A 55961-nucleotide genomic window follows, 5' to 3' on the forward strand; every position below is an offset into this window, starting at 1 on the left:
GCGTCTGGCTGCGTGTCTCCCAGCCCAACGCCGGCGCCGGCTGGGGCGGCGTGTTCGTCCCGCGTGTCGGCCAGGAAGTCCTCGTCGACTTTCTCGAAGGCGACGCCGACCGCCCGCTGATTACCGGCCGGGTCTACAACGGCGAACAGACGCCCGACTGGCACAGCCATGGGCTGCTCTCCGGGTTCAAGAGCAAGACCTATCGTGGCAGCAAGTACAACGAACTGGTGTTCGACGACGCCACTGACCAGGAGCGCGTGCGGCTCAACTCCGAAGCCGAGAAGAGCCAGCTCAACCTGGGCTACCTGATCCACCAGACCGGCAACACCCGGGGTGCCTTCCGCGGTACCGGGTTCGAGCTACGCACGGATGCCTATGGCGCCATTCGTGCCAACCAGGGGCTCTACCTCACCAGCTGGGGCCAGCTCGGGGCCAGCGGTGACCAACTTGACCTCACCCCGGCCAAACAGCAGCTCGACAGCGCTTATAACCTCACCGACGCCCTCAGCCAGAGCGCCCAGGATCACAACGCCGAAGCGCTCGAGGCCCGCGAGCATCTCAAGCAGGCCGGCGAGGACGCCGACGACACCTACGGCACCAGCGAACAGCTCGCCGGTTCATCGGGACAGGCCGACCAGAGCAACGCCGCCGGCGCCAGTGACAGCGGCGGCCGAGGCGAATCCGCGCGCATGAAAGCGCCGTGGCTGCACATGGCCTCGCCCGCGGGCATCACACTGAGCACGCCCGAGTCGACCCACCTGGCGCAGGGCCAATCGCTGAGTATCTCGAGCGGCGAGGACGTCAACGTCGCCACCGGCAAGAGCCTGATCGCCTCGATCTCGGAGAAACTTTCGCTGTTCGTGCAGCGCGCCGGGATCAAGCTCTTCGCGGCCCGGGGCAAGGTCGAGGTGCAGGCGCAGAGCGATGCCATGGAGCTTACGGCACAGAAGGATGTGAAAATAACTTCGACGGAAGGCAAGGTCGAGATCAACGCCGCCAACGGCATTTTGCTCACCAGCGGTGGCGCCTACGTGCGTATCGAAGGCGGCAATATCGATGTCCACGGCCCCGGGGCTATCGATGTTAAAGGCGCGCAACACAGCTTCGGCGGCCCGACGAGTATGGACGTGGCCGCGCCCGAATTGCCGGAGGGTGAAGACGTGCTCTGTGCAAGCAAGAGCCAGACTGCGGCAAGCAGCGGTGACGGTAGCGTGGAAGGCTAATGATACGTAGCGTGAGCGACACGGCATGGATGGCCGAAGCCAGCGAGGCCGCTACGGAGGGGCGACTCTACCGCCTGGTGGACCCTTCGGCGTCACCCGGTTGGGCGCTGAGCGGCGAGGCGCGTAAGCAGGCGACGCTGATTCGTCACCCGTTGCTGGCCCAGCCCCCGGCCCAGCAACTCTATCTCGAACGAATCGGCCAACGCCGATCCGCGGAGTTGTCGTCGCAACTGGAACGGCAGCGTACCGAGCGTGGCGCGGGTCTGCTTGGGCCCTTGCCACTCTGCGGCTGGCTGATTTCGCATCATGCAAGCTCCAGCATCGCGACTTACCTCGGTCGTCAGCTCAAGCAGATAACGCCCGAAGGGAAACCCGCTCTGCTGCGTTTCTATGATCCTCGGGTGCTGGAGCACCTGCCGCGGATACTCGAGCCTTGGCAGCTTTCGGCCCTTTTGGGCCCCATCGGTCGCTGGCTCTATCTCGACACAGAGCTGCAGCTTCGCTGCCTCGACCCGCACGCGGAGGTGCGCCGGCTCGGCGGCCTGAAGCCAACGGCCGAGCAGTGGCATGCCATTAAACGCATTGGCCAGATCAATCGCTCTCGGGAACTCTATCGCACGCTCCCGGGCTCGGCGGGATTGTCGGAAGCGCCTGCGGAGAGTGTCGACGCCTTGCTTGTCGCTGCGCATAACGCTGGTCTGCGGGAGCGGCCCGACGTCGCGACTTTCGTGCTTCATGGGCTGACCACGCGGATCGATTTTCACCGCCACCCGATCATACAGGCGATGCTTGGCCGTCTCGGTGGGCGATTGACCTACATTGGATTGTCGAATCAGCTTTCCGACGACGATTGGGAAGCGGTATCAGAGAGGCGGGAGACTACATAGCATGACGGCACAATCTCGAGCGAGCGATCATGCCGCGAAAAATGAGGCCTCGGGCCAGGAGAGTGGGCGCTGTCAGTTCTGCGAACGCAAAGGCCTTCCGATCCTTCCCGTGCGTTACGCCGTTTGTCAGCGCAATGATCGCAACAACGATATTCCAGAACTCGAGACCTCGAGAATCCAAGAGTTCACCGACATCCTGTTGGACAAGAGCCTGGTGGGCGGTGAAGAGCAGGGGAGAAGTGTGCCCGACGAGGTCAAGGCGGAAATTACGCAGAGCACCGGCAGTCAGGTCAACAAATATATCTTGCGTCAGCTGCGTCAGGGGTATCTCTATTTTTACGACCAGGATAACCCTAATGGTATGCACTGGTACGCCTACGCGATCACCAGCGACGGGAAGTACTACCAGTTTCCGGTACTACAGCCACCGGCGTTGGATGAGATCGTTTTCCCCGAGCGTTGCCAGTCAAATTCCAGCGATGCCCTTCATGCTTCTCTTGTAACGCTTCCTGATCCGGATAATTCAGGGGTCATTTACTACGCATTTACTGAACATGCTTGGCCTAATGAGCATATTAGGATGATCGGCAGTGATGCCGAATGGCGCGAATCCAATATGCAGAAAGTCGACATCTCGTCATGGGTTGCAGGGCAAGCCGTTCAACCATTTACATTTAGTACAGATGAACTAGAGAAAGTCGCAGAATACAGCGCCGGTGCTCACGATCTTAGTACACAGTTTTGGTCGAGCGGTCCTCATAGGAAGATTTATGAACCGAGGCAACTCAAGGATGCGATGAACCTTCGCCTTGATCATGCTGCCAGTCAATACCAAGGCAAGGGTCTCATTCTGGCAGTAAAAGATGAGGTGGGTATCATGGAGGAACTAAATGCCTATCGTCATCAAGCGCTTGCCCAAGCCGAAAATTTCATAAATAGAAGTGAAGATAACCGCCGGAAGTTACTTTGCAAAAAGGCGATTGACGCTTTTAAGAGCAATTTTAGAAAGGGTTATATTCCTGCTCAGAGAAAGAAACTCGATGATGCTATTGAAGACGCTAAGAATAAGCGAGATGAATATCTTGAGGAGGGTTCTTCCGGCGAAGAAATCTCGCCGAGAGTGCGTGCCCAACGTCAGCGAGAATTAGGCCGGTTAAACCAATCCATACGAGATGCTGAACAGGATAAAGAAGATTTCCTGGCTGAATTGGATCGTGAGAAGGCAGCGTGTGATCAGGAAAGGCGTCGAGTCCAAGAGGAGCTAGAAGAGCTCGAGGCCTCGAATGCAAACTACGATGAGCATCTACGTCAACAGGCTGAAGGCTATCGTTCAGAAGGCAGATACGAAGCCGCGGAAGCGATTGAAAGACGTCGTCAGGTTGGGCCGCTGGATACCCAGATTTCAAATAAAAGAATCCAGCTGGCAAACGTAAAGACGGATGCAGAGCGAGCGGCGGATAGGCATGCCGACCAGCTTGACGAGCTTTATGACAAAAAAACGCTTGATGAATTCTATCAGAATTATGAAGAGCAAAACGCTGTCTGCCAGGAGACGCTTAGCCTTCACGATAGCGATTATTCAATATGGGTGCGAAAGCACCTTGGCGATGTTGTCGCACGTTATAGTAAAACCGACTACTGGATGGGGTTGGGGCTGAGTGGGCTTGTTGGCAATGTGCTTCGGGGTGGCATACTGTCTCCTGGCAGCGGCAGCCTGTGGCAGTCTATGACTAGCGCGCTGAACTCTAATAACTCTACCCTCATGGCGGCTATATTTGCCAATAACGCTGAGCTTATTGCTCAGGCTCAATCATGTGTCCGTGCCTTGCCTGAATCACAACAGCTTCCCCGTGAAACGCTGGCTAGCTGGGGCGGTGAATTTCGCGAAATCCAGCAGCGATCAGTGATGCTCAATGGTGATGCGCCCTCTCGCGATCAGATAATCAATCGCTTTCGCCCCATACAAAGCCTTCTTTCCATGACGGTTGGAAATTCAATTGCCTCATTGTCTCTATATGGTACGGCGGGGCTTTCTGTTGGTGAACTGAAGCCATTCTTACGGTGTTTTATTCGCTATCACCAATTGGCTTTCATGGCGGATCCCGATGCGCAAAGCGGTGAGCAAGCTGTTCCCAGGCTGGTCAACGTGGACATAAAGTTGTCTGAGCTTTATCAATGGCTACGTAGTGTCGCTCGGCAGAATGAATCTGATAGTGAACGTGGTGTAGATCTCAGCCGTGCTATGAAATCGCTTGATGGAGCTACGGGTAATTTTGCCGCACCATTGGCCGACCGCAATAGGGTTATTCGAATCGCGCTACCTGATTATGTTGCAGACATCTTGAAAGCCTCCGGAGATGATAAGCCACTGCTTTTACAGGGCAGCTATACTTGGGAAGATGGTCAACAGCGTCAGCAAGATTTTAATGACAGTGCGAGAGACGTTGGAAATACCCTGGTTAGTGCACGGCAAGGGTATGGACAGATTGCCGGAGTCTGTCTCGTACTTTGGAATTTGGTGTCAGCGGTAGAGGCTGAAGCCTTCGTCGATGATGAAGACGGCGCGGATTGGAGCAAGATCCTTAGTACCGGCGTGGGCCTTGCCAGTAGCGCCATGGCAGGAATCGAAGGCTATCAAAGCATTCGCGCAGCGAGTTTGGGAGTATCACCGGGCAGTGCCATTGCCAATAACGCTGATTGGGTATTTGCTGGCCGCACAATGGCAGTCGTAGGTGGTCTGATCTCAATTTGGGATGGCATGAACAAGCTGACCGAGGCGGTAGAGGCGTCTAAAACAGGCGGGAGTCTCAGCGCAAAGCATGGCATGATTCTCGGCGGTTTCGGAGTCGTTTCCGGTGTGGTTTCGATCATACTGATTGGTGCCAGCACGGGCGTTGGCCTCGTTGTCAGTATTTTTGTGGGGGTGCTGGCATTATTACTGGGTTGGTTGTTTGTAACAATGGTATCGCCAGCCGTCGAAATGTGGATCAATCGAAGCATCTTGGGATATGCCTCAGCGCAGGGTGACATGCAGGTCTTGCCTTTCGAGGATATGGACTCTGAGCAAAGCTCGCTTGAGATGGTGTTTCAGGGAGTGCTAGTGAAGTTGTCTTGGTCGCAGGTTTTACCCAATACAACTGAATATATTGAGTCTAGAGATGAAGTGGATAAGGAGGGTATGTCTAAAGAAATTGAAAGAGCGCGCTCTTTGGTTGAGGTCGGTATTGTTATCAAAGTTCCCGATTTAAATGGTGTTGAGTTGAGGTTGCAACTTGCGCCACGTGGAGAGAGCTTGAGGACGATTTTTGACTGGGCGTATAAAAGTCAGTCTAGTAGTGGGGGGCTATCGTTTGTCAAAGAATCCGAATATAGTAGGTCTCGAGATAGAAGTTCGAGTAATCGTCCAGAATTTTTCCTGAAAGATGAAGTGTACGAGACGAAGTGGGCGAAGGTGTATCCGAAAGCTATTTTGGGGGAGTTGGTTGATCTTGTAGTAAGCTTTAAATCAGGGGGGGGCGTTAGTCGAGACTTTTTAACGCTAAGCCTTTAGGGTTGAATTTATTTTGGGGTTGCTGATGAAAATTCATATTCTTTTTATTTTGTTGGCGCTATCTGGTGGGGTGCAAGCAGACATTCTTTTTCAGGATCCTACAGGGAGCTCATTTGGTGCGGCGATTGATGACCTGTCGGAAGAAGAACTCAAAGACTTATCTACTGCCGATGCAGGGCGGAAAAAATTATTTCTTGGTATTTTTTATATAGATGGGGCGCCGGAATTTAATATAGAGAAGGACTGTGAAAAGGCCGTTTATTTTTTGCAAGATGCATGGGAGAGTGAGGTTACTGATGCTGGTTATACCTTGGCGACCATGTACTACAATGGTGTGTGTACGGAAGTAAATATCGAAAAAGCAAGAGAGTTTGCGACACAGTCTGCGCTGGATGGCTATATATTGTCCCAGCGAATGTTGGGCATGGCCTATGTGGGAGAAAAATGGGAAGGCCTTTATCCCTATGATGTTAATGAAGGCATTTTCTGGCTCAGTAAGGCCGGTAACGCCGGTGATAGAGAGTCTGCTGGGCAACTGGCTTCCATGTACCATAAAGGCGAAAGGGTTCCTCAGGATGAGGAGAAATCGTTTCTGTGGTTAAAAAAGGGTATATTTAATAAATATGAAAGTGGGAATAGTATTGGGTTTCCTGTATTGGCTGAAAGGTACGAAGAGGGAGTCGGAACCGAAGTGGATCTTGTCAAAGCCTATAAATACTATGATTTGATCGGGTCTGCCGGTATAGAGGGTAAGCAGCGTATTGCCGATCAAATGACTCAAGATCAAATCGATGAGGCTCTTCGCCAGTCACAGGCGTGGCAAGATGAGCACAATATTCAGGTGGGTGGCGGCTTTATTCGTCGGGTCAACTGATGGGCGGTTTTTAACCGCTGTGATGGCTAGTGATTACCGTTGTATATCTTCTTTTTCTACCTCTATAGTTTTAGTGTAAAGGGTACATTTTGAAAGTATTAATCGTCGGGTTGGTCATCACCTTTCTCTGGTTCCTCGGACTCGCGAACGGACTTTACTCCGAGCCGGGCAGGTCTGTCCCGTCGGTGCTGTTGTATATGACCGGCGGCGCTTGGGTCGTTGCTGTGATTGGTGCCGTCATGATCGGGCTAGGGAAGCGGCGTGCCGGATCGATTGTCGTGATCATCGGATCGATTGTTTTCATACCGCTTGGGCTGATTACGATTTTTGGTGCGCGCAAGGCGGCGAGCGGTGCGGAAGAGCCGTCGTTACAACAACGACGGCAGATGGCGGCCGCCGTCAGTGCCGATAACGCGAAGTCTCAGTAACGATTGTCATGCAGGGTCAGTCAATGATGGAGCAAGAATTTTACGCACGACGTCAGGCCAAAATGTCATTGGTGGCAGGTGCCGGTCTGTTCGTCGTATCGTTGATCGCGGTCGGGAGTTCTCCGATCTTTCCCGTCGCCCCATTTACCATTGCCGGGGCCATGATTGGCGCGGGGCTCTGGTTCCAATACAGCCCGGTCGTGCGGCTGATGGATGACCATTTGGTTGTCAAACTGGCACCGATACGCCCGACGAAAACGCTATTGTATAGCGAGATTAAACGTGTCGAGGTGACTAAGCGTCACTATATCGTTCACTACCGACGCCACGATGCCGGGAGCGATGCCGTCAAGACGCTCAAGATTCCGGCAACCAGCTTGGCGAAGGAGGAGCGCGACGCTTGTGGCAGGGCGCTGAGCAGTCGGGTTCCTGCCGCTGCTGCTTAGAAGAACGCCTGGGAAAAGAGAGCCTAAAAAGCCCGTGATGCGAGACGCATCACGGGCTTTTTCGTTGCTACCGGCTATCAATCCCCAGCGCTAGTCACGCCTCGTCCAGCTTCTGCTTGAGCACGCCGTTAACCTGTTGCGGGTTGGCGGTACCTCGAGAGGCTTTCATCACCTGGCCGACGAAGTAGCCGATCATCTTGCCGCGCTTGGCTTCATCGGCCTCTCGGTACTGGGCGACCTGCACCGGGCTCTCAAGAATGACCTGGTCGATCATCGCTTCGATAGCGCCGGTGTCGGTGACCTGCTTGAGGCCACGCGCTTCGATAATCTCGTCGGCGCTCTGGCCTTCGTTATTCCATAGCGCGGCGAACACCTGCTTGGCGGCCTTGCCGTTGATGGTGTCGTCGAGCACGCGACTGACCAGGCCACCAAGCTGTTGTGGTGTGACCGGGCTGTTGGCGATGTCGATATTCTCGCGGTTGAGGTGCCCGGAGAGTTCGCCCTGAACCCAGTTGGCAGCCTGCTTGGCATCGCCGCAGACCGCGAGCACGGCCTCGAAGTATTCCGCCGTCGGCCGGGTGGCGGAGAGGACGCCGGCGTCGTAAGCCGAAAGGCCGAGGCTCGTCTCGAAGCGATTGCGCTTCTCGGTCGGCAGCTCCGGCAGGGTCGAGCGCTGGTGTTCGACATAGGCCGAATCGAGCATGACCGGCAGCAGGTCGGGGCAGGGGAAGTAGCGATAGTCGTTGGCTTCTTCCTTGGTGCGCATGCTGCGTGTCTCGTCGAGGTCCGGGTCATAGAGCCGGGTCTCCTGTACGACTTTGCCGCCGTCCTCGATCAGCTCGACCTGACGTTCGACTTCGAATTCGATCGCGCGCTCGACGAAGCGGAAGGAGTTGACGTTCTTGATCTCGGCGCGGGTGCCGAAGGTCTCCTGTCCTTTCGGGCGGACCGAGACGTTGACGTCGCAGCGCATCGAGCCCTCGGCCATGTTGCCGTCCGAGATGCCGAGATAGGTGACGATAGCGTGAATCGCGCGGATGTAGGCCACCGCTTCCTTGGCCGAGCGCATGTCGGGTTCGGAGACGATCTCCAGCAGCGGCGTGCCGGCACGGTTCAGGTCGATGCCGCTCATGCCGTGGAAGTCTTCGTGCAGGGACTTGCCGGCGTCTTCTTCCAGGTGTGCATGGTGAATGCGCACACGCTTGCGCACGTCGTCGTCCAGCACCAGTTCGACTTCGCCCTTGCCGACGATCGGCTGGGCCATCTGGCTGGTCTGATACCCCTTGGGCAGGTCGGGGTAGAAGTAGTTCTTGCGCTCGAACACGGAGGTTTCGGGGATCTCCGCATCGATAGCCAGGCCAAATTGCACGGCCATGGCGACGGCGCCTTCATTGAGTACCGGCAGCACGCCCGGCAGGCCGAGATCGATGGCGCAGGCCTGGGTATTGGGTGCGGCGCCGAACGCGGTGGAGGCACCGGAGAAGATCTTGGACTGGGTCGCAAGCTGGACGTGGACTTCCAACCCGATGACGGTTTCCCACTGCATTAGGTGGTCTCCTGGTCGAGGCTCGGCGTGCGGCGATGCCAGTCCGTCGCCTGCTGAAACTGGTGGGCTACGTTGAGCAGCTGGCTCTCGGCGAAGTGCTGGCCAAGGATCTGCAGGCCGATCGGGCGCTTGCCGGCGAAGCCTGCCGGTACGCTGATGCCCGGAATGCCGGCGAGGTTGATGGCGATGGTGTAGATGTCCTGCAGGTACATCGACACGGGATCTTTCTTGGCGCCGAGATCGAAGGCTGGCGTCGGGGCGGCGGGGCCCATCAGCACGTCGACTTCATCGAAGGCATCGAGGAAGTCCTGGCGGATCAGGCGGCGCACCTGCTGCGCCTTGCGGTAGTAGGCGTCGAAGAATCCCTCGGAGAGCGTGTGCGTGCCGATCAGAATGCGGCGTTTGACCTCGTCGCCGAAGCCTTCGGCGCGCGTGCGCTTGTAGAGATCCTCGAGATCGGCCGGGTTGTCGCAGCGATGGCCGAAACGCACGCCATCGTAGCGCGAGAGGTTCGAGGACGCTTCCGCGGGGGCGATAACGTAGTAGGCCGGTACGGCAAGATGCGTGTGCGGCAGACTGACCTCGCACACCTTGGCACCGAGCGATTCGTAAACCTGGATCGCCTCGCGGATCGCGCTTTCGACCTCGCTGTCGAGGCCGTCACCGAAATACTCTTTCGGCAGGCCGATCTTGAGGCCGGCGAGTGGAGTATCGAGTTCGGCGAGGTAGTCCGGCACCACGCGGGCGACACTGGTGGAGTCGCGCAGGTCATGCCCGGCAATGGCGCCAAGCAGGTGAGCGCAGTCCTCGGCACTGCGGGCCATGGGGCCGCCCTGGTCGAGACTGGAGGCGAACGCGACCATGCCGTAGCGGGAGACGCGACCGTAGGTCGGCTTCAGGCCGGTGATGCCGCAGAAGGCCGCCGGCTGGCGGATCGAGCCGCCCGTATCGGTGCCGAGCGCGGCCGGCGCGAAGCCGGCGGCCACGGCCGCGGCGCTGCCGCCGGAGGAGCCACCGGGAACGGCAGTGGCGTCCCACGGGTTCTTCACCGGGCCGTAGAAGCTGTTCTCGTTGGACGACCCCATGGCGAACTCGTCCATGTTGGTCTTGCCGAGGCTGATCATGCCAGCGGCCTGCAGTTTCTCCACCACGGTGGCGTCGTAGGGTGCCTGGAAATTGTCCAGCATCTTCGAGCCGCAGCTGGTGCGAACCCCCTGGGTGCAGAAGATGTCCTTGATCGCCAGCGGCAGGCCGGCGAGAGGGCGGTCGTCACCGGCGGCGCGGGCCTTGTCGGCGGCATCCGCCGCCTCGAGCGCGCGGTCGCGGGTGACGGTAATGAAACTGTTGATGCCGCCATCCAGGCGCTCGATGCGATCGAGCAGGCTGGTGGTCAGCTCGCGACTGGAAAAATCGCCGGCCTTGAGGCTGCGGGCGAGTTCCGTGAGCGTCATGTCGTGCATGGGGTCGATGTTCCCTGGGTCAAATCGCTACGCGAGATGGGCGATGAGTTGGTGTCGCCGCATCGCTTTTAGGCATCGGGGCGCGAGCCCGCGCTGTCGGTGCCGAACTTATTCGACGACGCGCGGTACCAGATAGAGGCCCTCGGCGGTTTCCGGCGCGCAGGCCTGAAAGGTCTCGCGCCGATCGCTTTCGGTCACTTCGTCGGGGCGCAGTCGCTGCGTGGTGTCGAGCGGATGAGAGAGCGGCGCGACGCCTTCGGTATCGACGGCTTGCAGCCGATCGACCATCTCGAGAATGCGCGACAGGTCGTCGACATAGCCGGCCGCCTCGGCGTCGCTGTTGAGCCCCAGGCGTGCGAGGTGCGCCGCCCGCAACACGTCCGCGTGTTCGATTGCCATGTGTTGATTTACCCCTTGGTCAAAATCGTCGCTAAAAACGCCGCGTCGCTGGAGACCAGCATCGCGATGAGCGGGTCGACAGTGGCGTCGCGAGTCGTCGGTTTCGGTGCCGGTGCCCGGTGTCGAAATCGGCGACCAGTCGTCTCGCGACGATACGTCGATAAATGGAGGAGACATTATCATATTCGCGCTTTATCGGGCAGGCTCGCGCTTGCTGCTGCCCCCCCACGGTGATACCGTTTGCGTCCGCACAGGGTTCCGGTCTGGACTAGGTAAAAGTTTCCATGTTTAAACGTTTACGGGGGCTGTTCTCGAGCGATCTGTCGATCGACTTGGGGACCGCCAACACGCTGATTTACGTCCGCGGTCGCGGTATCGTCCTGGACGAGCCCTCCGTCGTGGCGATTCGCCAATCCGGCAACATGCGCAGTGTCGCCGCCGTCGGTCTCGACGCCAAGCGCATGTTGGGGCGCACGCCAGGTAACATTACCGCCATTCGTCCGATGAAGGATGGCGTGATTGCCGATTTCACCGTTACCGAGCAGATGCTCCAGCACTTCATTCGCAAGGTGCATCAGAGCACCTTCCTGACGCCGAGCCCGCGCGTTCTGGTCTGCGTTCCCTGCATGTCCACGCAGGTCGAGCGCCGCGCGATCAAGGAGTCCGCGGAGGGCGCCGGCGCCCGTGATGTCTATCTGATCGAGGAGCCGATGGCGGCGGCGATCGGGGCCGGGCTGCCGGTCGAGGAAGCCCAGGGCTCGATGGTCGTGGATATCGGTGGTGGCACTACCGAGATCGCGATCATCTCGCTCAATGGTGTCGTCTACTCCGAATCCGTGCGGGTCGGTGGCGACCGCTTCGACGAAGCGATCACGTCTTACGTGCGTCGGCACTACGGCAGCCTGATTGGCGAAGCCACCGCCGAGCGCATCAAGGAAGAGATCGGTTGCGCCTATCCCGGTGGCGAGCTTCGAGAGATCGATGTGCGCGGCCGCAATCTGGCCGAAGGCATCCCGCGCAGCTTCACGCTCAACTCCCACGAGATCCTGGATGCGTTGCAGGAGCCGTTGGCGTCGATCGTCGCCGCGGTCAAGAGTGCGCTCGAGCAGTCCCCGCCGGAGCTGGCGTCCGATATCGCCGAGCGCGGTCTGGTACTGACCGGCGGTGGTGCCATGCTGCGCGACATCGACAAGCTGATCGCCGAAGAGACCGGGCTACCGGTCATCATCGCCGAAGATCCGCTCACCTGCGTCGCGCGCGGCGGCGGCAAGGCGCTCGAGATGATCGATCAGCATACCTTCGAGCTGCTCTCCAGCGATTGAGGCCATCCGCGACGGAGGCTGCCGGCCGGTGGCGTCCGTCATCGGTAGGCGGGGGTGAGGCCTATCAAACCGCTGTTTTCCTATGGCCCGATTCCGACGTACCGCATGCTGCTGTGTGCGGTGCTGGCGTTCGGGCTGATGTTTGCCGAACACCGCTTCAGCGCGGTGGAGACGGCACGTTCGCACATGACATCCGTGGTGGCGCCAATTCAGTGGCTGGTCAGTCTGCCCAGTGAGGGGATGCGCTGGGGGGCCATGGCGGTCTCCGACCAGCAGAGCCTGATCGACGAAAACGGTCGTCTGCGCGAGCAGTTGCTGACACTCTCCAATCGGGTGCAGCGCATGGCCAGCCTGACGGCCCAGAACGTGCATCTGCGCGAGTTGCTGAATGCGCCGAATCCCGACGATGTCCCCTATATCACGGCGGAGCTGCTGTCGCTGGATTCCGATCCCTTTACCCAGCAGATGGTGATCGATCGCGGTCGTCGCGATGGCGCCTACGTCGGCCAGCCGGTAATGGACGCTTCCGGGCTGATCGGTCAGGTGGTGTCGGTATCCGCTTATACCAGTCGCGTGCTGATGGTCGCCGACGCCAATCATGCGGTGCCGGTCGAAATCAATCGCAATGGTCTGCGTTTCATCGCGCAGGGGACCGGTCAGCTGGATACGCTGAATATTCCCAGCGTGCCGGCCACCGCTGATATCCGTGAAGGCGATCTGCTGGTCACCTCCGGGCTTGGCGGGCGATTCCCTCGTGGCTATCCGGTGGCGCGAGTGAGTCAGGTACGACCCGAGTCGAGCCAGACCTTCATGCAGGTCACGGCGGAACCGATCTCCCAGCCTGAACGCTCACGCTACTTCCTGCTGCTGTTTCCGCCCGAGCGTCCGCAGGACGACACGCTCGATGGTGCGGAGCGGATGGCGCGCGCGGTGATCTGGCCCGGTGATCCCGGCCACCCCAACGCGAACCGGATCGACGAGGATGCGTTGACCGCGGCCCTGACACTGATCCAGGCGAAGGAAGAGGAGTAGACCATGGGGCCGTTCGGCTATCTCTTCGTCTGGTTCACGCTGCTGCTGGCGCTGTGCCTGCAGGTCATGCCGTTGCCGGATGCCTGGCTGATCTGGCGGCCGGACTGGCTGGGGGTGCTGCTCGCCTACTGGTGCGTGGCGACGCCTCAGCGGGTTGGCGTGCTTCACGGCTTCGTGCTCGGCGTGATGCTCGATCTCATCGAGGGCGCGCCGCTCGGCCAGAATGCCCTGGTGATGTCGCTGCTTGCCTATCTTTTCCTGCTGCTCTACCAGCGCTTCCGAGTCTATTCGATCTGGCAGCAGGCCGTGCTGGTGTTCATCCTGCTGGGCATCGCGCAGCTGGTTGAACAGTGGTTGCGCACGATCTTCGGGCCGGTATCGGTGAGTCTCGAATTCCTGCTGCCGGCCCTGATCGGGGCGCTGCTCTGGCCTTGGCTGTTTACCATGATGCAGGTCGTGCGTCGGCGTCTCGGCATCGCCTAGCGACAAGATCCCAGCCGTCGTTTTCCTGGCCTCGCCGTCTTGTCGTCCGGTCAGGGCGGCATCTCATTCGTGTCCCCGGAGTGCTGACGTATGCCGACACCCCCTGTACTTCGACTCGCCTCGGCCTCGCCGCGTCGGCGCGAGCTGCTCGCTTCGATCGGTGTCACGGTCGAGGTGCAGCCTGCCGATCTCGACGAGTCGCGCCTGCCCGGCGAGTCGCCGGAATCCTTCGTCTCTCGGCTGGCCCGCGAGAAGGCTGAGGCGGGGCACGTCGGTAGCCGGTTGCCGACGCTGGGGGCCGATACGGTGGTAGTGCAGGGCGACGAAGTCTTCGGCAAGCCGCAGGATCGTGTCGACGCCCGGCGCATGCTAGAGCAGCTCTCCGGTACGCGCCATCGTGTTCTCTCCGCGGTCGCGGTGATCGGGCCGCGCGGGTTGCTCGAGTGCCGGGTCGCGACGACCGTCGTCATGCGCGAGATCGAGTCGGTGGAAATTGATGCCTACTGGGACACCGGCGAGCCCGCCGACAAGGCGGCCGGCTACGCGATTCAGGGACGTGCGGCGATCTTCGTTTCGCGGCTGGAAGGCAGTTATTCCGCCGTCGTCGGCCTGCCGCTTCACGAGACCTCGACGTTATTGCAGGCCCAGGGCATTGCGCTTTGGGCGGGCCCCGGGTGAGCCCGTTCCGGGGCTGTGCCATAATTCTCGGCAGGCATCTGCCGGCGGGGCGCCGCCCCACGATCATGATGCCGCTGGCGTGTTCGAATAACCCGCGACAAGGATGCCTGCATGAGCGGTGAAGTACTGATCAATCTGACGCCGATGGAGACGCGGGTCGCGGTGGTCGAGAACGGCGTCCTGCAGGAGGCGTTCATCGAGCGCAGCCGGCGTCGTGGCATCGTCGGCAATATCTACAAGGGTAAGGTAGTCCGCGTGCTACCGGGCATGCAGGCGGCGTTCATCGATATCGGCCTGGAGCGCGCCGCGTTCATTCATGTCAACGAGGTGCTGCCGCCCGACAGCGCGCACGAAGAGCCTGCCTCGATCGGCCATCTGCTGCACGCCGGCCAGCCGCTCGTCGTGCAGGTGACCAAGGATCCGATCGGTTCCAAGGGCGCCCGGCTGACCACGCATCTCTCGATTCCTTCACGTTATCTGGTCTATATGCCGGACTCGCCGCATGTCGGGGTCTCCCAGCGAATCGAGGATGACGGCGAACGCGAGCGCCTGAAGACGTTGATCGAGGCCGGACAGGCGGAGCTTCCCGACGAGGCCAACGGCGGCTTCATCATCCGCACGGCGGCCGAAGGCGTGGGGCGCGAGGAGCTGTTCGCCGATATGGTGTTCCTGCAGCGCCTGTGGCAGAAGATCGCCGAACGGCGCTTGACCGCCGCGCCGCCGAGCCCGATCTACGACGACCTGCCGCTGTTCATTCGCACGCTGCGCGACGTCATGCGCGACCAGATCGAGAAGGTGCGCATCGACTCGCGCGAGAACTACTTTCGACTCAAGGAGTTCGCGCGCGAGTTCATGCCGACCGTGGAGTCTTGCATCGAGTATTACCCCGGCGAGCGCCCGATCTTCGACCTCTACAGCGTCGAGGACGAAATCCAGAAGGCGCTCGGGCGCAAGGTCCAGCTCAAGTCCGGCGGCTATCTGGTGATCGATCAGACCGAGGCGATGACCACCATCGACGTCAATACCGGCGGCTATGTCGGCCATCGCAACCTCGAAGAGACCATTTTCAAGACCAATCTGGAAGCCGCCACGGCCATCGCGCGCCAGCTGCGCCTGCGCAACCTGGGCGGCATCATCATCATCGACTTCATCGACATGGAAGAGTTGGAGCACCAGCGTCAGGTGCTGCGTGTGCTCGAGAAGTCGCTGGAGCGCGATCACGCCAAGAACAAGCTGACCGGTGTCACCGAGCTGGGGCTGGTCCAGTTGACCCGCAAGCGAACTCGCGAAAGTCTGGAGCAGACGCTCTGCGAGCCTTGTCCGACCTGCCATGGGCGCGGGACGCTGAAAACGCCGGAAACCGTATGCTACGAAATCTTTCGCGAGATCCTGCGCGAGGAGCGCGCGTACTCGCCGGAAACCTACATGGTGCTGGCTTCGCAAGCCGTGGTCGATCGCCTGCTGGACGAGGAGTCGGCGGCGGTCGCCGATCTGGAGTCGTTCATCGGCAAGACGATTCGTTTCCAGGTCGAGGCGCACTACTCCCAGGAGCAGTACGACATCGTGCTGATGTGAGGCGATGAGTTCCCTGCGTGTGACCTGGCGCTGGCTGCTGACGCTGGTGGCCCTTGTGATGCTTGTCGTGGCAGTGCTTGCCGGAGGCCTGCGCCTGCTGGCCTGGCAGAGCGATCGGCTGAGCCCATGGTTGCTCGCCGGACTGGAGACGCAGCTCGACGCGAACGCCGAGCTCGATCATCTCTCGCTGGCTGTCGACGGCTGGCGCCCGCGTCTGACGCTGGCGGGCTTCACGCTGGCGAGCCGCCGTGGCGCTACCTTGCTTGACGTCGAACGGGCGCAAGCCGAGTTCGAGCCGCTGGCGAGCTGGCGCCAGGGCATGCCGGTCTTCGAACAGGGGCGGCTCGACGCGGCGACACTCCATCTTTATCAAAATGCTCAGGGACGCTGGGGCTGGCCGGATGGCGCCGGCGCGCGCTGGTTCGGTGATGACCGGCAGGCGCGAGAGACCGGTGGAGGCGTCGAGGCCGATAGCCTGTTGCGGCTCCTGGCGCATCAACGGCTGCGGGCGAAGGCCGTGACGCTGGTGTTGCACGGGCGCGAACGCGAGGCACGTCTCTCGCTGAGTGAATTGACGCTGGCCAGCCGGGACGGGCGTGCCTCGCTGCAGGCCGCGCTGACGCGTGCCGATCACGCGGCCGGGCAGCTTCACCTGGCGATCGACGCCGGTTCCTCCGCGGATGCCCCCGACGCGCGCGGTATCGCGACGCTGGATCTCGACGAGCTGTCGCCGGTACTGGCGGTCGCGAGTGCCGGCCACGAGCGCGCCTTGACCGCGGTCGAGGGGGATATCACGCTCGCCGGCCATTGGCAGAATGGGGGGCTGCGTGCCGGGCAGTTGTCGCTCGAGATTCCCGCCCTGACGCTGACGAATTCGCCCGCCGAGGCCGCAACGCCCGACGCCTCGACGCCAGCGGCCACGTCCACGCTGACCGACCTGGGCGTTGAAGCGCATCTCTCCAGGGGTGACGACAATCGCTGGCACGCCTGGCTGAATGGACTGCGGGGGACCCTACCGGAGACGCCTGAGCTCGACTGGCCGCAGCGTCTGCAGGCCAGCGAAACGGCAGACGGCTGGTGGCTGCGCAGCGCGCCGTTCGATCTCGATGGGCTGGCCCGCCTGATCCGCTACCTGCCGCTGCCGACGGCGGTATCGCGTACGCTGGTAGGGCTCGCACCGCGCGGCCATGTCGCGGGGCTGGAACTGGGCCGTGCCGATGGCGAATGGTATGCCCAGGCGGCCCTGGAAGGGGCGGCGGTCAACGCCTGGGACGAGATTCCCGGCGGCGGTCCGATTGATGCCTGGGCCACGTTTCGCGGCCGCGGCGGCAGCGTGACCTTTGCCGGTGCCTCGGGGACACAGTTCAGGATTCCCGAGGTCTACGCCGAGCCGCTGGTGTTGTCATCGGCGCGCGGCCAGATCGACTGGTCGCTGACGGCCGATGGCGCCGTGATCAGCGGCGAGGGGCTCTCGGCCGGCTGGCGAGGCGCCACGGCGACGGGGCGTTTCGGCCTGAGCCTGTTCAACGCCGACGACAAGCCCGGTGCTTTCCTGCTCGATCTGACATTCGCCGACGCCGATGCTCGCCGCACGCGGGTATTGCCCTGGCTGCCGACCCGCGTGATCGAGGATCCCGAGCTGCAGACCTGGCTCGGCGGCGATATCGGGGGCATCGTGCGGCGCGGTTCGCTGGGGCTGGCGGTGACGCTCAGCGACCGGGACGCACCTGAGGGGCGAATGTTCGTCAACCCGAACGACCGGCTGTCGCTGTCGCTGGATATCGAGGACGGGCGGCTGCAATACGCGCCGGACTGGCCGGCGCTGGAGCGTGTCGACGGTCATCTCGAGATGCATAACATGGCGCTCGAGGCGCAGGTCGATCATGCCACGTCCCACGGGCTGACCACCCGGAATGCGGAAGTGCGGTTGGCAGACAAGCAGCTCGCCATCTCGGGCGACGTGGCCGGGAGCAGTGGCGGTCTGCTCGATTTTCTCGCCAACGCCCCACTGCAAACGCTGAGCCAGAGCTTCGCCCTATGGCAGAGCCAGGGTCAGGTTCAGGCGCATCTCGACATCGGCCTGCCGATGGACCAGGAGAGCGATATCGAGACCGACATGACGGTCGACGTTCAGGGCGTGGCCGATATCGCATCGCTGACCTTCCCCGAGCTCAATCTGACGCTCGGCGATATCGGTGGTGACCTGCGCTACCGCCGTGAGCGCGGGGAGGATTACCTGACCGGGACCCTGGACGCGCGTGCCTTCGAGGGGCCTTTGCAGGCGCGCTTCGCGATCGGCGGCGCCGACAGCGCGATCGACTTCGACGGCGAGGCGCAAAGTCGTGGGCTGCTCGACTGGGCCGGGATGTCGCGAGTCGCGGGGCTGCTTGACGGTGGCTTTCCCTACACGGCGCGGATCGCCTTCGATGCACAGGACAACGCCAGCCTGCGCCTGCGCAGCGATCTCGAACCGCTCGCCATCGCACTACCGCCGCCGTTCGGCAAGAGAGCCGGTCGCCGGGAACCGCTGGCCATCGATGCCGATATCTCTGCCGGTACCGGCTCGGTCATGTTGGGCGACTGGGGGCGCGCCCGCTGGCGCACCCTGGGGCAGCAGGCGCAGGGGCAGGTCTGGCTCGAGGGCTGGCCGGGCGACGAGGCGGCCTGGCCGAGCGAGCCCGGCTGGTACGTGCTGTGGCGACCCAATCGGCTGGATACGCAACGCTGGGCGCAGGCGCTGTCGCAGTTGAGGGCCGCAGACGATGAGCCGGCAGCGGATCGCGGCGTGCCGACCTCGATCACCGAAGAGACACTGGACGCCGACACGGAAAAGCCGGTCAACGACGGCGGCGGGCTGAAGCGCGTCGCGCTATCGACGCCGTGCATTCTGGTCGATGGCCGCTGCCTGGGTGGGTTGCAGGTGGATGCCGCGCCGCTCGCCGATGGCTGGCGCCTCTCGCTCGACGGCGAGATCGCCGCCGGCCATGCCAGTTGGCAGCCGAGCGAAGCGACGCCGATCGATATCGATCTGGCGCGGCTCAATCTCGATGCGTTGACGCCCGATGCCCCCGAGGAGGCCTCGGCGTCGACGGGGCTGATGTCCCAGGTGGAAGTGGCGCCGCCCCCCGTGGCGATGCCCGACGAGATCGGTCAGGTGCCGGCAGGGCATCTGCATGTCGCTCGGTTCGAGCGGAAGGGCCAGCAATTCGGTCCGCTGGAGGCTCGCTGGCAGGCCGACGCGCGACAGCTGCAGGTCACGCCGCTGTCGCTCACGCTTGGAGAGGTGGCGTTCGATGGCGGCCTGACCTGGTCGTCGGCGGGCGAGGCCAGCCTGACGCGTGCACGGCTGCAGATGAGCGGTGGCGACCTGGGCAGCGCCTTTCGGGTCATGGATCAGCCGGTCCCGGTCAACAGCGAGACCACCGAGGCCGATCTGCAGTTGAGCTGGCCGGGCGCGCCTTGGCAATTCGCGCTACCGCGAGTGAGCGGGCGGGCGCAGGCGACCCTGACCAACGGCCGTTTTCGCCAGATCCACTCCTCCGGCGCCAAGCTGGTGGGGCTGTTCAATCTGGACAACGTGCTGCGCCGGCTACAGCTCGACTTCTCCGATGTCACCAGCGGCGGTACCGCTTTCAATCGCGTCGATGGCAGCGCTACCCTGTACAACGGTACCTTGAAAAGCGAAGGCCCGATCGTGGTCGACGGCACCTCGACGCGCTTCACGCTGGCAGGCAGTGTCGATCTGAACCGCCAGTCGCTGGATCAGCGACTCGGTATCACCGTGCCGGTCAGCCAGAACCTGCCGCTGGTGGCGGTCATGGCCGGTGCGCCGCAGGTCGGCCTGGGCCTGTTCGTATTTCATAAGCTGTTTGGCCGCTGGCTGGATAGCGTCACCCAGATCTACTATCGGATCGAGGGCCCCTGGTCCTCGCCGACCATCAACTTGGAAAGTGCCCAATGACCGACCTTAGTGATGACATGCTGAAGCAGGCATCGACGCTGTTGCTCGCCCCCGGCGGACTCGACGTGCAGTCGCTCGACGCCGGTCTGGGCCATGCAATGGGGCGTGGCATCGACTACGCCGATCTGTTTTTCCAGCGCACCTGGCATGAGATGTGGGTACTGGAGGATGGTGAGGTCAAGGATGCCAGCTACAGCATCGATGGTGGCGTCGGCGTACGCTCGCTCTCCGGCGAGAAGACCGGCTTCGCCTACTCGAGCCAGATCAGCCAGGATGCGCTGCTGGATACCGGGCGCACTGCGTCCGGGATCGCCCGCAGCGGCGAGCGGCATCCGCCGTCACCGATCCAGGTCGCGACCGCCACCGCGCGCTATCGCGGCGTCGATCCGCTCGACGGGCTCTCCGCCGAGGAGAAGATCGCGATGCTCAAGGAGGCGGACCGGGTCGCGCGTGCCGCCGACCCGGCGGTGACACAGGTCAGCGCGTCGCTCACCGGCGTGCATGAGGTGGTGCTGGTCTGTGCCAGCGACGGGACGCTGGCCGCCGATATCCGCCCGTTGGTGCGTTTCAACGTGAACGTGATCGTGGCCCGCGATGGCAAGCGCGAGCGGGGCAGTGCCGGCGGCGGCGGTCGCTATTCGATGTCTCGCCTACGCGACGAGGGGGTAGCCGAGCGCCACGCGCGGGAAGCGGTGCGCCAGGCGCTGGTCAATCTGGACGCGGTCGCGGCGCCGGCCGGTCAGATGCCGGTCGTGCTGGCCAACGGCTGGCCGGGGATTTTGCTGCACGAGGCGGTCGGTCATGGGCTGGAAGGCGACTTCAACCGCAAGGGCAGCTCCTCCTTCGCCGGGCGTCTGGGCGAGCGGGTAGCAGCCAAGGGCGTCACCGTGGTCGACGATGCCACGCTGGACGAGCGTCGTGGTTCACTCAGTATCGATGACGAGGGGACGCCGGGGCAGTACACGCCGCTGATCGAGGATGGCATCCTCACCGGCTACATGCAGGACAAGCTCAATGCGCGTCTGATGGGCATGCAGCCAACCGGTAATGCGCGACGCGAATCCTACGCGCACGTCACCATGCCACGCATGACCAATACCTACATGCTGGGCGGCCAGGAGGATCCGGAAGCGATTCTGAAGAGTGTGAAGCGCGGGCTTTATGCAGTCAGCTTCGGCGGCGGGCAGGTGGATATCACCTCCGGCAAGTTCGTCTTCTCGGCCAGCGAGGCCTATCTGATCGAGGACGGCAAGATCACGGCGCCAGTCAAGGGGGCGACGCTGATCGGCAACGGGCCGGAAGCGATGTCGCAGGTGTCGATGATCGGCAACGACATGGCGCTGGACAGCGGCATCGGCATCTGTGGCAAGGAGGGGCAGGGCGTGCCGGTCGGCGTCGGTCAGCCGACGTTGAAACTCGACGAAATCACCGTCGGCGGTACCCAGTCCTGATGCGAGGGACGCGCCCCGCCCCTCGCCGGAACGCGGCGCGGGCTACAGACCCGCCGTATCGCGGAGCAGCTGAAACAGCTTGCGAGCGCTGGCCGGCGGTTTCTCGCGCTGGCGTTCGGCGCGGGCATTGCGGATCAGCTGGCGCAGCATCTGGCGATCGACCTGGGGGTGCGCCTGAATGAAAGGTTCCAGCGCGCTGTCATCCTCGATCAGGCGGTCGCGTAGCTGCTCCAGCCGATGGAAGGCGGCGTTGCGCTGGACCTGTTCCTGGTCGATCTCGTCGAAGGCGGCCTGGATCGCGGCGCGGTCTTCCTTGCGCATGACCTTGCCGACGTACTGCATGTGGCGGCGTCGGCCCTCGTGAGAGCGGATGCGTGCGGTTTCCTCGACGGCGTCGAGCATGTCGTCGGAAAGCGGCAGGCGCGCACGCACGGCCGGGTCCAGGGCGATAATGCGCTCGCCGAGTGCCTGCAGCGCCTGCATCTCTTGCTTGCGCTGGGTCTTGCTGAGCGGCGTATCGTCCTCGAAAGTCATGTCTTTACCCGAATCTTTACCCATTTCTTAACCGGAACGGCGAGTGAGAGCGGCAGTATATCAGCGCAGCCCCGCTCGCCCACGCTTCTTCAGTCAGGAGTTTGAGATGAGCCAGGCCTTCAATGCCGTGGAGCAACAGGCGCGCCTCGAAGAGCGCGCGGCGATGGCGCTGGGATATGCCAGACGCGCAGGCGCGGATGCCTGCGAGGTCGGGGCTAGCGTCGACCAGGGCGTCGGTGTCAGCGTGCGTCTCGGCGAGACCGAAAACGTCGAATTGTCTCGCGATCAGAGTATCGCGGTGACGGTTTACGTTGGTCAGCGCAAGGGCAATGCGTCGTCGTCGGATGCCAGTGATGCGTCGATCCGCGCCGTAGTCGACAAGGCGATCTCGATCGCGCGTTATACCGGTGAGGATCCGGCAGCGGGGCTGGCACCGGCCGAGCTGATGGCGACCGATCTGCCCGAGCTCGACCTGCACCATCCATGGGCCCTCTCCGTCGACGAGGCGGTCGAGCTGGCGCTGCGCTGCGAAAGCGCCGGGCGTGAGCAGTCGGGGATCACCAATTCCGAAGGGGCCAGTCTATCCTCTTCGGAGGTCGTCACGGTCTATGCCAATAGTCATGGCTTTATCGGCAGCAAGCGCGGGACGCGTCATTCGCTCTCCTGTCTGCTGATCGCCGGCAGCGGCGATGGCATGCAGCGCGATCACGACTTCACCACCGCGCGTCGCGCCGAGGATCTGGCGAGCCCGGAGTCGGTGGGCATCAGTGCCGCCGAACGCACGCTACGCCGGCTGGGTGGCCAGCGACCGCAAACCGGGCGCCTGCCGGTGCTGTTCGCGCCGGAGATGGCGCGCGGGCTGGTCGGCAACCTGCTCAACAGCATTGCCGGTGGGGCGCTCTATCGCGAGTCTTCATTCCTCTGCGATGCCTTGGGCGAGACCCTGTTTCCGACGTGGTTCACGTTGGGTGAGCAGCCCCGGGAGATCGGCGGGCTGGCCAGCGCGGCCTTCGATGCCGATGGCGTGGCGACGCGCGATAACGTCTTTATCGACCGCGGCCGGCTCGCCAGCTATATGCTCTCGGCCTACAGTGCGCGTCGGCTGGGGCTCGAATCGACCGGCAACGCCGGTGGGGCTCACAACGTGCGCATCGAGGCGCCAACCGAGTCACTCGATACGCTGATGCAGCGCATGGGCACGGGGATTCTGGTGACCGAGATGATGGGCCAAGGGCTCAACCCGGTGACCGGTGATTATTCGCGCGGTGCGGCGGGTTTCTGGGTCGAGAACGGACAGATTTCGCATCCGGTCGAGGAGTTCACGGTAGCGGGTAACCTGCGGGAGATGTTTGCCGGACTTCAGGGGGTCGGCAGTGACATTGATCGCCGTGGCAGCATTCAGACCGGTAGCTGGCTGATCGATACCATGACAATCGCGGGGCAATAGGCGGCAGCGGCTGAGCGGTTTGCCAAGGGCGACCCCGCCCCGGGGACAACGAGAAACGGACAAACGCCAGCGACACGGTCGCTGGCGTTTGGGTTTGTAGGGCTTGGTATGGCTGCGTCGTGCGAGGGCTGCGGGGTTAACGGCGATGCTGGGGTCCAAGCCTCCAAGCCGATTCTTGGTTCCAAGTCGATCCTGGGCTCAGAGACGATCCTTGGCATAGGTGATCTCGGTCTTGCCATGTGGCGCCGGATTGCCGTCCTCGTCCAGATTGACAAAGATCATGCGCTCGATCGTCAGGATGCTCTTGTGGGTGATCTTGTTACGGACATGACATTCGAGCGTCAGGGAGGTGGTGCCGAAATGGGTTGCCGTCATGCCCAGCTCGATGATGTCGCCTTGCCGCGCGCTGGAAACGAAGTTGATTTCAGAGATGTACTTGGTGACGACGCGGGCGTTGTCGAGCTGGATGATGGCGTAGATCGCCGCTTCTTCGTCGATCCAGCGCAGCAGGCTGCCGCCGAAGAGCGAGCCGTTGGGGTTGAGATCCTCGGGCTTGATCCATTTGCGGGTATGAAAGTTCATCGCGACCTCCAGAAGTGGCGCCGCCGCAGCGGTCCGGTCAGAGATAGAAGACGGTGGCCAGGCCGAGGAAGGCGACAAAGCCGACCACGTCGGTAATGGTGGTCAGCAGGACGCCACCTGACAGGGCAGGGTCGATCTTGAGCTTCTTGAGCAGCACCGGGATCAGCGTGCCGGCCATCGTCGCGACCGTCAGGTTGATCACCATCGCCATGGCGATGATTTCGCCGAGGCGGATATCGTCGAAGCGGAAGACCGACATGGCACCGACAACCACGGCCCATATCAGGCCGTTGGTCATGCCGACCAGCAATTCACGTACCAGTAGCCAGCGGACGTTGGCGCCGGAGACATGCCCCAGTGCGATACCGCGGATCAGGACCGTAAGCGTCTGCGAGCCGGCAATGCCGCCCATGCTCGAGACGATTGGCATCAGTACGGCGAGCGCGGCGATCTGCTGGATGGTCTCTTCGAAGAAGCCGATGGCGATGGACACGACCGTCGCCGCGATCAGGTTAATGCCGAGCCAGACGGCACGACGGCGGCTGGTACGCATAGCGGGGGCGAAGGTGTCTTCATCCTCGTCGAGACCGGCCATGCTCATCACTTGATGCTCGGCGTCTTCGCGGATGACGTCGACCACGTCGTCGATCGTGATGCGACCGAGCAGCTTGCCTTCGACGCCAACGACCGGTGCCGAAATGAGGTCGTGTTTCTGGAACAGGGTGGCGACGTCGCTGTCCGACGCAATCGCCTGAATCGAATGAAAGTCGGTCTCCATGACCTCGCGAACCAGGACCGAAACATCCGACACCAGCAGACGGTTGATGGGCAGAATGCCGATCAGTTCGTCACGTCGGGTGACGACCAGCAGCGTATCGGTGGCGTCCGGCAGTCGTTCATGGCGGCGCAGATAGCGCAGCACCACGTCGAGGGTGATATCCGGGCGAATGGTGATCGCATCCGGGTTCATCAGGCCGCCGGCAGTGTCTTCGGGGTAGGAGAGAACCGCTTCAACCCGCTGGCGCTCCTGCGCCTCCATCGACTGCAGGACTTCTTGAATGACGGTATTGGGGAGCTGCTGCAGCAGGTCGGCGAGGTCATCGACGTCGAGGCCTTCGGTCGCCGTCAGCAGCTGTTCCGCGTCCATGCGGTTGAGGAACTCGACCTGGACGTCGTCGCCGAGGTACTGCAGCACGTCACCGTGCAGCTCCGGATCCAGCAATCCCCAGAGAATCTCGCGCTCTTTGGGCGGCGTCGACTCCAGCAGGTGGGCCACGTCCACCGGCGCGAGTCCGCGATTGAGCATGCGCCGGGCCTGATCCAGCGCGCCGCTCTCGAGGGCTTCATTGAGCTTGGCCAGCCGCGGCTGCAGCTTTTCGGGATTATGGCTCATCCTGAACGATCATCCTTGAACGACTGGCGATAGGGCGATCATTCTATCATCGTGGCGTGAAATGACGAGGAGGGGAGAACACTGTTCTCGAAGGAGACTTCGGTTATTCGTCCTCGTGAAAGCGTGCTTCGAACAGCGCTGTCACGGCGGCCAGAGCGGCCTCGGCCTCTTCCCCTTCGGTAGTGACGGTGAGCGGGGTGCCGCAGGGGGCCGCCAGCATTAGCAGCGACATGATGTTGGCAGCGTCGGCGACGCGATCACCGTGATGGACGGTGATGCAGGCATCGAAGGGCTGGCAGCACTGCACCAGCTTGGTGGCGGCGCGGGCGTGCAGTCCGCGGCGGTTGATCAGGCGCAGCTCACGTGTCGGCATCGGCGCCTCGCGATGCCGTTTCCTCGGTGTTGGGGGGCAACACCGTATTGACGTTCAGCTCGCGATGGCGCAAGCGCAGATCGACTGCCTCGTGGTGGAAGTGATGCGCCAGCCGCTCGACCAGATAGACCGAGCGGTGGTGGCCGCCGGTGCAGCCGATGGCCACGGTCAGGTAGCTACGGTGGCCAGCGAGATAGGCCGGCAGCCAGCGGTTCAGCCAGGCATGGATGTCACCGGCCATGGCGTGCACGTCCGCGTAGCCTTCGAGGAACTCGATAATCTTGGCGTCGCGGCCGTCATAGCTGCGTAGCTCCGGGTCCCAGAAGGGGTTGGGCAGGCAGCGCACGTCGAACACCATGTCGGCGTCCAGGGGCACGCCGCGCTTGAAACCGAAGGATTCGAAGGTCAGCGTCAGGCGGCCTCCGGTATGCCGAGCAACCTGGTCGCCGATGCGGGCCCGCAGGTCGTGTACCGACAGGCCGCGGGTATCGACCACGAGATCCGCCACTCGCCGGATCGGTGCCAGGTACTCCTGTTCGTGTTCGATCGCCTCGGCCAGCGTCATGTCGTTGCCCCGCGTCAGCGGATGTCGGCGGCGCGTGGCGGAGTAGCGCTCGAGCAGTATCTTGGCATCGGCCGTCAGGTAGACCACCTGCACCTCGATATCCCGCTCGCGCACGGCCTCGAGCAGGACCGGGAACCGCTCCAGCGATTCGCGAAGATTACGCGCATCGATGCTGACCGCGACGGTGGGGCGTGCCGGCGGGGCGCTGCGCAACTCGTCGATCAGCGGTGCCAGCAGGTTGGCTGGAAGATTGTCGATGGCGTAGTAGCCGAGATCCTCCAGTGCCTGCAGGGCAATGGATTTACCCGAGCCCGAGCGCCCGCTGATGATGACCAGTCGCATGCCGTGTTCGTCCTCGTTTAGCCGTCTTCGCTTTCCCGATGGTGGCGAATGGCGTCGAGCAGGGTGTCGTGCAGTGCGCGTTGGGACGTGGCCTGACGCAGCTGCTGACGCACGCTCGCCTGATTCATGATGCCGGCGACTTCGGCCAGCAGCGAGAGATGGGCATCGTCCGCCTCCTCGGGCACCAGCAGCACGAAGACCAGATCCACCGGCTCGCCATCGATTGCATCGAAGTCGATGGCGTCCTCGAGCCGCATGAAGCCAGCGACAGGCCCCTTGCAGTGAGGGCTGCGCGCATGCGGTATGGCGACGCCGTGGCCGATGCCGGTGCTGCCGAGACGCTCACGGGCGACGAGACGGCTGAACACCTCCTGGCTATCGAGGCTTGGCGTATTCTGGGCGATGAAAGTGCTGAAGAATTCCAGCAGACGTTTTTTGCTGCCCCCCGTGACACCGAACAGGGTGCGTTCGGGGGGCAGAATGCTTTCCAGTGTCATCATCAGGGGCTAGCGGGCACCGGCGCCCTGGGCGCGGGCTTGTGCCTTTTCTTTGTGTTTGACCAGTTGACGGTCGAGTTTGTCGGCCAGGGAGTCGATGGCGGCATACATGTCGCTGTCGCTGGCTTCCGCGTGGAGGTCGCCGCCTGCCGCATGCAGGATACAGGCTGCCTGCTGGCGCTCCTTCTCGATGCTCAGGGTGACCTGAACATTGGTGATGTTGTCGTAGTGACGCTCAAGACGTGCGAGCTTCTCGTTCACGTAGTCCCGAAGGGCGTCGGTCAGTTCCATGTGATGGCCCGTGACATTCACTTGCATGGCGCACTCCTGTAGCGGCAAATGGCACTTCTGATTGTAACCCTTTTCCAGCTGCTGCAAAGGCATGACGACGGATCGTTGGACGATTCGCCCCGCGGGTCGACGTGGGGGCCGCGTCGCGACGATCGATATCCCTGGCGAGAGCCGGGAACACCGTGTCAGGAGAGGCGCTTGCGCTCGCTCGACGAGGGGATGCCCATCGCCTCGCGATACTTGGCCACGGTGCGCCGGGCGACGCTGATATCCGCCTCGGCGAGAAGTTCGACGAGCTTGCTGTCCGACAGCGGCTTGCGCGGGGGTTCCTCGCCGATCAGCTTCTTCAATCGCGCTCGAATCGCGGTGCTGGAGACGCTATCGCCGTCGCCACCGCCTACCTGGCTCGAGAAGAAGTATTTCAGCTCGAACACGCCACGGGGCGTATGAATGTATTTCTGCGTCGTGACGCGCGAGATCGTCGATTCGTGCATGTCGACGCTGCGCGCGATGTCGGCGAGGATCAAAGGCTTCATGGCCTCTTCGCCACGTTCGAGAAAGGCCACCTGGCGCGACATGATTTCGCGGCCGACGCGCAGCAGCGTGTCGTTGCGACTGGTCAGGCTCTTCATCAGCCAGCGGGCTTCCTGCAGGTGCTGCCGCAGGAAGGTGTTGTCGTCGCTCTTGTCGGCGCGCTTGATCAGCGCGGCATAGTCGGGCTGGATGCGCAGGCGGGGCAGGGCCTCGGCGTTGAGCTCGATGCGCCAACCGTCCTGGGAGGGTGTCGCGACCAGATCGGGAATGACGTAGTCGTGACGGCTGTTGTCGAAACGCTGGCCCGGTCGCGGGTCGAGCGTGCGGATCAGGGTGATCACGCTGTCGAGCTCGTTTTCCTCCAGTCGGAGACGACGTTTGAGCAGGCGGCGGTCGTTGCTGCCCAGTGCTTCCAGAAACTGCCGCACCAGCCGCTTGGCCTGCGGCAGCAGCGGGGTATCGTCGTCGAGCATGCCCAATTGCAGTAGCAGGCATTCGCGGAGGTCGCGCGCGCCGACGCCAGTCGGGTCGAACTGCTGAATGCGTAATAGCGTGCGTTCGAGATCGGCGGTGCTGACGCTGCGCTGCTGGCGCAAGCTGGCCGCGAGCTCGTCCAGGCTGCCGCCCAGGTAGCCGTCATCGCCGATCGCGTCGATCAGGCACTCGCCCAGCTCGCGCTCGTGGCTGTCGAAGTCGCCCATGGCGAGCTGCCACAGCAGGTGGTCCTGCAGGCTGGTGGCACTGGCATTGCGCTCGAAGTCCGGGCCTTCCTCGCTGCCGCTGCTCGCGGGGCCGGCATCCTGATAGGTATCGCTCCAGTCGCTGTCGACCGTCAGCTCGTCTGGAATATCGCTGGCCCAGTCGTCCTCTGGCGTTTCGACGACATCCTGCTCCGAGTATGGCTCCTCGAGCTCAAGCATCGGGTTGGATTCCAGCGCCTGTTGAATCTCCTGGCGCAGGTCTAGCGTCGACAGCTGCAGTAACTGGATCGCCTGCTGGAGTTGCGGCGTCATGGTCAACTGCGTGCCGACTCGGAGTTGCAGCGAAGGCTTCATGGACATGGAGAAACAGTCGTCACAATCAACGGAGAAGCGATCACGTTACTGATTGCGCGAATGACATGCAACGATTTATGCAAGATGCATGCCATTGACAGCGAGCGGCCATTTGGGGCAGGGCGGCCGCTGCTGTGGTGCGGTGTAGGAGAACCTACAAGCGGAACTCGTGGCCCAGATAGACGTCGCGAACGCGTTGATTGTCGAGAATCGCCTCCGGGCGCCCCTCGGCGATGATCTGGCCGTCGCCGACGATATAGGCGTTGTCGCAGATATCCAGCGTTTCGCGGACATTGTGGTCGGTGATCAGTACGCCGATGCCGCGGTCGCGCAGTTGGCGAATGATGCTCTTGATGTCGCCGACGGAGATCGGATCGACGCCGGCAAAGGGTTCGTCGAGCAGCACGAAGGCGGGCTCGGTCGCGAGGGCGCGGGCGATCTCCACGCGCCGGCGTTCGCCGCCGGAGAGGCTCATGCCGAGGTTGTCGCGGATATGATCGACGTGGAAGTCGCCGAGCAGACGCTCTAGCTGTTCGCGTCTGGCGTTGCGGTCGAGATCCTTGCGGGTTTCCAGAATCGCCATGATGTTGTCGGCGACGCTCAGCTTGCGAAAGATCGAGGCTTCCTGCGGCAGGTAGCCGATGCCGGCGCGAGCGCGCCGGTGCATGGGCGCGCGGCTCAGGTCCTGCGCATCGATATGCACACTGCCGGCGTCGGCCTTGACCAGGCCGACGATCATGTAGAACGACGTGGTCTTGCCGGCCCCGTTGGGGCCCAGCAGCCCGACGATGCTGCCTTGACGCAGGGTCAGGCTAAAGTCGTGGACGACGCGGCGTCCCTTGTAACTCTTGGCCAGGTTGGCGGCCGTGAGGGTCTTCATCGATACCATCCTTGAATCGGCGCGACGCGCGAAACGTCGGTCTCGGGCTCGGTTGCGGGCCGCCTTACTGCGACTGTTGGCGAGGCGTGAGGGTCATGCGTACGCGCTGGTCGCCGTCGTCGCTGTCGCCGGAGCGGGCCTGGACGCGACGAGAGTCGAGAAAGTACTCGACATAGGCGCCGTCGAAGGTGTCGCCCGCCTGATGCAGCTCGGCGTTGCCGATCAACTCCACGCGGCGCTCGCCGGCGTGGTAGATCACGGTGTCGCCCCAGCCCTTGACGATCTCTTCGTCCGGTGCCGGTTTCTGCTCGAGATAGGCGCGTTCGCCGCTGCCGGTCGCCGTGACCTGGCTGACTTCGCCGTTGCTGCCGCGTTGGATTTCGACCCGGGCTGCAAGCAGGTTCATGCTGCCCTGCTGCATGTCGACGCTGCCGGTATAGACGGCGGTGCCTTGGCGGTCGTCGATCTCGAGCTGGTCGGCGGCGATCTCTATCGGTGCGCTGGCATCGCCCTCCAGTGCCAGTGCCGGTAGGCTTGGCAGGCTCAGTGCGGTCAATATCAGCAGTTGGCCGAGTTCTCGCCTCATGATCCTTGGTCCTCAGGTTGCGGTGGCAGGCGTCCCTGCACGTTGTCGGTCAGGCGCATGCGATCTTCGTCGAGCCAGGCGTCGAAGCGTTCGCCGCGCATCTGCTGGTTATGCTGGCGCAACACGGCAGTGGTGTCACTCCAGGCGTGGGCATCGCGGTTGTCGTAATGCAGGGTTGGTGTCTCGAGGCTCCAGGCGCGTTCCGGCTGTACCAGGCGAGCATTGCCGTCGATCACCAGTTTTTCGCCGCCGCGGCTGAGGCGACCCGAGTCGCCGGTAATTTGCCATTCGCGCTGTTGACCGTCGATGAGATAGCCATGCGGTGTCTCGCTGCGGATCACATCGTCCGACGGTGTATGCACCAGGCGCGGGCTCTCGAGTCGCTGGTAGGCTTTGCCCTGCGCGTCGAAGCGGGTCATGCGCGCCTCTTCGAGATAGTAGTCCGGTTCGCCGGCGCTGTCGGTCGGAACGGGCTGTGCCTCACGTGCGCCGCGCTGGTCGAGCCACGCCAGGCCGCCGCCGAGGACGACAAGCAGCGCGGCCAGCCCGAGCCGGCGCCACCAGGGAGAGCGCGGCCTCGGTGTATTGGGGTTATGACGGGTTGACGTCGACATGGCTCAGATAACTCCGCTTCTGAGTAGATCATGCATGTGCAGCGCGCCGATCGGCTGGTCGTTGTCGACGACCGCCAGTGCAGTGATGCGGTTGTCCTCCATGATGCGCACCGCTTCGGCCGCCAGCATGTCGGGGGTGACGGTCTTGCCGCCGCGCGTCATGACATCGTCGACGCGCAGCGTGGAGAAGTCGACGCCCTGGTCGAGCGTGCGACGAAGATCACCGTCGGTATAGACACCTGCCAGCGTGCCGCGTTCATCGATCACGCAGGTAAAGCCCATGCCTTTATGGGTCATCTCCAGCAGCGCCTCGCGCAGCAGGCTGCCGGTAGCGACCCGTGGCACACGGTCACCGCCATGCATCAGGTCGGCCACGCGCAGCAGCAGGCGCTTGCCGAGCGTGCCGCCAGGATGGGAGAGGGCGAAATCCTCGGCGCTGAAACCCTTGGCTTCGAGCAGAGCCAGCGCGAGGGCATCGCCCATGGCGAGCGCGGCCGTGGTCGAGGAGGTTGGGGCCAGGTCGTGCGGGCAAGCCTCGCGCGAGACCCCGACATCGATGTGCACGTCGCTGTAGCGGGCAAGCGTGGACTGCGGGCGCCCGGTCAGGCTGACCAGCGGCGCGCCCAGGCGTTTGAACAGCGGCAGCAGGCCGGTGATCTCCTGAGTCTCGCCGGAGTTGGACAGTGCCACCACGACGTCGTCGCCGGTGATCATGCCGAGATCGCCGTGGCTGGCTTCGCCGGGGTGCACGAAGAAGGCGGGCGAGCCGGTGCTGGCAAAGGTGGCTGCCAGCTTGCGGGCGATGTGGCCGGACTTGCCCATGCCGGTAACGATGACGCGCCCGCGACAGTGCATCAGCAGCTGGCAGGCGCGATCGAAGCAGTCGTCGAGCTTGGCGATCAGTTCGCCGATGGCCTGCTGCTCCAGCGTCAGCGTACGCGTGGCACTGGCGCGAAAGTCCAGCGTATCTTGCTCGCTCATGATCTCGGCCGAGGCTCCCCGTGTCGTGTAAGTAGATCGTGTAAGTAGATTAAGTAGATAGTGTCGTCATCGGCGCGCGGTCGATGACGCCGACAGTACCGCTGGCGAATGCCGGCTGCTGATGGCGGTGCCCGGCGGCGTCTCTAGGCGGCAGTCGTGTCGACAGATCGGGCAGTATACCTATGATCGCCGATGCTTGCGTTCTGGTCCGCATGGCGAACCATGGCTGGTCGCTGTCGACACGGTTAAGATACAATGTTCGATAATCAAAGGTCGAAAATGGGTGAGGGCTGCATGGATGACCCGGTTATGGTCGAGGTCAGGGACCTGCATTTTGCGCGTGGCGCCACGGAAATTTTCCGCGGGGTCGATCTGCGCATCCCGCTCGGCAAGATCACTGCGATCATGGGCCCCAGCGGTACCGGCAAGACCACGCTGCTCAAGCTGATCGGTGGTCAGCTGGTGCCGGATCGCGGCCAGGTGCTGATCGACGGCCAGGACGTACACCAGCTCTCCCGGCGCTCGCTGTTTAGGCTGCGTCGGCGCATGGGCATGCTGTTTCAGAGCGGCGCGCTGTTTTCCGATCTGGATGTGTTCGAGAACGTCGCCTTTCCGCTGCGCGTGCATACGGATCTGCCCAATCCCATGATCCGCGACATCGTGCTGATGAAGCTGCAGGCGGTCGGGCTGCGCGGTGCGCGCCACCTGATGCCCTCGGAGCTCTCCGGTGGCATGGCGCGGCGTGTGGCGCTGGCGCGGGCGGTCGCGCTGGATCCCGACCTGGTGCTCTACGACGAGCCCTTCGTCGGCCAGGACCCGATCTCGATGGGTGTGCTGGTGCAGCTGATCAAGAAGGTCAATCAGGCCCTGGGGTTGACCGCGATCATCGTGTCTCACGATATCAAGGAGACGCTCTCCATCGCTGACTACGTCTATATCATCGCCGACGGCAAGGTGATGTCGCACGGTACGCCGAAGACGCTGGACGTCAACGACGATGCGCATGTCAGACAGTTCGTGCACGGCGAGCCGGACGGACCGGTGCCGTTTCATTACCCGGCGCCCGATTTCTACGAAGACATTCTGGCGCCGGCGGGGCAGTTCTCATGATCGATCGTATCGCGCAACTGGGGCGCGCCACGCTGGACATGTTGAGCGCCGTTGGGCGTGCCGGTTTGTTTCTCTTGCAGTCCATCGTCTGCCTGCCGTCGCGAGAGGGGCTCTATCTCTGGGTTCGCCAGATGCATTTCGTCGGTGTGATGTCGGTGGCGATCGTGCTGGTTTCGGGGCTATTCATCGGCATGGTGCTGGCGCTGCAGGGCTTCACTATTCTGGTCGATTTCGGCGCGGACGAGGCGCTGGGGCAGATGGTCTCGCTGTCGCTGGTGCGCGAGCTGGCGCCGGTCGTCGCCGCACTGCTGTTTGCCGGGCGAGCCGGTTCGGCATTAACCGCCGAGATTGGCCTGATGAAGGCGACCGAGCAGTTGACCAGCATGGAGATGATCGGCGTCGATCCCCTGCGGCGCATCGTGGCGCCAAGGCTGTGGGCCGGTTTCGTCTCGCTGCCCATTCTCACGGTGATCTTCGCCGTGGTCGGGATCTGGGGCGGTTATCTGGTCGGCGTCGACTGGCTCGGGGTCTACGAAGGTTCCTACTGGAGCAACATGCAGGACAGCGTCGATTTCGTTGACGATGTGCTGAACGGCATGGTCAAGAGTCTGGTCTTCGGCCTGGTGGTGACCTGGATTGCTGTCTTCCAGGGCTATGACCTGGTACCCACCTCGGAAGGTATTTCCCGCGCGACGACTCGGACCGTGGTCTATGCGTCGCTGGCGGTACTCGGGCTCGATTTCGTGCTCACCGCATTGATGTTTGGAGATTTGGGATGAAGCGCAACAGTGTGCTGGAACTGGGCGTCGGCGTGTTCATGCTGGCCGGTATTCTCGGTCTGGTGTTTCTCGGGCTTCGAGTGAGCGGTCTGGGGGTTAGCGGTCCTAGCGACACCTACACCCTGACCGCCAACTTTGCCAATATCGGCGGTCTGCGCCCGCAGGCAAAGGTGACCATGTCGGGCGTTCGCGTCGGCAAAGTCACCGATATTTCGCTCGATCCGCAGTGGTTCGACGCGCGGGTGACGATGGAAATCGACGACGCGTACGAGGGCAAGCTCTCCGGTGACACCACGGCGGCTATCCTGACCTCGGGGCTGCTCGGCGAACAGTATATCGGGCTGACGGTCGGCGGTTCGCCGGACATGCTCGAGGATGGCGACGTCATCCACGACACCCAGCAGGCGCTGGTGCTGGAGGAACTCATCCAGCAATTCGTGTCCAATATGGCCAACTGATCGAGACAAGGAGTCGAAGATGAAGCTTTCTTTCGCAAGGAATACGCGCGGTTTCTGGACGGCCACGCTGACATTGCTGGCCGTGATGCTGGCCACGCTGACGACTACCGCGCAGGCGCAGCAGTCGCCGAACCAGGTGGTGCAGCAAAGTGTCGATTCACTGATGTCCGAGCTGGAGGGCAAGAAGAGCTATTACGCCCAGCACGAAGAGGAGCTGTCGCAGCTGGTCGATGACAACATGGCCGAGGTGGCCGACTTTCGCTATATCGGTGCCAGCGTCATGGGCCGCTACTTCCGCGGTGCGACGCCCGATCAGCGCTCGCGCTTCGTCAATGTCTTCCGCAAGACCTTGATCGATACCTACGCCAAAGGGCTGGTGACGTTCGACTACCAGACGCTTCGGGTCAAGGAGAGCGACGAGTCCGGGCGCTACGAGGATCAGGCGACCGTACCCATGGAAGTGGTGTCGACCAGCGGAGAGACCTTTCCGGTCAATTTCACGCTGCGTCAGAGTGATGGCCAATGGCGCGTTATCAACGTCATCGTCAACGGCATCAATCTCGGCCTGACGTTCCGCAACCAGTTCGATCAGGCGATGCGTGACAATAATCGCGACATCGATGCCGTGATCGACAACTGGGCGCCGGAGGTCGGCACCGAAGAGCTCGAGCAGGGCGGCGATTCGTGAGTATGCTGCTCGCGCGGGAAGACGCCTCGCTCGAGGTCGTCGGCGATGATGTGCTGACGATTCTCGGCGAGGCGGATTTTGACAGTGCCGGTCCGCTGGCGCAGGCCGGCCGGCACTGGCTTGAGCAGCAGCCGGCCGAGGCGACCGTATCGTTCGATCTGACCGGCGTGCAGGTGGCGAGCAGTGCCGTGCTGAGCGTGCTGCTGGTCTGGGTGCGCAGCGTGCAGCGACACTCGCTGGTGCTGGAGCGAGTCCTGCTCTCGCCGCCGTTGCAGCGGCTGATGACCATTACCGAGCTGGCGCCGCTGCTGCCGGCCAGGGAAACCACCTGTAGCACGTCCTGCGACACTACCTCCTGAGTGCCTCTGCATGGCGGGGCGTCTCCCCGCCATGTCCTTGCGACGTTTTTGCATGACGGCGACATCGCCAAGATGGGGCGCTTTCCGCTACCATGTGGCGCTTTCCCTGCGCGTACCGCGCAGTCGTCATCAGGGAGTCGAGTTTCATGCAACCCAGCGATGTCAAAAGCCGCCTCGAGCAGCAGGTCGAGGGCTGCGATTTCCATATTCAGGGCGAAGGCTGCAACTTTCAGGTCGTCGCCATCGGCGAGGTGTTCGAAGGCATGTCGCCGGTCAAGCGGCAGCAGCTGATCTATGCCGCGCTCGCCGACGAGATTGCGTCGGGTGCGCTGCACGCCGTCAGCATCAAGACCTATACCCCCGCTCAGTGGGAAACCGCGCCGGAAAATGTCAGCCTCTAGGCGCGCACTGCCAGGCCGGCGTGCCGGCCAACGATTCTGGAATTCATAGCGAACCTTCATGGACAAGCTGATCATCACCGGCAACGGGCCGCTCGGCGGCGAAGTCTGGGCCAGCGGCGCCAAGAACTCCGCGCTGCCGATTCTGGCCGCGACGCTGCTCGCCGACGAGCCCGTTACCATCGGCAATCTGCCACATCTTCAGGACATCACCACCACACTGGAACTGCTCGGCCGGATGGGCATCGAGCCCGTCATGGGTGAGAAGATGAGCATTCAGATCGACGGCTCCCAGGTGCGCGACTGTCACGCGCCCTACGAGCTGGTCAAGAAGATGCGCGCCTCGATTCTGGTGCTGGGCCCGCTGCTCGCGCACTTCGGCAAGGCCGATGTCTCGCTGCCCGGCGGCTGTGCCATCGGTTCGCGCCCGGTGGACCTGCATATTCGCGGGTTGGAGGCGATGGGGGCCGAGATTCGCGTCGACGGTGGTTACATTCGAGCGCGAGTCGATGGGCGCCTGCAGGGCGCCACGATCTTCTTTGACACCGTTACCGTGACCGGCACGGAAAACCTGCTGATGGCGGCGGCGCTGGCCGACGGCACCACGGTGCTCGAGAACGCCGCGCGCGAGCCCGAGGTGGTGGATCTGGCCGAGTGTCTGATCGCCATGGGGGCGAACATTCGCGGTCATGGCAGCGATACCATCACCATCGAAGGCGTCGAGCGTCTGCATGGCTGTCACTACGATGTGATGCCGGACCGCATCGAGACCGGCACCTTTCTGGTGGCGGCTGCAGCCACCGGCGGCAAGGTGCGGGTGCGCAACACGCGCGCCGACATTCTCGAGGCGGTCATCGCCAAGCTCGAGGAGGCCGGGGCGCGAGTCACCATCGGCGAGGGCTGGATCGAGCTCGACATGGAGGGGCGTCGTCCGCGGGCGGTCAACGTGCGGACCGCACCTTATCCCGCTTTCCCCACCGACATGCAGGCGCAGTTCGTGGCGCTCAACGCTGTCGCCGAAGGCACCGGTACGGTGGTCGAGACGATCTTCGAGAACCGTTTCATGCACGTCCAAGAGCTCAACCGCATGGGCGCGCAGATCGCGCTCGAGGGCAATACCGCGGTCGTGACGGGTGTCGAGCGTCTCTCCGGCGCGCCGGTCATGGCCACCGACCTGCGGGCTTCCGCCAGTCTGGTGGTCGCGGCCATGGTGGCTCAGGGCGAGACACTGGTGGATCGCATCTACCATATCGATCGCGGTTACGAGTGCATCGAAGAGAAACTGCAGCTGCTGGGCGCGCGAATCCGACGCGTGCCGGGCTAGGCGACGATCGGGTTAGGCAAAGATAGAGAGATCATGAGCGATCAACTGATTCTGGCGCTGTCCAAGGGGCGGATTCTCGAAGAAACGCTGCCGCTGTTGGCCGATGCCGGCGTGGTGCCGGCCGACGACTTCGGCAAAAGCCGCAAGCTGCTGTTCGACACCAACCTGCCTAACGTCAAGCTGGTGGTGATCCGTGCCGTCGACGTGCCGACCTACGTGCAGCTCGGCGCGGCCGACCTGGGTGTCGCCGGTAAGGATGTGCTGCTCGAACACGGGGCCGAGGGGCTCTACGAGCCGCTGGACCTGGGTATTTCCCGCTGTCGATTGATGACGGCGGGCATCGTCGGGGCGGAACCGGCGCGAGCCAGGCGTCGGGTAGCGACCAAGTTCGTCAATGTGGCGCGGCGCTACTATGCCGAGCAGGGGATACAGGCGGAGGTCATCAAGCTCTACGGCGCGATGGAGCTGGCGCCGCTGATGAATCTGGCCGACGAGATCGTGGACATCGTCGATACTGGCAACACGCTGCGCGCCAACGGCATGGAGCCGCGCGAGCTAATCGAGAACATCAGCACTCGACTGGTGGTCAACAAGGCGGCGATGACGATGAAGCACGAACGCCTGAAGCCGCTGATCGAGCGCCTTCGCCAGGCCGTCGAGTCACGCCGCGAAGCCGCCTGAGCGGCCGTTCTATCGAGTCACGGAGAGTGGAAGAGATGAGTCAAGCGCCGATCATTGCCCGTCTGACAACGCGGGATGCCGATTTCGACAGTCGTCTCGAGGCCCTGCTGGCCTGGGAAGGTGTGTCCGACCATGAGGTCGCATCGCGTGTTGCCGAAATCATCGGTGCCATTCGCGAGCGGGGCGACGCTGCGGTCATCGAGTACACCAATCGCTTCGATCGCCTCGAGGCGAGCACGATGAGCGAGTTGACGATCGGCCCTGACCGGCTGGCGCAGGCCTTCGCGGGGTTGCCGGCCGCACAGCGCGACGCGCTGGAGCACGCCGCCGCACGCATCCGTGCCTACCACGAGCATCAGAAGCCGAGCTCCTGGCAGTACGAGGAACCGGATGGCACGGTGCTTGGTCAGAAGGTGACCGCAATCGACCGCGTCGGCGTCTATGTGCCCGGCGGCAAGGCGGCCTATCCCTCGTCCGTGCTGATGAACGCGTTGCCGGCGCATGTGGCGGGAGTGCGCGAGATCGTCATGGTGGTGCCGACGCCGGATGGTGTGGTCAACGAGCTGGTGCTGGGCGCCGCACATCTGGCCGGTGTCGAACGTGTATTCACGATTGGCGGTGCGCAGGCCGTGGCGGCGCTGGCCTACGGCACCGAGAGCGTGCCTCGGGTCGACAAGATCGTCGGACCGGGCAATATCTATGTCGCCACTGCCAAGCGTGCTGTTTTCGGTCAGGTCGGGATCGACATGATCGCCGGGCCGTCGGAAATCCTGGTGGTGTCGGATGGGGGCACCGATCCGGATTGGCTGGCTATGGATCTGTTCTCTCAGGCCGAGCACGATGAGGATGCACAGGCGATTCTGGTCACCTGGGACGCGGCGCATCTGGAGGCGGTACAGGCGTCGATCGAGCGATTGCTGCCGACCATGGAACGCGAAGCGATCATTCGTGAATCATTAGCTAGGCGCGGGGCCCTGATCCTCTGCGATGACCGTGAGCAGGCCGTGGCGTTGGTCGATCGGGTTGCACCGGAACACCTTGAGCTCTCGGTCGAGTCACCGCAGGCCATGGCCGAGACGATCCGACATGCCGGGGCGATCTTCATGGGGCGGTATACCGCCGAAGTGCTCGGCGACTACTGTGCCGGCCCCAACCATGTGCTGCCCACCTCCGGGACGGCACGATTTTCCTCGCCGCTGGGTGTTTACGACTTCCAGAAGCGTTCCTCGCTGATTCAGTGTTCGCCCGAGGGGGCGGATACGCTCGGGCGCACGGCCTCGGTGCTGGCACGGGGCGAGTCGTTGACGGCGCATGCCCGCTCCGCCGAAAACCGGCTGAAGACGGACGACTAAGCCCCAGGTCGGTCGCACCGCCGGTTCTGAACGCCACCGCTACCCGTTATAGGGTTGCGGTGGCGTTTGTCGTTGAGGGCAAGCCAGCCGTCGGCATCAGTAGAGACTCAAGGCTCGCTGGCGCGTTCGCGGCCGTCGGTATCCTTCTCGTCGGGCGCGCGGTCGTCCGGGCGGTTTTGGTTCGAGCCGCCGCTGTCCGAGTGGTCGTCGTTCGGGGCCTGGTTATTTGGCGCCTCTTCATCGGCGCCATTGCCGGCGTCGTCTTCCGAGGCTGGCTCGTCGAGTTGGCGCTCTCGGTTAGGCGCTGGCTGGGGGCGCTCGCCGACCTCCAGCGTCACTTCCACTTTCTCGCCGCCGCGAATGAGTGTCAGCGGTAGCGTCGAGCCGGGCGGTATTTCGGCGATGTCGACCTGCGTCTCGCGTGGATCCAGGATCGGCTTGCCGTCGATTGCCAGCAGGATGTCGCCGGGGCGCAGGCCGGCCTGGTCTCCCGGGCCGTTTGGTACCACGCTGGCGACGATCACGCCGCTCAGCGTCTGCAGTCCGAATGACGCCGCCAGGTCCGGTGTCATTTGTTGGGCATCGATGCCTAGCCAGCCACGAATGACGCGGCCGTGCGTGACGATATCGTCGAGGATGCTTCGCGCCAGGTTGGCTGGGATGGCGAAGCCGATACCCTGAGAGCCGCCGGAGCGTGAGAAGATCGCGGTGTTGATGCCAATCAGCGAGCCGCTGGCGTCGACCAGCGCGCCGCCGGAGTTGCCGGGATTGATGGCGGCATCGGTCTGGATGAAGTCTTCGTAGCGGCTGAGGCCGAGGTGGTCGCGGCCGGTCGCGCTGATGATCCCCATGGTGACGGTCTGGCCGACGCCGAAGGGGTTGCCGATCGCGAGGGTGACGTCGCCGATCGCGATCTGTTCCGAGTCGCTCAGGCGGATTACCGGCAGGTTGTCCAGGTCGATCTTGAGGACGGCAAGGTCGCTGTCGGGATCGGTGCCGATCACTTCGGCAATGGCTTCGCGGCCGTCACGCAGGGCCACCTGAATCTGGTCGGCATCGTTGATGACATGGTTGTTGGTCAGGATGTAACCCTCCTCGCTGACGACCACGCCGGAGCCAAGGCTGGAGAGCATGCGCTGCCGCTGGGGCACATTATTGCCATAGAACTGACGAAAGAACGGGTCGGACATCAGCGGGTGCTGGTTCGATTCGACCACGCGAGAGGAGTAGATGTTGACCACGGCCGGCGCTGCGCGATTGACGGCCTCGGCGTAGCTGACCGGGCCGGCGCCGCGATCCAGTGCGGGGGCATCGACCACCTCCGGCGGCTCACGTCGTGGTGCTTCGCCGCCGGCAGTCGTGGTGATGCCGGTGCGCGACGTGCCGGACGGCTGCGTATCGCGTCCGGTCAGCGACGGGAAGGCATAAAGCAGCACGGCGGCGAGCAGAATGCCGCAGAGGATCGGCCACGCATAGGTGGCGAGATAGCGACGCATGTCTGGGTTCCTTGAACAGAAGTTCGGCTGGCATCGCGCGGCCGCAACGGTGCTTGGCGGCAGGCGAGAGTTCTCTCGTCCCTGTCGGCCGGCACGGTTTGCGCCACTCGCAAGGATTGAGACAATGGCACGCTTGGGCCGCGCCGCGAGCCTGCCGGCCCGTCAATGCACCGGCTGGGGGCTCTGCGTTACCGCATCCCGAGTGTAACATTCACCTATTCTTTTCGCTGGGAGGCGCCATGGTTTCACGGTCAGATAATTCGGCGGCGGGCGTCGCACGCGAGCAGCTGGTGTCGTCGCTCGATGAAGTGCTCGACGTCGGCGCGTTCAAGGATTACACCGTCAACGGCCTGCAGGTCGAAGGTCGGTCACGGGTGCGGCGCGTGCTCAGTGGCGTGACGGCCTGCCAGGCGCTGCTCGACGAGGCTGTCGCCTGGGAGGCGGATGCGGTGCTGGTTCATCACGGCTACTTCTGGAAGAACGAGCCGGTGGCGGTTACCGGCATGAAGCGGCGGCGTTTCGCGACATTGCTGCAGCATGACCTCAACCTCCTTGCCTATCACCTGCCGCTGGATGCCCACATCAGCTTGGGCAATAACGCGTGCCTTGGGCGGCGTCTGGGGCTCGAGGCGGAGCGTTGTCTCGACGCCGAGATGGGGAAGGGGCTTCTGTGGATGGGGCGTCCGGAGGTGGCGCTGGATGATGCCGCGTTGGCCGAGAGAGTCGCGGTGGCACTGTCGCGTCAGCCTACCGTCGTCGCAGGCTGTCCCGGGAAGATCTCGCGGATCGCGTGGTGTACCGGTGGCGCGCAGGATATGTTGCCGATGGCCGCGGATGCGGGGGCCGACGCCTTCATTTCCGGCGAAATTTCGGAGCGTACCGCGCACATGGCGCGCGAGATGGGGATCACTTACCTTGCGGCGGGCCATCATGCGACCGAGCGGGACGGCGTCAGGGCACTGGGGGAGTGGCTGAGGACGCGTTTCGCGCTTGAGCACCGCTTTGTCGATATCGACAACCCGGCATGACTGGGTTACGCCGGACCTCGGGTCCGGCGGCTTGTTTCAGTGTCAGTCGATGACGACGATGTCGGTCAACGGTTGGCCGGATCAGTAGCGCGGCGGTTGGGCGACAGTCTCCTGCTCGGCGGCGCGCTGGCGGCGCACACCGTAGTCCTCGGCCAGCGTGCCATTGCCGTCGGCGTAGTCGCGTGGCACCTGTGGGGGGTCTACCTCTTCCTCTTCGGCGATCTCGCCGTGCAGGCGACGCCTCAACTTGAGGTCGTCGACCAGTCGGTCGGCGCCGTGCATTAAATGCTGTTCCAGTTCGTCGCTCTGCCGGCGAATGCTGCCGGCGAGGTCGGCAGCTTTGGTGAAGTGGTCATTGAGCGCATCCCTGACTTGACTCAGCTCCAGTTCGGTTTCCGCGAGTCGCTGGCGCACCTTCTGGTTGCGCGCCACGTTGGCATTCAGCAGGTGGTAACAAAGGGCGCCGATACCGATGCCCGCCAGGAAGCAGGCAATTGCCAGAATCCAGTCGATATTGCTTTCGTTCACAGTGCGCTCCTCGTCGTCGTGCGCGGCACGACCTGTTCCTTAGACCGTGGCCTCTAACCGTTGCTCAGGGTCGGTGCGTGGCCATTATATCGATGGCCTTGGTTACCGGGTCAAACCTTGCGTGCACGACCGGCGCTGTCAGGACCTTTGTCGCAGGGTATAATCGCCGCCACACGTTTCGATGCGAGGCCCGATATCGCCATGAGTTCTGCCCAATCCGCGACATCCGCGAGCGGCGCCATGACACCGCTCTCGCGCTATCACGCTGATCTCGAGCGCGAGGATTTCAGCTACGACGCCGCGCAGGAGAACGCCGTCAAGCATTTGCAACGGCTCTACGACGACCTGCAGCGCACGCCGGCCCCGACGCCATCGAGCAGCGGCAGTGAGCCGACGCTCTCGCGCAAAGTGGCAGGGCTCTTCGGCAAACGCAGCAAGCCGGCCGAGAGTGCGCCGGCAAAACCGCAGGTCATGGGGCTCTACTTCTGGGGTGGCGTCGGGCGCGGCAAGACTTATCTCGTCGATGTGTTCTACGAGTCTCTGCCGTTCGATCGCAAGATGCGAACGCACTTCAATCGCTTCATGCAGCGTGTGCACCGGGAGCTCGACGCCCACAAGGGCGAGAAGAACCCGCTGACACAGATCGCAGCGCAGTTCGCTCGCGAGGCGCGTGTCATCTGTTTTGACGAGTTCTATGTCAAGGATATTACCGACGCGATGATCCTCGGCAACCTGATGGAGGCGCTGTTTGCCCAAGGCGTGGTCTTGGTGGCGACCTCCAATATCGTGCCGGATGACCTCTACAAGGACGGCCTGCAACGCGCCCGGTTCCTGCCGGCGATCGATCTGCTCAAGCGTCACTGCGAGGTGGTTAACGTCGATTCCGGCGTTGATTACCGGCTGCGGGCGCTGGAGCAGGTGGAGATCTTTCATTCGCCGCTTGACGAGGCTGCCGAGCAGCAGCTCGCCAAAAGCTTTCGCTCGGTCGCCGGTGCCGACGGTCACGAGAGTGCGCGGCTGACGATTAATCATCGCGAGCTGACGGCGCGGCGTCAGCACGACGGCGTGGTCTGGTTCGACTTCAAGATGCTCTGCGACGGTCCGCGCAGCCAGAATGATTACATCGAGCTGTCGCGGGAGTTCCACACGGTGCTGGTCTCCGGCGTACCCAAAATGGGCGCGGGAACCGACGATCAGGCGCGACGCTTCATCAGCATGGTCGACGAGTTCTACGACCGGGCGGTGAAGCTGCTCTTGTCGGCGGAGACCGAGGTCGAGTCGCTTTATACCGGTGGCAACCTGAGCTTCGAGTTCGAGCGCACGCTGTCGCGCCTGCAGGAGATGCAGTCCCGTGATTATCTGGCGCTGGCCCACAAGCCTTGAGTTGGCGGGCAGGCCGGTTGGGGCGATTCGTCTCTGCGTGCGAGGTGTCCACGGGGCTTTCCTCGGCATTGGGGGGCGTGTACAATGCGCGCTCTTCGTACCGTTGCCTGCGGTCGCGATGTCGCTTTTCCGAGTTCTGAGGTGGTGAGGTTCTGCTTTTCGAAGTGGCAACTGCCTCCGAGGTCGAGACAACGCTGTCGGGTAACCCAAGAAAAATAGGGATGGCCGCGAGGCTCAGGCTTCCAGGCCCAAATACGCTTATCTGGTGAAACACTCATGAAGACGTTTAGTGCCAAGCCGCAAACCGTGCAGCGCGACTGGTATGTCGTCGATGCCGCGGACAAGACGCTCGGTCGTCTGGCGACGGAAATCGCTCGTCGTCTGCGCGGCAAACACAAGCCGGAATACACGCCTCACGTCGATACCGGCGATTACATCGTCGTCGTCAACGCCGAGAAAGTTCGCGTGACTGGCAACAAGGCGCAAGCCAAGAATTACTACCGTCATACCGGTTACCCGGGTGGTCTGCGCTCCATGTCGTTCGAGAAGCTGATCGATCATGCGCCGGAGCGTGTCATCGAATCCGCTGTCAAGGGCATGCTGCCCAAGGGGCCGCTGGGTCGTGCCATGTATGCCAAGCTCAAGGTGTACGCCGGTACCGAGCATCCGCACGCCGCGCAGCAGCCGCAAGAACTGAACATCTGAGGGTAATCCGTCATGGCACAACAGTACTACGGCACCGGGCGTCGCAAGACCTCCACCGCTCGCGTGTTCCTCAAGCCGGGCACCGGCAAGATCACCGTCAACGATCGTGAGCTCGGCGAATTTTTCGGCCGCGTGACCGCGCAGATGGTCGTTCGCCAGCCGCTCGAGCTGACCGAGACAACTGGTCAATTCGACGTCTACGTCACGGTCAAGGGCGGCGGTGGTTCCGCTCAGGCCGGCGCCATTCGCCACGGCATTACCCGTGCGCTGATGGAATACAACGAAGAGCTGCGTCGCCCGCTGCGCGCTGCCGGCTACGTGACCCGCGATGCTCGCGAAGTCGAGCGTAAGAAAGTGGGTCTGCGCAAGGCGCGTCGTCGTCCGCAGTTCTCCAAGCGCTGATCCTCACAGGATCGCTACCGCGCTCGACGCCCGACTGCTTCCAGTCGGGCGTTTTTGCTGTTGGGCGAAGCACTACGGTTCGGATCGCGTCGAGATCGCCGTTGGCGACCTGGGCGGTGCCCCGTCGTGTTATCATTGGCCGTTGAATTAATGCGAGGAAAGTTTCATGGGTGTAGTGGCCAAGCGATCGTCGATGACCTTCTACTCCGGCAGCGATGACCATTTCAGCCATCGTGTCAGAATCGTGCTGGCCGAGAAGGGCGTGGCTGTCGATATCCTGGATGTCTCTGCGGACGAGCACAATGCTGAGTTGGCGGATCTGAATCCGTACAACAGCGTGCCGACGCTGCTCGACCGCGATCTGGTGCTCTACGAGTCCAAGGTCATGATGGAGTATCTCGACGAGCGCTTCCCGCATCCGCCGCTGCTGCCGGTCTATCCGGTGGCGCGTGCCCAGAGTCGGCTCTGGATGCATCGCATCGAGCGCGAATGGTGCCCGCTCGTGGACCAGATCCTGCAGGGTTCCAAGAAGGACGCCGAAAAGGCGCGCAAGGAGTTGCGTGAAAGTCTGGCAGGCATCTCCCCGATCTTCGAAGATATGCCGTACTTCATGAGCGACGAGTTCACGCTGGTGGATTGCTGCATCGCGCCGATTCTGTGGCGCCTACCGGCGCTGGGCGTCGAGCTGCCTGAAAAGCAGGTTCAGCCGCTCGTGAGCTACATGGAACGCGTCTTTGCGCGCGACGCCTTCAAGGTTTCGCTGACCGAATCCGAACGAGATATGCGCAGCTGAGGCGGCGGGTGCCGCAAGCTGCTCGAGAGGAGATGACATGCTGACCAGTCGCCCTTATCTGGCAAGAGGTCTGTACGAATGGCTGCTCGATAACGAGCAGACACCTTACATCGTGGTGGATGCCGGCAAGCCTGGCGTCAAGGTGCCGCAGCAGTTCGTTCAGAATGGCCAGATCGTGTTGAACGTGGCGCCGGCCGCCGTGCGTGATTTGGCGATCGACAATGCGGCGGTCACCTTCGGTGCGCGGTTCAGTGGCCAGCCGATGCAGGTCGTGGTGCCGATGGATGCGCTGGTAGCTATCTACGCCCGGGAGAACGGTGTAGGTATGGTGTTTGGCCAAGAGCCGGTCATGCCCGACTTCTCGGACGAGGAGCAGGCCGAACTGGAGGACGAGGGGCGTCCGACCCTGGAGAGCGTCGAAGGGCGCGCCGGTGAAGAAGCTTCCGAGGCTTCGGCAGAGGATGATGAGGCGGCGCGGCCCGAAAAGGGGCGTCCCTCGCTGCGCGTCGTCAAGTAGCTGTCGCGAGCTGATAGGCCGCTATTGCCAGTCGCACAATCGCGTTGCGCGGATAGTAAAAAGCCGCCGCCGAACCTAGTTCGGCGGCGGCTTTTTTTGGCTCGGGCGGCGTCAGTCGAGGTATTCGAACACCTTGACGATGCGCTGTACGCCGCCGACGCCGGAGGCCGCGCTGACGATCTGGTTAGCCTGTTGCTGAGTTACCATGCCCATCAGGTAGACGGTGCCATTCTCGGTGATGACGCGAATCAGATTGGCGTCCAGCTCTTCATTGGCGATTAGGTTGGTCTTGATGCGTCCGGTGATCCAGGTGTCGGTCATGCGCTGGCTGACGGGCGTATTGGCGGACACCATCAGTTCGTTGTGAACCTGGCGTACACTGCGGACGTTCTTGGCAATCTCGTTGGCGCGCTGCTTGAGTTCGTCGCTGGGTACCTGGCCGGTCAGGAGTACGTTGCTGTTATAGCTGTCGACGTTGACGTGGGCATCGCCATAGCGTGCGTCGGCCGATTGCAGAGCGTCGAAAATCTTGCCCTGGATGGTGCTGTCTTCGACCTTGGCGCCAGGCGTGCGCTCGGCGTAGTTCTCTTCCGCGCCGTTGCTGGCGCAGCCGGCCAGCGTCAGCAGGCCGATAAGGCAGGAGGATGCGATCAGGCGTTTCTTCATGGGGTAAGGCTCACTCGTTGCTACCAAAAAGCTGTTCGTCGATCAGATCACACAAGCAGTGAATGACCAAGAGATGGACTTCCTGAATTCGGGCGGTGGAGGTGGCGGGGACGCGGATCTCGCAGTCCTCCTGGCCGAGCAGGGAAGCCATGTCGCCACCGTCTCGCCCGGTCAGGGCGACGATGCTCATCTCGCGATCATGGGCGGCCTGGATCGCCTGCACCACATTGGCCGAGTTGCCGCTGGTGGAGATGGCGAGCAGGATATCGCCCGGCTGGCCCAGTGCGCGGATCTGCTTGGAGAAGACGTCGTTGTAGCTGTAATCGTTGGCGATCGACGTCAGCGTCGAGGTGTCCGTGGTCAGCGCTAGTGCCGGCAGGCTCGGCCGCTCGCGTTCGAAACGGTTGAGCAGCTCCGAGGAGAAGTGCTGGCTGTCGCCGGCGCTGCCACCGTTACCGCAGGCCAGTATCTTGCCTTCGCTGACCAGGCACTGAACCATCATCTGGCTGGCGACCTCGATGAACGGGGGTAGGACCTCGCTGGCGTAGGTCTTGGTGTCGATACTGGCGTTGAAGTGATCGAGTATGCGTGCTTGAAAATCCATGGGCGTGCCTTTGGGCGGTCAATAGGCGTCGAAGGCGGCGCGTATCCACTCGACTGTGAGATCGGGTCGAGTACCGGTGACGCCGACGACGTCGAAGCGGCAGGGACATGATAGCCGCTGCGTCTGTAGATAAAAACGCGCCGCTTTGATGATGCGGCGCTGCTTGGCCGGGGTGACGGTTTCCAGTGGATGGCCGTGATCCGTGCGGCGGCGGTGGCGCACCTCGACAAAGACCAGCGTCTCGCCGTCGCGCATGATCAGGTCGATCTCGCCGCCCTTGGCATGCTGGTTGCGGCTGATCAGGGTCAGCCCGCGCTGTTCCAGCCAATGGGCGGCGAGCGTCTCGATCTGCTCGCCGCGTCGGCGGGCGTCAGTTGGCCGGGGCAACGTCGGCGTCCTGCGCCTCGTCGAGCGCGGCGCCGTTGAGGCGTTCACCGGAGGGCGATGTGGCCTGCGGGCGGCTGTCGGTCGATTCGTCGTCGTTGCCGGACTCGCTGGCCATCGGGCCGCGTCCGCCTGTCAGCAGTGGCTGAGGGGTGCCGGCCTGGAACTGGGCCCAGGGGAGCGTGCGCTCGATGCGGCCGTCGTCTCGGGCCTCGAGCTTGCCGGTGGCGCCGAAGACCTGGGTGTTGGGGAGTGCCTGGAGCAGCGGCAGGCGGCGTCCCAGCTCGAAGGCGTCGACGCCCATGGCGTTCAGCTTGAGCAGGCCGGGGTCGTTGTCGTTCGCCAGGCGCTGGTAGGTCGAGACGAAAGGCAGGGCCTCTTCGCCGCCAGCGGCAGCATCCGGGATCATCCACGGCAGGTCGACGAACTGGACGCCATCGAGGTCATGATCGGCTCGGGGCTGCGGCATGCCTTCGTACAGGTGCGACGTGGCGTATACCGGAAGATCTCCGGCGTAGTAGAACTCCAGTGTCGGCGGGACCTGGCGGGCATAGCTCGGCAGGGCCAGCAGGAACAGCATGTCGAGGCGATCGGGGTCGTCGTTCAGCAGGTTGCGCACGGCCGGGGCGACGGAGCCCGCCGGGTCGTAGCTGACGACCGAGACGACGTTGCCGCCGTCGCGTTCCCAGCGCTGACGGAAGGCGGTCAGTACGCGGGCGCCCCAGTCGTTGTCCGGAATCATGATGCCGGCGCGGCGGTGGCCGTCAAGATAAGCGCGATGGGCTGCCTGGCGCGCTTCGTCTTCTGCTGAGAGTCCGTACTGGAACAGTTGCCCGGCGCGGTTGCGGGGATGTTCGCCGTAGTTGAGTGCCAGGGTCGGCAGCGGCACGCTATCACGATTTTCCAGTTCGCTGACCTTCTCTTTCGCGAGCGGGCCGACGACGGCCTGGGCGCCGCCCATCGTCGCCTGGGCATAGAGGGCGTCGATGTTCTGCTGGCTGGAGTCGATGAACGTCAGGCGCGGTGTGCGCTCGCCCTGGGCCTCAGCGTCGCTGGCGCGGGCTTCCATGCCTTGGCGAATGGCCGAGGCGATATTGGCGAGCGGGCCGCTTTCGGGGAGCAGCACGGCAATCTGGCGTACCTCGTTGCCTTGCACCTGGCGCAGTGCCGACAGGTCCTGGGGCAGGCGCCGGTTGGCCGGGTGGTTCGGGTAGCGGCTGCGCCACTGATCAAGTCGATCGAAGAGGTTGGAAATGTCGCCGCCGCTTTCACGGTAGAGGCGTGCCAGATCGACCCAGCCCTGCGTGATGGCATCATCGCCGGTGGCTGCCAGGGCGTCGAGCGCCATTGGTGTCAGGCTCGACAGCGGTTGCCAGATGTCATCGTTGAGGTCGTAAGGGGCGTTGTCCCGCTGCAGGTCGATCAGGAGGCGGGTCGCGGTCTCCGGCTCGCCCACCAGAGTGAGTGCCAAGCCGCGGCGATAGCGCAATGTCTGGGCGTCTTCGGTAGAAAGTGCGGTAGTGGTATCGAGGATATCGGTCGCACGGATCACGCTTCGACCGTCCTGCTCGGCGATGCCGGCGTCGGAGAGCACCATGGCCCACTGCACGCGCTGGTCGGCGCCGAGCAGTGACGTATCGATGCGGCCCGCAATCTCGAGCGCCTGCGCAGTGTTTCCCTGGCGTGCTAGGATGTCCGCCGCCTGCAGGCGGGAGCTTGCGGCTTCTCGGCCGCTCTGATTGTCGGCCTGAGCGAGCAATTCTTCGGCGCTCGGTCCTGCGGCGTCCTGCATCAGGCTTTGCCCGGCACAGCCTGCCAGTATCAGTGTTGCCAGCAGGGGCAGGAGGAGTCGCCGCAGCGCATAACGCATGATGTCTTTCCCTTTCCGTGTTGAGAGGCCTGGCGTGTCGCCGGCGATCGCGGCTGGAGTGCGTTCGCTGGTGCCGAGCCCGTTCCTGTTCCGCCGGGAAGCGCGAATGGCTCCATGCCCGGCGGATGGGTTCCTGAATCTGCATCGGCCCTGTCGACACGGTTGGGTCGATGCGCAACGCAAGTCAATCCGGATGGTACCGAATGAGCGAGACAAAGGAAGGCGTATTGTACGTGGTCGCCACGCCGATTGGGAATCTCGAGGACCTGAGCGCGCGCGCGGCCCGTGTGCTGGCCGAGGCGGATGCGATCGCGGCCGAGGATACTCGGCATACGCAGCGCCTGCTGAGGCATCTGGGAATCGAGCGGCCCTTGATCTCGCTACACGAGCATAACGAGGCGTCGCGGGTCGAGCAGTTGCGCCGTCGGCTGGCGGCCGGCGAGTCGCTGGCGTTGGTGAGTGATGCCGGGACGCCGCTGATTTCCGATCCCGGCTTCGTGCTGGTTCGAGAGCTGCGTGGTGCCGGGTGTCGCATCGTGCCGGTGCCGGGGGCCTGCGCGTTGGTTGCGGCGCTGAGCGCGGCCGGATTGCCGACGGATCGTTTCACCTTCGAGGGTTTTTTGCCGGCGAAGTCTGGTGCCAGGCGGCGTCAGTTGGAGACCGGCGCGCAGCGCGAAGAGACCCGGGTCTTCTACGAGTCGCCGCATCGTATCCGCGATACGCTGGTGGACCTCGACGCGACGCTGGGGGCGCGGCAGGTCGTGCTCGGGCGTGAGTTGACCAAGACCTTCGAGACTTTTCTGGCGGGGACGTCGTCCGAACTGCTGGCCACCATGGACGCCGATGCCGATCAGGCTCGAGGCGAGTTCGTGGTGATGGTCGCCGGGGCCCCGCCGGCGCAGGTTGATGCCGACGATGCCGAGGGGCGGGCGCTGCTTGAGGCCATGCTGGCGGAGGGGGTGAGCGTCAAGAGCGCGGCCGCGGTGGTGTCTCGGGTTCTCGGTGGCGGTCGCAAGCATTGGTACCAGCTGGCGCTGACGCTGAAGGACGCGTAGCGATCGTGCTAGCGTGAATTCGGTGCGATGTCGGGGCGGGCAGGTGTCGCCGGCGAGCGACGTTTCGTGACAAATGGTCAGGGTTTCGCATAACCCGCCACGGGCCGCTTGAGAGGGGGTGAGGGGGCTGTTATTCTTGCGCGCTTGGGAGTCGGCCAGACAGTCGCCGCCGGCATGTCCGGGGGAGGAAAGTCCGGGCTCCATAGGGCGAGGTGCCAGGTAACGCCTGGGCGGCGCAAGCCGACGGCTAGTGCAGCAGAGAGTAGACCGCCTAAGCAGCGTTATGCTGCCGGTAAGGGTGAAAGGGTGCGGTAAGAGCGCACCGCGCGCCTGGCAACAGTGCGTGGCACGGTAAACCCCACCTGGAGCAAGACCAAATAGGGACCCTATAGGCGCGGCCCGCGCTGGGTCCGGGTAGGTTGCTTGAGAGGCGTGGCGACGCGTCTCCTAGATGAATGACTGTCCTCGACAGAACCCGGCTTATCGGCCGGCTCCCTCTCCGATTTTTTTGCCGTCCGACACCGAGAACCGCATGCTGCACCGCGACCCAGTCTTTCGCGACCAGGCCCTACAGGCACCCGAGGCGGGTGCGGCAGGCGCCTCCGGTTATGGTCACACTAGCGTGCTGCTCGACGGTGCCGTCGATGCGCTGATCCAGTCGCCGTCCGGGGCCTATCTCGATGGCACCTTCGGGCGCGGCGGCCACTCGCGACTCATCCTGTCAAAGCTCTCCCCCGGGGGGCGTCTGCTCGCTGTCGATCGCGACCCTGCGGCGCTGGCGGCGGCGCAGGAGATCGACGATCCGCGCTTCACGATCTGCCCCGGTGTGTTCGCCGAACTCGACCAGCATGCGGCCTTGCATGGTCTCGCCGGCGAGCTAAGCGGTGTGTTGCTGGATGTTGGCGTCTCGTCGCCGCAGCTCGACGACCCGGCGCGTGGCTTCAGCTTTCTGCGCGATGGCCCGCTGGACATGCGCATGGACCCGCAGAGTGGCGTCGGGGCCGCCGAGTGGTTGGCGCGTACCGGCGAGCAAGAGATGGCGCGGGTCTTCAAGGTCTATGGTGAAGAGCGCTTCGCCAAGCGCATTGCCCGTGCCATCGTGAGTGCCCGTCAGGAAACGCCCATCGCGCGGACCCATCAGCTGGCGGAGATCGTCAAGGCGGCACACCCCGCCTGGGAAAAGGGCAAGCATCCGGCAACCCGTGTCTTCCAGGCGATCCGCATTCATTTGAACGAGGAGCTGGAGCAGCTCGAGCGTGCGCTCGAGGCCGCGTTGCAGTCGCTCGCGCCCGGCGGGCGTCTTGTCGTGATCAGCTTTCACTCGCTCGAGGACCGGCTGGTCAAGCGCTTCATTCGCGATCAGGCGCGGGGGGATACGCACCTGCCTCGCGGCATGCCGATACGCGAGGACCAGCTCAATAAACGTCTCAAGCCGATCGGCAAGGCAATGCGCCCCGGCGACCGTGAAGTCGATGCCAACCCCCGCGCGCGCAGCGCCGTCATGCGCGTCGCGGAGAAGCTGGCGTAAGGAGCTATATGGCCGTTCAAGGACGACGTGCCCCGTGGGGAGTCGGTGACTGGCCGTTTGCCCGCCGCGTGACCGGGCGCGGCATACTGTTGGCAGTGATGGTGCTGGCGATCCTGTTCACGGCGCTATCTATCACCACGACCACGCATCTCACCCGTGTGCAGTACGCACGCCTGCAGAAGCTCGAGAGCCAGCGTGACGCGCTGCAGACCGAGTGGGGGCGTCTGCTGCTTGAAGAGAGTACCTGGTCTTCACCGGCGCGGATTGAATCGCTCGCCAGTCAGCGGCTGGAAATGCGTGTGCCGAGCGTTGGCGACGTCAAGGTGATTCGACCATGAGCGCGACACGGCGTCCTCCATCCTCGAAGTCCCGTGCCGCGGTTGCGCCGCTGGGGGCGGGTCGTTACTGGTTCATGCTGTTGATCATTCTGGTCGCGCTATCCGCGCTGATCGGTCGGGTCGTCTACCTGCAGGTGGTGGATCGCAGTTTTTTGCAGAATCAAGGCGATGCACGCACGCTGCGGGTCGAGACCATCGGTGCGCATCGCGGCATGATCAGTGATCGCAACGGGGACCCGCTCGCCATCTCGACGCCAGTGGTGACGCTCTGGGCCAATCCGCAGCAACTGCCGCAGGATCCGATTCAGCAAACGCTGCTCGCCCAGGCGCTCAAGCTGGACCCGGATCAACTCGAGGCGCGCATCGAGCGCTATTCGGATCACGAGTTCATGTATCTGCGGCGTCAGCTGACCCCGGCGGAGGCCAAGCCGGTGCTCGATCTGCAGATGCCCGGTGTCTACGCCCGCGACGAGTACAAGCGCTACTACCCGGCGGGCGAGGTGGCCGCGCAGTTGGTCGGTGTGACCAACGTTGACGATCACGGTCAGGAGGGGCTGGAGCTTGCCTACAATCGCTATCTGACCGGCGAGCCGGGCAAGCGGCGCGTGCTCAAGGATCGCAAGGGGCGCCTGGTGCGCGATCTGCATTTGATCGACGAGGCCAAGCCTGGTGGTGACCTGACGCTATCGATCGACCTGCGCCTGCAGTACATGGCCTACCGGGAGCTGGCGGCCGGGGTCCGCGAGAACGATGCCGACGGTGGCTCGCTGGTCATGCTGGATGCGCGCACCGGTGAAGTGCTGGCGATGGCGAACCTGCCTTCCTACAACCCCAACAATCGCAGTGACGTGGATGTGCGCGGCCTGCGCAATCAAGCGATCACCGATGCCATCGAACCCGGTTCGGTGATGAAGCCGCTGGCGATGTCCGCGGCGCTGGCCACGGACCAATATTCGCCGGACAGTATCATCGATACCACACCGGGCTGGATGGTCGTCGACGGCTACACGATTCGCGATTTCCGCAACTACGGCGAACTATCCCCGGCCGGCATCCTGCTGCACTCCTCCAACATCGGCATGGCGCACATCGCGCTGTCGCTGCCTAAGGAGACCATCTGGGATCGCTATCGGGCCCTGGGGCTCGGGCAATCGCCGGGCACCGGCTTCCCGGGCGAGAACGGCGGCAGTCTGCCCTCTACCAGCAATCTGCCGCGCAGCGCCCAGGCTGCCATGGCCTACGGGTACGGGATTGCGGTGACGCCGCTGCAGCTGGCGAGTGCCTATACCGCAATCGCCAATGATGGCCAGCGGCTCTCACCGTCGCTGCTGCGAGTCGACGATCCCCCGGCGGGAGAGCCGGTGATGACGCCGCACGTGGCCCATGAGCTGCTTGGCATGCTGGAGAATATTGTGCAGCCGAATGCCGGCGGTCATCTGGCGATGGTGCCCGGGTATCGCATCGCGGGTAAGACCGGCACGGTGCGAAAGGTCACCAGCAGTGGCTATCAGGAGACCGAGTATCGCGGGCTCTTTGCCGGTATCGCGCCGGCCTCCGACCCGCGTATTGTCACGGTAGTGATGATCGACAACCCCAAGAAAGGGGACTATTACGGCGGGCTGGTCGCGGCGCCGGTGTTCAGTCGTGTCGTGGGCAACGCGTTACGACTGCTCGATGTGCCCCCCGATCAGCCCGAAGAGGAGACTACGCCATGAACGTAGCGGTCGACCGTCTGTTGTCGACGCTGGCGGCGATGTGGCCGTCGCACGACGGGCTGCCCGCCCTGACGGCGGCGCTGAGCCAGACATCGTCGGTGTCGCTGGTGCTGGACAGCCGCGAGATCACCGGTGGCGAGATATTCCTGGCGGTGCCCGGCGTGGCGGTCGACGGCCGCGATTTCATGGCCACGGCGCTGGCGTCGGGGGCTGCCGCCATACTTTGCGAGGCCGGCGAGATGCCTTGTTCGGCATCGCACGACTCACCAGTGCTGGCGCTGCCGGCGCTGAGCCAGCGTCTGGCGGAAATGGGGCGCCTGCTTTTCGGTGTGCCTGAGTCGCTGGCGCTGGTTGGCGTGACCGGGACCAACGGCAAAAGCTCTGTGACCCACTATATCGCGACCTTGCTGGAGGCGCTGGGCTCGCCGGCCGGCGTGATCGGTACGCTGGGCTATGGGCGGCCGACGCAACTCTCTGCCGCGTTGCAAACCACGCCGGGGCCGCTGCCGTTGCAACAGATGCTGGGTGACATGGCGGCCCAGGGCATCGGACACGTGGCGATGGAGGTGTCATCGCACGCGCTGGCGCAGTCTCGCCTGGGCGACACGCGGATTGACGCCGCGGTTTTCACCAATCTCAGTCGTGACCATCTCGATTACCACGGCAGCATGGCCGCTTACGCGGCGGCCAAGGCACGTCTTTTTCGGCGTGACACGCTCGAGCTGGCGGTCGTCAACGGCGACGATGCGCTGGCGCGTCTGATGCTGGCCGGACTGGCCGCGGGTGTGCGGGTTCTGGCGGTGGGTAGCGACGAGGCCACGACGCTACGCGTGCTCGAGTGCGAAACGCTGCCGAGCGGGCTTCGCGCCATTGTCGCGACCCCCGAGCACGAGGGTGTACTGGAACTGCCGCTGATGGGGCGCTTCAATCTGGAGAACGCGCTGCTGGCCATGGCCACGGTCTACGGGCTCGGCTTTTCGCTGACTTCGGTGTGGGAGGCGTCTGCCAGCCTTCGCCCGGTGCCGGGGCGCATGCAGCGATTGCCGCGTGCCACGGCAAGTCGTGCGCCGATCGTGGTCGTCGACTACGGCCACACCCCGGACGCGCTGGAGAACGCGCTGTCGGCGCTGCGTGAGCATCTACCGGCGCGCGACGGCGGCAAACTGTGGTGCGTGTTCGGTTGCGGCGGCGATCGCGACAGCGGCAAGCGCCCGTTGATGGCGGCCGTCGCCGAGCGCCTGGCCGACGCTGTCGTCGTGACCGACGACAACCCGCGTGGGGAGCCGGCTGCCGCCATTCGCGAGCAGATTCTGGCCGGCCTTACCCCCGCTGGGCGAGCCGCCACCCGCTCGATTGCGGGCCGTCAGCGTGCGATCGAGACGGTGATTGCGGCTGCGAGTGCGGGCGATATCGTGCTGATCGCCGGCAAGGGGCACGAGGATTATCAGGAGATTGCCGGGACGCGACATCCGTTCAGCGATCTCGAGATCGCCCAGGCGTGCTGCGACCGGCTGGAGGTTGAGGCATGAGCGACCGGCTATCGACCTTGGCGGCCCGGCTGGGGAGTGATCTGCAAGGCGAAGATGCTGACGTGAGCCGAATCGTGACGGACACGCGCGAACTCGCCCCCGGCGACCTGCTGGTGGCACTCGAGGGCGAGCGCTTCGACGCGCATGACTTTCTGGCCGAGGCGCGTGCCAAGGGCGCGGTCGGTGCGGTCGTCTCGCGCAGAGTCGACGAGCCGCTGGCGCAGATTGTGGTGCCGGATACGCGACTCGCCCTGGGGTTGCTGGCGCGTTCGCATCGCCTGG

Annotated in this window: 56 protein-coding genes and 1 other RNA gene (1 of these 57 running past the window's edge); 36 read left to right on the forward strand and 21 right to left on the reverse strand. The window is 63.3% G+C overall.

Going from position 1 to position 55961, the window contains the following annotated elements; all coding sequences use genetic code 11:
* The 6 genes from MC381_RS16830 to MC381_RS16855 form a co-directional block, all read left to right on the forward strand.
* Nucleotides 1-1223, forward strand: a 1223-nt coding sequence (locus MC381_RS16830) for a DUF2345 domain-containing protein (protein WP_251978927.1), incomplete at its 5' end; no start/stop codon positions are given.
* Between the two features lie 11 nt (nt 1224-1234).
* Complete coding sequence (locus MC381_RS16835) at nt 1235-2110, forward strand: DUF4123 domain-containing protein (protein WP_251978928.1); 876 nt, start codon at nt 1235-1237, stop codon at nt 2108-2110.
* 1 nt (nt 2111) lies between these two features.
* A complete protein-coding gene (locus tag MC381_RS16840) occupies nt 2112-5660 on the forward strand; it encodes a T6SS effector BTH_I2691 family protein (protein ID WP_286009794.1) in 3549 nt (1182 codons plus the stop codon).
* A 25-nt stretch (nt 5661-5685) separates the two neighbouring features.
* The gene (locus tag MC381_RS16845; protein WP_251978930.1) at nt 5686-6534 is read left to right on the forward strand and encodes a tetratricopeptide repeat protein; all 849 of its coding nucleotides are present in this window, start codon (nt 5686-5688) and stop codon (nt 6532-6534) included.
* 89 nt (nt 6535-6623) lie between these two features.
* Complete coding sequence (locus MC381_RS16850; protein ID WP_251978931.1) at nt 6624-6962, forward strand: hypothetical protein; 339 nt, start codon at nt 6624-6626, stop codon at nt 6960-6962.
* A gap of 23 nt (nt 6963-6985) precedes the next feature.
* Entirely contained in the window at nt 6986-7408 is a 423-nt protein-coding gene (locus MC381_RS16855; protein ID WP_251978932.1) for a hypothetical protein, read from the forward strand.
* 94 nt (nt 7409-7502) lie between these two features.
* Here the strand turns inward: MC381_RS16855 and gatB are convergent, their stop codons facing one another.
* The 3 genes from gatB to gatC form a co-directional block, all read right to left on the reverse strand.
* Nucleotides 7503-8954, reverse strand: a complete 1452-nt coding sequence (gene gatB / locus MC381_RS16860) for an Asp-tRNA(Asn)/Glu-tRNA(Gln) amidotransferase subunit GatB (RefSeq protein WP_251978933.1) — start codon at nt 8952-8954, stop codon at nt 7503-7505.
* Nucleotides 8954-10414, reverse strand: a complete 1461-nt coding sequence (gene gatA, locus MC381_RS16865) for an Asp-tRNA(Asn)/Glu-tRNA(Gln) amidotransferase subunit GatA (protein WP_251978934.1) — start codon at nt 10412-10414, stop codon at nt 8954-8956. The genes gatB and gatA overlap by 1 nt, the downstream gene beginning before the upstream one ends.
* Before the next feature lie 108 nt (nt 10415-10522).
* Nucleotides 10523-10813: an Asp-tRNA(Asn)/Glu-tRNA(Gln) amidotransferase subunit GatC gene (gene gatC, locus MC381_RS16870; protein ID WP_251978935.1), complete on the reverse strand. Its 291-nt coding sequence runs from the start codon at nt 10811-10813 to the stop codon at nt 10523-10525.
* Between the two features lie 284 nt (nt 10814-11097).
* On the opposite strand from gatC, the gene MC381_RS16875 reads away from it, so the two are divergent.
* From MC381_RS16875 to tldD, 7 genes are all read left to right on the forward strand, one after another.
* Nucleotides 11098-12135 (forward strand): rod shape-determining protein, encoded by a 1038-nt coding sequence (locus MC381_RS16875; RefSeq protein ID WP_189445793.1) that lies wholly within the window; start codon nt 11098-11100, stop codon nt 12133-12135.
* Nucleotides 12136-12189: 54 nt separating this feature from the next.
* Entirely contained in the window at nt 12190-13167 is a 978-nt protein-coding gene (gene mreC, locus MC381_RS16880) for a rod shape-determining protein MreC (RefSeq protein ID WP_264297459.1), read from the forward strand.
* Between the two features lie 3 nt (nt 13168-13170).
* Nucleotides 13171-13650, forward strand: coding sequence for a rod shape-determining protein MreD (gene mreD, locus MC381_RS16885; RefSeq protein ID WP_251978937.1), 480 nt, complete (start codon nt 13171-13173; stop codon nt 13648-13650).
* Nucleotides 13651-13740: 90 nt separating this feature from the next.
* A complete protein-coding gene (locus tag MC381_RS16890; RefSeq protein ID WP_251978938.1) occupies nt 13741-14328 on the forward strand; it encodes a Maf family protein in 588 nt (195 codons plus the stop codon).
* A 111-nt stretch (nt 14329-14439) separates the two neighbouring features.
* Nucleotides 14440-15903, forward strand: coding sequence for a ribonuclease G (gene rng / locus MC381_RS16895; RefSeq protein WP_251978939.1), 1464 nt, complete (start codon nt 14440-14442; stop codon nt 15901-15903).
* 4 nt (nt 15904-15907) lie between these two features.
* Nucleotides 15908-19864 (forward strand): YhdP family phospholipid transporter, encoded by a 3957-nt coding sequence (locus MC381_RS16900; protein ID WP_251978940.1) that lies wholly within the window; start codon nt 15908-15910, stop codon nt 19862-19864.
* Nucleotides 19861-21315 (forward strand): metalloprotease TldD, encoded by a 1455-nt coding sequence (tldD, locus tag MC381_RS16905; RefSeq protein WP_251978941.1) that lies wholly within the window; start codon nt 19861-19863, stop codon nt 21313-21315. Before MC381_RS16900 ends, tldD begins: the two co-directional genes overlap by 4 nt.
* A gap of 42 nt (nt 21316-21357) precedes the next feature.
* Here the strand turns inward: tldD and yjgA are convergent, their stop codons facing one another.
* Nucleotides 21358-21849 carry a ribosome biogenesis factor YjgA gene (gene yjgA / locus MC381_RS16910; RefSeq protein ID WP_251978942.1) on the reverse strand — a complete coding sequence of 164 codons (492 nt, stop codon included), beginning with the start codon at nt 21847-21849 and terminating at the stop codon, nt 21358-21360.
* A 106-nt stretch (nt 21850-21955) separates the two neighbouring features.
* Here yjgA and pmbA point away from each other — a divergent pair, with 106 nt between their 5' ends.
* Nucleotides 21956-23296, forward strand: a complete 1341-nt coding sequence (gene pmbA / locus MC381_RS16915) for a metalloprotease PmbA (RefSeq protein ID WP_251978943.1) — start codon at nt 21956-21958, stop codon at nt 23294-23296.
* 198 nt (nt 23297-23494) lie between these two features.
* On the opposite strand, the gene MC381_RS16920 is transcribed toward pmbA, so the two are convergent.
* The 11 genes from MC381_RS16920 to MC381_RS16970 all read right to left on the reverse strand — a co-directional run bounded on the left by MC381_RS16920 (nt 23495) and on the right by MC381_RS16970 (nt 31989).
* On the reverse strand, nt 23495-23878 hold the full coding sequence (locus MC381_RS16920; RefSeq protein WP_251978944.1) for an acyl-CoA thioesterase: 384 nt from the start codon (nt 23876-23878) through the stop codon (nt 23495-23497).
* 37 nt (nt 23879-23915) lie between these two features.
* Nucleotides 23916-25271 carry a magnesium transporter gene (gene mgtE / locus MC381_RS16925; RefSeq protein WP_251978945.1) on the reverse strand — a complete coding sequence of 452 codons (1356 nt, stop codon included), beginning with the start codon at nt 25269-25271 and terminating at the stop codon, nt 23916-23918.
* A gap of 103 nt (nt 25272-25374) precedes the next feature.
* Nucleotides 25375-25644, reverse strand: coding sequence for an HPr family phosphocarrier protein (locus MC381_RS16930; protein WP_251978946.1), 270 nt, complete (start codon nt 25642-25644; stop codon nt 25375-25377).
* Nucleotides 25631-26551 carry an RNase adapter RapZ gene (gene rapZ / locus MC381_RS16935; RefSeq protein ID WP_251978947.1) on the reverse strand — a complete coding sequence of 307 codons (921 nt, stop codon included), beginning with the start codon at nt 26549-26551 and terminating at the stop codon, nt 25631-25633. The genes MC381_RS16930 and rapZ overlap by 14 nt, the downstream gene beginning before the upstream one ends.
* A 17-nt stretch (nt 26552-26568) precedes the next feature.
* On the reverse strand, nt 26569-27048 hold the full coding sequence (gene ptsN / locus MC381_RS16940; RefSeq protein ID WP_251979066.1) for a PTS IIA-like nitrogen regulatory protein PtsN: 480 nt from the start codon (nt 27046-27048) through the stop codon (nt 26569-26571).
* Nucleotides 27049-27057: 9 nt separating this feature from the next.
* The gene (gene hpf, locus MC381_RS16945; RefSeq protein ID WP_251978948.1) at nt 27058-27366 is read right to left on the reverse strand and encodes a ribosome hibernation-promoting factor, HPF/YfiA family; all 309 of its coding nucleotides are present in this window, start codon (nt 27364-27366) and stop codon (nt 27058-27060) included.
* Between the two features lie 158 nt (nt 27367-27524).
* Nucleotides 27525-28934, reverse strand: coding sequence for an RNA polymerase factor sigma-54 (locus MC381_RS16950; RefSeq protein ID WP_251978949.1), 1410 nt, complete (start codon nt 28932-28934; stop codon nt 27525-27527).
* A 148-nt stretch (nt 28935-29082) separates the two neighbouring features.
* Nucleotides 29083-29808 (reverse strand): LPS export ABC transporter ATP-binding protein, encoded by a 726-nt coding sequence (lptB, locus tag MC381_RS16955; protein ID WP_251978950.1) that lies wholly within the window; start codon nt 29806-29808, stop codon nt 29083-29085.
* A 64-nt stretch (nt 29809-29872) separates the two neighbouring features.
* The gene (gene lptA / locus MC381_RS16960; RefSeq protein WP_251978951.1) at nt 29873-30394 is read right to left on the reverse strand and encodes a lipopolysaccharide transport periplasmic protein LptA; all 522 of its coding nucleotides are present in this window, start codon (nt 30392-30394) and stop codon (nt 29873-29875) included.
* Nucleotides 30391-31008 carry an LPS export ABC transporter periplasmic protein LptC gene (gene lptC / locus MC381_RS16965; protein WP_251978952.1) on the reverse strand — a complete coding sequence of 206 codons (618 nt, stop codon included), beginning with the start codon at nt 31006-31008 and terminating at the stop codon, nt 30391-30393. Before lptC ends, lptA begins: the two co-directional genes overlap by 4 nt.
* Nucleotides 31009-31011: 3 nt before the next feature.
* Nucleotides 31012-31989, reverse strand: a complete 978-nt coding sequence (locus MC381_RS16970; RefSeq protein ID WP_251978953.1) for a KpsF/GutQ family sugar-phosphate isomerase — start codon at nt 31987-31989, stop codon at nt 31012-31014.
* A 294-nt stretch (nt 31990-32283) separates the two neighbouring features.
* Here MC381_RS16970 and MC381_RS16975 point away from each other — a divergent pair, with 294 nt between their 5' ends.
* From MC381_RS16975 to hisD, 9 genes are all read left to right on the forward strand, one after another.
* Nucleotides 32284-33099, forward strand: a complete 816-nt coding sequence (locus tag MC381_RS16975; protein WP_251978954.1) for an ATP-binding cassette domain-containing protein — start codon at nt 32284-32286, stop codon at nt 33097-33099.
* The gene (mlaE, locus tag MC381_RS16980) at nt 33096-33878 is read left to right on the forward strand and encodes a lipid asymmetry maintenance ABC transporter permease subunit MlaE (RefSeq protein WP_251978955.1); all 783 of its coding nucleotides are present in this window, start codon (nt 33096-33098) and stop codon (nt 33876-33878) included. Before MC381_RS16975 ends, mlaE begins: the two co-directional genes overlap by 4 nt.
* The gene (gene mlaD, locus MC381_RS16985; RefSeq protein WP_251978956.1) at nt 33875-34336 is read left to right on the forward strand and encodes an outer membrane lipid asymmetry maintenance protein MlaD; all 462 of its coding nucleotides are present in this window, start codon (nt 33875-33877) and stop codon (nt 34334-34336) included. The genes mlaE and mlaD overlap by 4 nt, the downstream gene beginning before the upstream one ends.
* 19 nt (nt 34337-34355) lie before the next feature.
* Nucleotides 34356-35024, forward strand: coding sequence for an MlaC/ttg2D family ABC transporter substrate-binding protein (locus MC381_RS16990; protein WP_251978957.1), 669 nt, complete (start codon nt 34356-34358; stop codon nt 35022-35024).
* Nucleotides 35025-35026: 2 nt separating this feature from the next.
* Nucleotides 35027-35383, forward strand: coding sequence for an STAS domain-containing protein (locus MC381_RS16995; RefSeq protein WP_251979067.1), 357 nt, complete (start codon nt 35027-35029; stop codon nt 35381-35383).
* 146 nt (nt 35384-35529) lie between these two features.
* Nucleotides 35530-35784 (forward strand): BolA family protein, encoded by a 255-nt coding sequence (locus MC381_RS17000; RefSeq protein ID WP_251978958.1) that lies wholly within the window; start codon nt 35530-35532, stop codon nt 35782-35784.
* A gap of 58 nt (nt 35785-35842) precedes the next feature.
* Nucleotides 35843-37105, forward strand: coding sequence for a UDP-N-acetylglucosamine 1-carboxyvinyltransferase (murA, locus tag MC381_RS17005; protein WP_251978959.1), 1263 nt, complete (start codon nt 35843-35845; stop codon nt 37103-37105).
* A gap of 33 nt (nt 37106-37138) precedes the next feature.
* Entirely contained in the window at nt 37139-37786 is a 648-nt protein-coding gene (gene hisG, locus MC381_RS17010; protein ID WP_251978960.1) for an ATP phosphoribosyltransferase, read from the forward strand.
* 35 nt (nt 37787-37821) lie between these two features.
* Nucleotides 37822-39138: a histidinol dehydrogenase gene (gene hisD, locus MC381_RS17015; protein WP_251978961.1), complete on the forward strand. Its 1317-nt coding sequence runs from the start codon at nt 37822-37824 to the stop codon at nt 39136-39138.
* 107 nt (nt 39139-39245) lie between these two features.
* Here hisD and MC381_RS17020 read toward each other — a convergent pair whose 3' ends face one another.
* Complete coding sequence (locus MC381_RS17020) at nt 39246-40634, reverse strand: Do family serine endopeptidase (protein ID WP_286009795.1); 1389 nt, start codon at nt 40632-40634, stop codon at nt 39246-39248.
* Nucleotides 40635-40873: 239 nt separating this feature from the next.
* Between MC381_RS17020 and MC381_RS17025 the strand changes: the two genes are divergently transcribed.
* Entirely contained in the window at nt 40874-41662 is a 789-nt protein-coding gene (locus MC381_RS17025; RefSeq protein WP_251978962.1) for a Nif3-like dinuclear metal center hexameric protein, read from the forward strand.
* Nucleotides 41663-41743: 81 nt separating this feature from the next.
* On the opposite strand, the gene MC381_RS17030 is transcribed toward MC381_RS17025, so the two are convergent.
* Complete coding sequence (locus tag MC381_RS17030; RefSeq protein WP_251978963.1) at nt 41744-42190, reverse strand: Z-ring associated ZapG family protein; 447 nt, start codon at nt 42188-42190, stop codon at nt 41744-41746.
* Nucleotides 42191-42391: 201 nt separating this feature from the next.
* On the opposite strand from MC381_RS17030, the gene zapE reads away from it, so the two are divergent.
* The 5 genes from zapE (at nt 42392) to MC381_RS17055 (ending at nt 45990) form a co-directional block, all read left to right on the forward strand.
* Nucleotides 42392-43573: a cell division protein ZapE gene (gene zapE / locus MC381_RS17035; protein WP_251978964.1), complete on the forward strand. Its 1182-nt coding sequence runs from the start codon at nt 42392-42394 to the stop codon at nt 43571-43573.
* Nucleotides 43574-43849: 276 nt separating this feature from the next.
* Nucleotides 43850-44278, forward strand: a complete 429-nt coding sequence (rplM, locus tag MC381_RS17040) for a 50S ribosomal protein L13 (protein ID WP_251978965.1) — start codon at nt 43850-43852, stop codon at nt 44276-44278.
* Nucleotides 44279-44290: 12 nt separating this feature from the next.
* Entirely contained in the window at nt 44291-44680 is a 390-nt protein-coding gene (rpsI, locus tag MC381_RS17045; RefSeq protein WP_087717922.1) for a 30S ribosomal protein S9, read from the forward strand.
* 166 nt (nt 44681-44846) lie between these two features.
* Nucleotides 44847-45473, forward strand: a complete 627-nt coding sequence (gene sspA, locus MC381_RS17050) for a stringent starvation protein SspA (protein WP_251978966.1) — start codon at nt 44847-44849, stop codon at nt 45471-45473.
* A gap of 37 nt (nt 45474-45510) precedes the next feature.
* Nucleotides 45511-45990 carry a ClpXP protease specificity-enhancing factor gene (locus MC381_RS17055; RefSeq protein ID WP_251978967.1) on the forward strand — a complete coding sequence of 160 codons (480 nt, stop codon included), beginning with the start codon at nt 45511-45513 and terminating at the stop codon, nt 45988-45990.
* A 111-nt stretch (nt 45991-46101) separates the two neighbouring features.
* Here MC381_RS17055 and MC381_RS17060 read toward each other — a convergent pair whose 3' ends face one another.
* From MC381_RS17060 to MC381_RS17075, 4 genes are read right to left on the reverse strand one after another with little or no spacing between them, the layout of a single operon-like run.
* Nucleotides 46102-46656, reverse strand: a complete 555-nt coding sequence (locus MC381_RS17060) for a BON domain-containing protein (protein WP_251978968.1) — start codon at nt 46654-46656, stop codon at nt 46102-46104.
* Between the two features lie 10 nt (nt 46657-46666).
* Nucleotides 46667-47260 carry a phosphoheptose isomerase gene (locus tag MC381_RS17065; protein WP_251978969.1) on the reverse strand — a complete coding sequence of 198 codons (594 nt, stop codon included), beginning with the start codon at nt 47258-47260 and terminating at the stop codon, nt 46667-46669.
* 18 nt (nt 47261-47278) lie between these two features.
* A complete protein-coding gene (locus MC381_RS17070) occupies nt 47279-47647 on the reverse strand; it encodes a YraN family protein (protein ID WP_251978970.1) in 369 nt (122 codons plus the stop codon).
* Nucleotides 47631-49514, reverse strand: coding sequence for a penicillin-binding protein activator (locus MC381_RS17075; protein ID WP_251978971.1), 1884 nt, complete (start codon nt 49512-49514; stop codon nt 47631-47633). The genes MC381_RS17070 and MC381_RS17075 overlap by 17 nt, the downstream gene beginning before the upstream one ends.
* A gap of 203 nt (nt 49515-49717) precedes the next feature.
* Between MC381_RS17075 and rsmI the strand changes: the two genes are divergently transcribed.
* From rsmI to MC381_RS17110, 7 genes are all read left to right on the forward strand, one after another.
* Nucleotides 49718-50569, forward strand: coding sequence for a 16S rRNA (cytidine(1402)-2'-O)-methyltransferase (rsmI, locus tag MC381_RS17080; RefSeq protein ID WP_251978972.1), 852 nt, complete (start codon nt 49718-49720; stop codon nt 50567-50569).
* 147 nt (nt 50570-50716) lie between these two features.
* Nucleotides 50717-51068, forward strand: an RNA gene (gene rnpB / locus MC381_RS17085) — RNase P RNA component class A.
* A 33-nt stretch (nt 51069-51101) separates the two neighbouring features.
* On the forward strand, nt 51102-52097 hold the full coding sequence (gene rsmH, locus MC381_RS17090; RefSeq protein ID WP_251978973.1) for a 16S rRNA (cytosine(1402)-N(4))-methyltransferase RsmH: 996 nt from the start codon (nt 51102-51104) through the stop codon (nt 52095-52097).
* An 8-nt stretch (nt 52098-52105) separates the two neighbouring features.
* Complete coding sequence (gene ftsL / locus MC381_RS17095) at nt 52106-52435, forward strand: cell division protein FtsL (RefSeq protein WP_251978974.1); 330 nt, start codon at nt 52106-52108, stop codon at nt 52433-52435.
* Complete coding sequence (locus MC381_RS17100; RefSeq protein ID WP_251978975.1) at nt 52432-54150, forward strand: peptidoglycan D,D-transpeptidase FtsI family protein; 1719 nt, start codon at nt 52432-52434, stop codon at nt 54148-54150. The genes ftsL and MC381_RS17100 overlap by 4 nt, the downstream gene beginning before the upstream one ends.
* Nucleotides 54147-55679, forward strand: coding sequence for a UDP-N-acetylmuramoyl-L-alanyl-D-glutamate--2,6-diaminopimelate ligase (locus MC381_RS17105; RefSeq protein ID WP_251978976.1), 1533 nt, complete (start codon nt 54147-54149; stop codon nt 55677-55679). Before MC381_RS17100 ends, MC381_RS17105 begins: the two co-directional genes overlap by 4 nt.
* A protein-coding gene (locus MC381_RS17110; RefSeq protein WP_251978977.1) for a UDP-N-acetylmuramoyl-tripeptide--D-alanyl-D-alanine ligase crosses the window boundary here: on the forward strand, nt 55676-55961 show its 5' portion. Its footprint extends 1070 nt past the window's final position; the window shows 286 of its 1356 coding nt (coding positions 1-286); its start codon is at nt 55676-55678; its stop codon lies off the right edge, out of view. Before MC381_RS17105 ends, MC381_RS17110 begins: the two co-directional genes overlap by 4 nt.

It is taken from the genome of Salinicola avicenniae (genome assembly GCF_023736115.1).
In the GTDB taxonomy this organism is placed as follows: domain Bacteria; phylum Pseudomonadota; class Gammaproteobacteria; order Pseudomonadales; family Halomonadaceae; genus Salinicola; species Salinicola avicenniae.

Excerpts from the sequence above, each read along its gene's own strand:
- MC381_RS17075 (WP_251978971.1), bottom strand. The coding sequence starts at position 49,514 with ATGCGTTATGCGCTGCGGCGACTCCTCCTGCCCCTGCTGGCAACACTG.
- rsmH (WP_251978973.1), top strand. The coding sequence starts at position 51,102 with ATGCTGCACCGCGACCCAGTCTTTCGCGACCAGGCCCTACAGGCACCC.
- gatB (WP_251978933.1), bottom strand. The coding sequence starts at position 8,954 with ATGCAGTGGGAAACCGTCATCGGGTTGGAAGTCCACGTCCAGCTTGCG.
- pmbA (WP_251978943.1), top strand. The coding sequence starts at position 21,956 with ATGAGCCAGGCCTTCAATGCCGTGGAGCAACAGGCGCGCCTCGAAGAG.
- MC381_RS17000 (WP_251978958.1), top strand. The coding sequence starts at position 35,530 with ATGCAACCCAGCGATGTCAAAAGCCGCCTCGAGCAGCAGGTCGAGGGC.
- rplM (WP_251978965.1), top strand. The coding sequence starts at position 43,850 with ATGAAGACGTTTAGTGCCAAGCCGCAAACCGTGCAGCGCGACTGGTAT.
- murA (WP_251978959.1), top strand. The coding sequence starts at position 35,843 with ATGGACAAGCTGATCATCACCGGCAACGGGCCGCTCGGCGGCGAAGTC.
- MC381_RS16990 (WP_251978957.1), top strand. The coding sequence starts at position 34,356 with ATGAAGCTTTCTTTCGCAAGGAATACGCGCGGTTTCTGGACGGCCACG.
- rpsI (WP_087717922.1), top strand. The coding sequence starts at position 44,291 with ATGGCACAACAGTACTACGGCACCGGGCGTCGCAAGACCTCCACCGCT.
- lptA (WP_251978951.1), bottom strand. The coding sequence starts at position 30,394 with ATGAGGCGAGAACTCGGCCAACTGCTGATATTGACCGCACTGAGCCTG.
- mgtE (WP_251978945.1), bottom strand. The coding sequence starts at position 25,271 with ATGAGCCATAATCCCGAAAAGCTGCAGCCGCGGCTGGCCAAGCTCAAT.
- rapZ (WP_251978947.1), bottom strand. The coding sequence starts at position 26,551 with ATGCGACTGGTCATCATCAGCGGGCGCTCGGGCTCGGGTAAATCCATT.
- rsmI (WP_251978972.1), top strand. The coding sequence starts at position 49,718 with ATGAGCGAGACAAAGGAAGGCGTATTGTACGTGGTCGCCACGCCGATT.
- ftsL (WP_251978974.1), top strand. The coding sequence starts at position 52,106 with ATGGCCGTTCAAGGACGACGTGCCCCGTGGGGAGTCGGTGACTGGCCG.
- MC381_RS16855 (WP_251978932.1), top strand. The coding sequence starts at position 6,986 with ATGATGGAGCAAGAATTTTACGCACGACGTCAGGCCAAAATGTCATTG.
- MC381_RS17105 (WP_251978976.1), top strand. The coding sequence starts at position 54,147 with ATGAACGTAGCGGTCGACCGTCTGTTGTCGACGCTGGCGGCGATGTGG.
- zapE (WP_251978964.1), top strand. The coding sequence starts at position 42,392 with ATGAGTTCTGCCCAATCCGCGACATCCGCGAGCGGCGCCATGACACCG.
- MC381_RS16970 (WP_251978953.1), bottom strand. The coding sequence starts at position 31,989 with ATGAGCGAGCAAGATACGCTGGACTTTCGCGCCAGTGCCACGCGTACG.
- MC381_RS16840 (WP_286009794.1), top strand. The coding sequence starts at position 2,112 with ATGACGGCACAATCTCGAGCGAGCGATCATGCCGCGAAAAATGAGGCC.
- MC381_RS17100 (WP_251978975.1), top strand. The coding sequence starts at position 52,432 with ATGAGCGCGACACGGCGTCCTCCATCCTCGAAGTCCCGTGCCGCGGTT.
- mreD (WP_251978937.1), top strand. The coding sequence starts at position 13,171 with ATGGGGCCGTTCGGCTATCTCTTCGTCTGGTTCACGCTGCTGCTGGCG.
- gatC (WP_251978935.1), bottom strand. The coding sequence starts at position 10,813 with ATGGCAATCGAACACGCGGACGTGTTGCGGGCGGCGCACCTCGCACGC.
- MC381_RS16845 (WP_251978930.1), top strand. The coding sequence starts at position 5,686 with ATGAAAATTCATATTCTTTTTATTTTGTTGGCGCTATCTGGTGGGGTG.
- lptB (WP_251978950.1), bottom strand. The coding sequence starts at position 29,808 with ATGAAGACCCTCACGGCCGCCAACCTGGCCAAGAGTTACAAGGGACGC.
- sspA (WP_251978966.1), top strand. The coding sequence starts at position 44,847 with ATGGGTGTAGTGGCCAAGCGATCGTCGATGACCTTCTACTCCGGCAGC.
- MC381_RS16975 (WP_251978954.1), top strand. The coding sequence starts at position 32,284 with ATGGATGACCCGGTTATGGTCGAGGTCAGGGACCTGCATTTTGCGCGT.
- MC381_RS17060 (WP_251978968.1), bottom strand. The coding sequence starts at position 46,656 with ATGAAGAAACGCCTGATCGCATCCTCCTGCCTTATCGGCCTGCTGACG.
- rng (WP_251978939.1), top strand. The coding sequence starts at position 14,440 with ATGAGCGGTGAAGTACTGATCAATCTGACGCCGATGGAGACGCGGGTC.
- MC381_RS17065 (WP_251978969.1), bottom strand. The coding sequence starts at position 47,260 with ATGGATTTTCAAGCACGCATACTCGATCACTTCAACGCCAGTATCGAC.
- MC381_RS17020 (WP_286009795.1), bottom strand. The coding sequence starts at position 40,634 with ATGCGTCGCTATCTCGCCACCTATGCGTGGCCGATCCTCTGCGGCATT.
- ptsN (WP_251979066.1), bottom strand. The coding sequence starts at position 27,048 with ATGACACTGGAAAGCATTCTGCCCCCCGAACGCACCCTGTTCGGTGTC.
- MC381_RS16890 (WP_251978938.1), top strand. The coding sequence starts at position 13,741 with ATGCCGACACCCCCTGTACTTCGACTCGCCTCGGCCTCGCCGCGTCGG.
- MC381_RS16875 (WP_189445793.1), top strand. The coding sequence starts at position 11,098 with ATGTTTAAACGTTTACGGGGGCTGTTCTCGAGCGATCTGTCGATCGAC.
- MC381_RS17025 (WP_251978962.1), top strand. The coding sequence starts at position 40,874 with ATGGTTTCACGGTCAGATAATTCGGCGGCGGGCGTCGCACGCGAGCAG.
- mlaE (WP_251978955.1), top strand. The coding sequence starts at position 33,096 with ATGATCGATCGTATCGCGCAACTGGGGCGCGCCACGCTGGACATGTTG.
- MC381_RS17055 (WP_251978967.1), top strand. The coding sequence starts at position 45,511 with ATGCTGACCAGTCGCCCTTATCTGGCAAGAGGTCTGTACGAATGGCTG.
- gatA (WP_251978934.1), bottom strand. The coding sequence starts at position 10,414 with ATGCACGACATGACGCTCACGGAACTCGCCCGCAGCCTCAAGGCCGGC.
- mlaD (WP_251978956.1), top strand. The coding sequence starts at position 33,875 with ATGAAGCGCAACAGTGTGCTGGAACTGGGCGTCGGCGTGTTCATGCTG.
- MC381_RS16900 (WP_251978940.1), top strand. The coding sequence starts at position 15,908 with ATGAGTTCCCTGCGTGTGACCTGGCGCTGGCTGCTGACGCTGGTGGCC.
- yjgA (WP_251978942.1), bottom strand. The coding sequence starts at position 21,849 with ATGACTTTCGAGGACGATACGCCGCTCAGCAAGACCCAGCGCAAGCAA.
- hpf (WP_251978948.1), bottom strand. The coding sequence starts at position 27,366 with ATGCAAGTGAATGTCACGGGCCATCACATGGAACTGACCGACGCCCTT.
- lptC (WP_251978952.1), bottom strand. The coding sequence starts at position 31,008 with ATGTCGACGTCAACCCGTCATAACCCCAATACACCGAGGCCGCGCTCT.
- MC381_RS16950 (WP_251978949.1), bottom strand. The coding sequence starts at position 28,934 with ATGTCCATGAAGCCTTCGCTGCAACTCCGAGTCGGCACGCAGTTGACC.
- tldD (WP_251978941.1), top strand. The coding sequence starts at position 19,861 with ATGACCGACCTTAGTGATGACATGCTGAAGCAGGCATCGACGCTGTTG.
- hisD (WP_251978961.1), top strand. The coding sequence starts at position 37,822 with ATGAGTCAAGCGCCGATCATTGCCCGTCTGACAACGCGGGATGCCGAT.
- hisG (WP_251978960.1), top strand. The coding sequence starts at position 37,139 with ATGAGCGATCAACTGATTCTGGCGCTGTCCAAGGGGCGGATTCTCGAA.
- MC381_RS16995 (WP_251979067.1), top strand. The coding sequence starts at position 35,027 with ATGCTGCTCGCGCGGGAAGACGCCTCGCTCGAGGTCGTCGGCGATGAT.
- MC381_RS16930 (WP_251978946.1), bottom strand. The coding sequence starts at position 25,644 with ATGCCGACACGTGAGCTGCGCCTGATCAACCGCCGCGGACTGCACGCC.
- MC381_RS16920 (WP_251978944.1), bottom strand. The coding sequence starts at position 23,878 with ATGAACTTTCATACCCGCAAATGGATCAAGCCCGAGGATCTCAACCCC.